The sequence below is a fragment of the Arthrobacter sp. 9E16 genome (genome assembly GCF_002929435.1).
Classification (GTDB): Bacteria; Actinomycetota; Actinomycetes; order Actinomycetales; family Micrococcaceae; genus Arthrobacter_B; species Arthrobacter_B sunyaminii.
Genome location: NZ_PJIU01000002.1, coordinates 1 through 57671 on the forward strand (window position 1 = coordinate 1; position 57671 = coordinate 57671).

At 63.6% G+C, this 57671-nt stretch carries 46 protein-coding genes, 2 tRNA genes and 1 rRNA gene (1 of these 49 running past the window's edge); 37 read left to right on the forward strand and 12 right to left on the reverse strand.

Translation table 11 applies throughout. The features are described 5' to 3' along the window. The first annotated feature begins 107 nt into the window (after positions 1–107). From rrf to thiL, 8 genes are all read left to right on the forward strand, one after another. Positions 108–224, forward strand: a 5S ribosomal RNA gene (gene rrf, locus CXR00_RS06700). Between the two features lie 122 nt (positions 225–346). Further along, positions 347–1120, forward strand: coding sequence for a fumarylacetoacetate hydrolase family protein (locus CXR00_RS06705; protein ID WP_104053788.1), 774 nt, complete (start codon positions 347–349; stop codon positions 1118–1120). Between the two features lie 2 nt (positions 1121–1122). After that, the gene (locus CXR00_RS06710; protein WP_104053789.1) at positions 1123–1737 is read left to right on the forward strand and encodes a hypothetical protein; all 615 of its coding nucleotides are present in this window, start codon (positions 1123–1125) and stop codon (positions 1735–1737) included. 41 nt (positions 1738–1778) lie between these two features. Then, a complete protein-coding gene (gene gltX, locus CXR00_RS06715; protein ID WP_104053790.1) occupies positions 1779–3293 on the forward strand; it encodes a glutamate--tRNA ligase in 1515 nt (504 codons plus the stop codon). A 4-nt stretch (positions 3294–3297) separates the two neighbouring features. Further along, complete coding sequence (locus tag CXR00_RS06720; protein WP_104053791.1) at positions 3298–4038, forward strand: HAD family hydrolase; 741 nt, start codon at positions 3298–3300, stop codon at positions 4036–4038. Positions 4039–4158: 120 nt separating this feature from the next. After that, a tRNA-Gln gene (locus CXR00_RS06725) sits at positions 4159–4230 on the forward strand. A gap of 127 nt (positions 4231–4357) precedes the next feature. After that, a tRNA-Glu gene (locus tag CXR00_RS06730) sits at positions 4358–4433 on the forward strand. Positions 4434–4589: 156 nt separating this feature from the next. Further along, a complete protein-coding gene (gene thiL, locus CXR00_RS06735) occupies positions 4590–5600 on the forward strand; it encodes a thiamine-phosphate kinase (RefSeq protein WP_258060305.1) in 1011 nt (336 codons plus the stop codon). 19 nt (positions 5601–5619) lie between these two features. On the opposite strand, the gene CXR00_RS06740 is transcribed toward thiL, so the two are convergent. Together CXR00_RS06740 and CXR00_RS06745 are read right to left on the reverse strand one after the other, a co-directional pair. Next, on the reverse strand, positions 5620–6042 hold the full coding sequence (locus tag CXR00_RS06740) for a potassium channel family protein (RefSeq protein ID WP_104053793.1): 423 nt from the start codon (positions 6040–6042) through the stop codon (positions 5620–5622). A 38-nt stretch (positions 6043–6080) separates the two neighbouring features. Beyond that, the gene (locus tag CXR00_RS06745; RefSeq protein WP_104053794.1) at positions 6081–6812 is read right to left on the reverse strand and encodes an IclR family transcriptional regulator; all 732 of its coding nucleotides are present in this window, start codon (positions 6810–6812) and stop codon (positions 6081–6083) included. A gap of 144 nt (positions 6813–6956) precedes the next feature. Between CXR00_RS06745 and leuC the strand changes: the two genes are divergently transcribed. From leuC to CXR00_RS06775, 6 genes are all read left to right on the forward strand, one after another. Continuing rightward, entirely contained in the window at positions 6957–8429 is a 1473-nt protein-coding gene (leuC, locus tag CXR00_RS06750; protein WP_104053795.1) for a 3-isopropylmalate dehydratase large subunit, read from the forward strand. A gap of 9 nt (positions 8430–8438) precedes the next feature. After that, positions 8439–9038 (forward strand): 3-isopropylmalate dehydratase small subunit, encoded by a 600-nt coding sequence (leuD, locus tag CXR00_RS06755; protein ID WP_104053796.1) that lies wholly within the window; start codon positions 8439–8441, stop codon positions 9036–9038. A gap of 268 nt (positions 9039–9306) precedes the next feature. Next, entirely contained in the window at positions 9307–10665 is a 1359-nt protein-coding gene (gene murA / locus CXR00_RS06760) for a UDP-N-acetylglucosamine 1-carboxyvinyltransferase (RefSeq protein ID WP_104054764.1), read from the forward strand. A gap of 8 nt (positions 10666–10673) precedes the next feature. Next, positions 10674–11450 carry a 1-acyl-sn-glycerol-3-phosphate acyltransferase gene (locus tag CXR00_RS06765; protein WP_104053797.1) on the forward strand — a complete coding sequence of 259 codons (777 nt, stop codon included), beginning with the start codon at positions 10674–10676 and terminating at the stop codon, positions 11448–11450. After that, on the forward strand, positions 11447–12493 hold the full coding sequence (locus CXR00_RS06770) for an NAD(P)H-dependent glycerol-3-phosphate dehydrogenase (RefSeq protein WP_104053798.1): 1047 nt from the start codon (positions 11447–11449) through the stop codon (positions 12491–12493). The genes CXR00_RS06765 and CXR00_RS06770 overlap by 4 nt, the downstream gene beginning before the upstream one ends. A gap of 11 nt (positions 12494–12504) precedes the next feature. After that, a complete protein-coding gene (locus tag CXR00_RS06775) occupies positions 12505–13647 on the forward strand; it encodes a D-alanine--D-alanine ligase family protein (protein ID WP_258060416.1) in 1143 nt (380 codons plus the stop codon). A 21-nt stretch (positions 13648–13668) separates the two neighbouring features. Here the strand turns inward: CXR00_RS06775 and CXR00_RS06780 are convergent, their stop codons facing one another. After that, a complete protein-coding gene (locus tag CXR00_RS06780; protein WP_104053799.1) occupies positions 13669–14145 on the reverse strand; it encodes a DUF3515 domain-containing protein in 477 nt (158 codons plus the stop codon). A 95-nt stretch (positions 14146–14240) separates the two neighbouring features. Between CXR00_RS06780 and CXR00_RS06785 the strand changes: the two genes are divergently transcribed. The 14 genes from CXR00_RS06785 (at position 14241) to CXR00_RS06855 (ending at position 38761) form a co-directional block, all read left to right on the forward strand. After that, the gene (locus tag CXR00_RS06785; protein ID WP_104053800.1) at positions 14241–15242 is read left to right on the forward strand and encodes an LCP family protein; all 1002 of its coding nucleotides are present in this window, start codon (positions 14241–14243) and stop codon (positions 15240–15242) included. A 4-nt stretch (positions 15243–15246) separates the two neighbouring features. Further along, a complete protein-coding gene (locus CXR00_RS18225) occupies positions 15247–15969 on the forward strand; it encodes a hypothetical protein (protein ID WP_181032496.1) in 723 nt (240 codons plus the stop codon). Positions 15970–16040: 71 nt separating this feature from the next. Beyond that, positions 16041–17243, forward strand: coding sequence for a glycosyltransferase family 4 protein (locus CXR00_RS06800; RefSeq protein WP_104053801.1), 1203 nt, complete (start codon positions 16041–16043; stop codon positions 17241–17243). Continuing rightward, positions 17240–18985 carry a glycosyltransferase gene (locus CXR00_RS06805; RefSeq protein ID WP_104053802.1) on the forward strand — a complete coding sequence of 582 codons (1746 nt, stop codon included), beginning with the start codon at positions 17240–17242 and terminating at the stop codon, positions 18983–18985. Before CXR00_RS06800 ends, CXR00_RS06805 begins: the two co-directional genes overlap by 4 nt. After that, positions 18985–19896, forward strand: coding sequence for an ABC transporter permease (locus CXR00_RS06810; protein WP_104053803.1), 912 nt, complete (start codon positions 18985–18987; stop codon positions 19894–19896). Before CXR00_RS06805 ends, CXR00_RS06810 begins: the two co-directional genes overlap by 1 nt. Further along, the gene (locus CXR00_RS06815) at positions 19883–20782 is read left to right on the forward strand and encodes an ABC transporter ATP-binding protein (RefSeq protein ID WP_181032497.1); all 900 of its coding nucleotides are present in this window, start codon (positions 19883–19885) and stop codon (positions 20780–20782) included. Before CXR00_RS06810 ends, CXR00_RS06815 begins: the two co-directional genes overlap by 14 nt. Beyond that, positions 20783–22690 (forward strand): glycosyltransferase, encoded by a 1908-nt coding sequence (locus tag CXR00_RS06820; protein ID WP_104053804.1) that lies wholly within the window; start codon positions 20783–20785, stop codon positions 22688–22690. It abuts the gene before it with no gap. After that, entirely contained in the window at positions 22671–23963 is a 1293-nt protein-coding gene (gene wecC / locus CXR00_RS06825; protein ID WP_104054767.1) for a UDP-N-acetyl-D-mannosamine dehydrogenase, read from the forward strand. The genes CXR00_RS06820 and wecC overlap by 20 nt, the downstream gene beginning before the upstream one ends. Continuing rightward, positions 23960–27082, forward strand: a complete 3123-nt coding sequence (locus tag CXR00_RS06830; protein WP_104053805.1) for a CDP-glycerol glycerophosphotransferase family protein — start codon at positions 23960–23962, stop codon at positions 27080–27082. Before wecC ends, CXR00_RS06830 begins: the two co-directional genes overlap by 4 nt. Beyond that, on the forward strand, positions 27075–29828 hold the full coding sequence (locus CXR00_RS06835; RefSeq protein WP_181032498.1) for a glycosyltransferase: 2754 nt from the start codon (positions 27075–27077) through the stop codon (positions 29826–29828). The genes CXR00_RS06830 and CXR00_RS06835 overlap by 8 nt, the downstream gene beginning before the upstream one ends. Before the next feature lie 26 nt (positions 29829–29854). Further along, positions 29855–32797 carry a CDP-glycerol glycerophosphotransferase family protein gene (locus tag CXR00_RS06840; protein ID WP_146068453.1) on the forward strand — a complete coding sequence of 981 codons (2943 nt, stop codon included), beginning with the start codon at positions 29855–29857 and terminating at the stop codon, positions 32795–32797. A 173-nt stretch (positions 32798–32970) separates the two neighbouring features. Further along, positions 32971–33699, forward strand: a complete 729-nt coding sequence (locus CXR00_RS06845; RefSeq protein ID WP_104053808.1) for an NTP transferase domain-containing protein — start codon at positions 32971–32973, stop codon at positions 33697–33699. 43 nt (positions 33700–33742) lie between these two features. After that, entirely contained in the window at positions 33743–37504 is a 3762-nt protein-coding gene (locus CXR00_RS06850) for a CDP-glycerol glycerophosphotransferase family protein (RefSeq protein WP_181032499.1), read from the forward strand. Between the two features lie 294 nt (positions 37505–37798). Then, positions 37799–38761: a glycosyltransferase family 8 protein gene (locus tag CXR00_RS06855; protein ID WP_104053810.1), complete on the forward strand. Its 963-nt coding sequence runs from the start codon at positions 37799–37801 to the stop codon at positions 38759–38761. Between the two features lie 585 nt (positions 38762–39346). On the opposite strand, the gene CXR00_RS18015 is transcribed toward CXR00_RS06855, so the two are convergent. The 3 genes from CXR00_RS18015 to CXR00_RS06865 form a co-directional block, all read right to left on the reverse strand. After that, the gene (locus CXR00_RS18015; protein ID WP_146068454.1) at positions 39347–40408 is read right to left on the reverse strand and encodes an XcbB/CpsF family capsular polysaccharide biosynthesis protein; all 1062 of its coding nucleotides are present in this window, start codon (positions 40406–40408) and stop codon (positions 39347–39349) included. A 51-nt stretch (positions 40409–40459) separates the two neighbouring features. Further along, a complete protein-coding gene (gene wecB, locus CXR00_RS06860; protein ID WP_104053811.1) occupies positions 40460–41575 on the reverse strand; it encodes a non-hydrolyzing UDP-N-acetylglucosamine 2-epimerase in 1116 nt (371 codons plus the stop codon). A gap of 123 nt (positions 41576–41698) precedes the next feature. Then, on the reverse strand, positions 41699–41947 hold the full coding sequence (locus CXR00_RS06865) for a hypothetical protein (RefSeq protein ID WP_104053812.1): 249 nt from the start codon (positions 41945–41947) through the stop codon (positions 41699–41701). 141 nt (positions 41948–42088) lie between these two features. Here CXR00_RS06865 and CXR00_RS06870 point away from each other — a divergent pair, with 141 nt between their 5' ends. The 3 genes from CXR00_RS06870 to rsmD all read left to right on the forward strand — a co-directional run bounded on the left by CXR00_RS06870 (position 42089) and on the right by rsmD (position 46003). Continuing rightward, positions 42089–43093 carry a DAK2 domain-containing protein gene (locus CXR00_RS06870; protein WP_258060306.1) on the forward strand — a complete coding sequence of 335 codons (1005 nt, stop codon included), beginning with the start codon at positions 42089–42091 and terminating at the stop codon, positions 43091–43093. Continuing rightward, positions 43083–45302 (forward strand): ATP-dependent DNA helicase RecG, encoded by a 2220-nt coding sequence (recG, locus tag CXR00_RS06875; RefSeq protein WP_104053813.1) that lies wholly within the window; start codon positions 43083–43085, stop codon positions 45300–45302. The genes CXR00_RS06870 and recG overlap by 11 nt, the downstream gene beginning before the upstream one ends. A gap of 71 nt (positions 45303–45373) precedes the next feature. Continuing rightward, the gene (rsmD, locus tag CXR00_RS06880) at positions 45374–46003 is read left to right on the forward strand and encodes a 16S rRNA (guanine(966)-N(2))-methyltransferase RsmD (protein WP_104053814.1); all 630 of its coding nucleotides are present in this window, start codon (positions 45374–45376) and stop codon (positions 46001–46003) included. Here the strand turns inward: rsmD and CXR00_RS06885 are convergent. Together CXR00_RS06885 and CXR00_RS06890 are read right to left on the reverse strand one after the other, a co-directional pair. Further along, complete coding sequence (locus tag CXR00_RS06885) at positions 46000–46803, reverse strand: spermidine synthase (protein WP_104053815.1); 804 nt, start codon at positions 46801–46803, stop codon at positions 46000–46002. The genes rsmD and CXR00_RS06885 overlap by 4 nt on opposite strands. Further along, positions 46803–48047, reverse strand: coding sequence for an aminotransferase class I/II-fold pyridoxal phosphate-dependent enzyme (locus CXR00_RS06890; protein WP_104053816.1), 1245 nt, complete (start codon positions 48045–48047; stop codon positions 46803–46805). Before CXR00_RS06890 ends, CXR00_RS06885 begins: the two co-directional genes overlap by 1 nt. 41 nt (positions 48048–48088) lie before the next feature. On the opposite strand from CXR00_RS06890, the gene coaD reads away from it, so the two are divergent. Beyond that, on the forward strand, positions 48089–48568 hold the full coding sequence (coaD, locus tag CXR00_RS06895) for a pantetheine-phosphate adenylyltransferase (RefSeq protein ID WP_104053817.1): 480 nt from the start codon (positions 48089–48091) through the stop codon (positions 48566–48568). Between the two features lie 4 nt (positions 48569–48572). Next, entirely contained in the window at positions 48573–49823 is a 1251-nt protein-coding gene (locus CXR00_RS06900; RefSeq protein ID WP_104053818.1) for a polysaccharide pyruvyl transferase family protein, read from the forward strand. On the opposite strand, the gene CXR00_RS06905 is transcribed toward CXR00_RS06900, so the two are convergent. Continuing rightward, entirely contained in the window at positions 49820–50464 is a 645-nt protein-coding gene (locus CXR00_RS06905; protein WP_104053819.1) for a YdcF family protein, read from the reverse strand. The two genes, CXR00_RS06900 and CXR00_RS06905, sit on opposite strands and share 4 nt — an antisense overlap. Positions 50465–50677: 213 nt before the next feature. Here CXR00_RS06905 and CXR00_RS06910 point away from each other — a divergent pair, with 213 nt between their 5' ends. From CXR00_RS06910 to mutM, 4 genes are all read left to right on the forward strand, one after another. Then, positions 50678–51244 (forward strand): DUF177 domain-containing protein, encoded by a 567-nt coding sequence (locus tag CXR00_RS06910; protein WP_104053820.1) that lies wholly within the window; start codon positions 50678–50680, stop codon positions 51242–51244. Between the two features lie 2 nt (positions 51245–51246). Continuing rightward, on the forward strand, positions 51247–51450 hold the full coding sequence (gene rpmF, locus CXR00_RS06915) for a 50S ribosomal protein L32 (protein ID WP_055240805.1): 204 nt from the start codon (positions 51247–51249) through the stop codon (positions 51448–51450). A gap of 72 nt (positions 51451–51522) precedes the next feature. Further along, entirely contained in the window at positions 51523–52224 is a 702-nt protein-coding gene (gene rnc, locus CXR00_RS06920) for a ribonuclease III (protein WP_104054769.1), read from the forward strand. A 4-nt stretch (positions 52225–52228) separates the two neighbouring features. Beyond that, positions 52229–53215 (forward strand): bifunctional DNA-formamidopyrimidine glycosylase/DNA-(apurinic or apyrimidinic site) lyase, encoded by a 987-nt coding sequence (gene mutM, locus CXR00_RS06925; RefSeq protein ID WP_104053821.1) that lies wholly within the window; start codon positions 52229–52231, stop codon positions 53213–53215. Between the two features lie 373 nt (positions 53216–53588). Here mutM and CXR00_RS06930 read toward each other — a convergent pair whose 3' ends face one another. The 3 genes in view from CXR00_RS06930 to CXR00_RS06940 are tightly spaced (at most 59 nt apart) and all read right to left on the reverse strand, a layout consistent with a single transcriptional unit that may run on beyond the window. Further along, positions 53589–54407, reverse strand: coding sequence for a serine hydrolase (locus CXR00_RS06930; RefSeq protein ID WP_104053822.1), 819 nt, complete (start codon positions 54405–54407; stop codon positions 53589–53591). A gap of 59 nt (positions 54408–54466) precedes the next feature. Next, positions 54467–55495 carry an NAD(P)-dependent oxidoreductase gene (locus CXR00_RS06935; protein WP_104053823.1) on the reverse strand — a complete coding sequence of 343 codons (1029 nt, stop codon included), beginning with the start codon at positions 55493–55495 and terminating at the stop codon, positions 54467–54469. After that, positions 55492–57671: the 3' portion of an alpha/beta fold hydrolase gene (locus tag CXR00_RS06940; protein ID WP_104053824.1), read on the reverse strand. The gene runs 478 nt beyond the window's last position; 2180 of the gene's 2658 nt are visible here — the last part of the coding sequence; its start codon lies off the right edge, out of view — the gene reads right to left on this strand; it ends in the stop codon at positions 55492–55494. Before CXR00_RS06940 ends, CXR00_RS06935 begins: the two co-directional genes overlap by 4 nt.

Sequence of the window (57671 nt, forward strand, 5' to 3'; positions counted from 1 at the left end):
ACGCGTGGATACTTTTTCATGACAGGCACGGTTGAACGTGTTTGGTTGTGACCCATTGTTTTCCCCTCCACCAGGAGTATTTTGGCTGGTGGTGTGGGTGGTAGGGTTACGGCGGTCATAGCGTGGGGGAAACGCCCGGTCCCATTCCGAACCCGGAAGCTAAGACCCACTGCGCCGATGGTACTGCATCCGGGAGGGTGTGGGAGAGTAGGTCACCGCCGGACAATATTTCGGTAGAGAGAGTTGGGCCCCGCATGGTTGCGGGGCCCAACTTGTTTAACAGGAGCTTGTTTTTACCCCGCATCGCGGGAGCGTAACCGGGCAATCTTCTACTAGGCTTGAGAACATGCGTATTGCTCGATTTGTACAAGACAGTGACCCAGCGTTCGGCGTCGTGGACGGAGACGAGGGCCAGGAAGAAATTGCCGTCATCAAGGGCGATCCGTTTTTCTCCGGCGTTCAGCTGACGGGGGAGCGCCACAAGCTGGAAGATGTCCGGCTGCTGGCACCCATCATTCCCCGCAGCAAGGTGGTGGGGATCGGCAAAAACTACGCCGACCATGCAGCCGAAATGGGCGGTGAAGTTCCGCCTGCTCCGCTGATGTTCCTCAAGCCCAACACCTCGGTCATCGGCCCCAACGATCCCATTGTGCTGCCGGCCTTCTCGGACGAGATCTCCTACGAGGCCGAACTCGCCGTCGTCATCGGCCGGATCTGCAAGGACGTGCCGCTGGACCGCGTGGACGAGGTTGTCTTCGGGTACACGTGCGCCAATGACCTGACCGCACGCGATGCCCAGCGCACCGATGGCCAGTGGGCCCGTGCCAAGGGCTTTGACACCTCATGCCCCCTCGGCCCCTGGATTGAAACCGACCTGGACACTGACGATGTGGCCGTCCGCGGTTACCTCAACGGTGAGCTGGTGCAGGACGGGAACACGAGCCAGATGGTCTGGGGTGTCAAGGAACTTGTCTCCTACGTCTCCCAGGCCTTTACCCTGCTGCCCGGCGATGTCATCCTCACGGGCACGCCGGCAGGTGTAGGTCTCATCTCCGACGGGGAACGTTACGAGGTTTCCATCGAAGGCATCGGCCGCCTCTCGAACACCGCCCGCAGCTAAGAATGAGCAACCCCAGCGCCGGACCGGTGCGCAGCCTTGCCCTGGTCCGGCGCTTTTTGCCGCCCGGCGCCGTGTGGGCGGCTGCCCTGCTCGCTGCCCCTTTCCTGAATGACGACGGCGCCACCGCCTTGGTCTGGGGTGTTGGGTCAGCCGTGCTGATTGCCCTGTTTCCGTGGGCGCTGGTGACGGTTTTGGATAAGCGCGGAGACCTGCGGCGAGGCCTCAACCGGCTGGGGGCCCCGCCCATAATCCTCGGGGCGTTCGGAGCTGCGTTCATGGTGCTTCGCGTTGTCCGCTGGACCGACGGGCCGCGGGCACTGGCCGCCGTCGTCTTCGGCATGATCGCGGCCTATGCCCTGACCGCGGCGGTCTCCAAGGCCGCCCGGCTGGAATGGGCGGATGTCACCTACGCCGCCGCCGCCGTCGTGCTTCCGGCCCTTCTCTTCCTGTTGTTTCCGGGAGCGGCTGGTGCGGTCCTGGCTGCCGCCGTTGCTGGCGTCTGCGTTGCCGCCGTGATCAGCGGCCGCGGACACACCGTCAAAACCGGTGCCGCAGCAGCCGTTGGCGTGCTGGCCGGCGGCGGTGTCTTCCTCTGGCTGCTGACTTACAGCCTGTAATCGTCCGGGCGGACACGGCAAGAGACTAAACTGGAAGCATCATGACTAACCTGCCTTCACTTGCCGACCTGCCCACCGTCGATGACAACACGCCAGTGCGCGTGCGGTTCTGTCCCTCACCCACCGGAACCCCGCACGTGGGCCTCATCCGGACCGCCCTGTTCAACTGGGCCTATGCCAAGCACACCGGCGGAAAAATGGTGTTCCGCATCGAGGACACCGACACCGCCCGTGACAGCGAAGAGAGCTTCCTGCAGCTTCTGGACGCCCTGGACTGGCTGGGCATCACCTGGGATGAAGGCGTCAACGTGGGCGGCCCGCATGAGCCGTACCGCCAGTCCCAGCGCGGTGAGATCTACCAGGACGTCATCGCCAAGCTCAAGGACGCCGGCCATCTGTACGAGTCCTACTCCACGCCGGAGGAGATCGAGGCCCGCCACCGTGCCGCCGGCCGCGACATCAAGCTCGGCTATGACAACTATGACCGCGACCTGACGCCTGAGCAGATCGAAGCCTTCAAGGCCGAGGGCCGGCAGCCGGTGCTGCGCGTGCGCATGCCCGATGAGGACATCACGTTCAACGACCTCGTGCGCGGCGAAATCACCTTCAAGGCCGGCACCGTTCCGGACTTTGTGGTGGTCCGCGCCAACGGCGCCCCGCTCTACACGCTCGTGAACCCGGTGGATGATGCGCTCATGGGCATCACCCACGTGCTTCGCGGCGAGGACCTGCTGTCCTCCACCCCGCGCCAGATTGCGCTTTACCGGGCCCTGATCGACGTCGGAGTCGCCCAGTACATGCCGCTCTTCGGCCACCTGCCCTACGTCATGGGCGGCGGCAACAAGAAGCTCTCCAAGCGCGACCCGGAGTCCAGCCTCTTCCTGCACCGCGAACGCGGCTTCATCCCCGAGGGCCTGCTCAATTACCTCTCCCTGCTGGGCTGGTCCCTGTCCGCGGACGAGGACATCTTTACCGTTGACCAGCTGGTGGAACACTTCGACATCCACGACGTCCTGGCCAACCCGGCCCGCTTTGACATCAAGAAGGCCGAAGCCATCAACGGCACCCACGTGCGGATGCTGGATCCCGAAGACTTCCGGAACCGGCTGGTGCCGTACCTGCGGCAGGCCGGGCTGGTGGGGGAGACCCTGACCGCCCGCGAAGAGGAAATCCTCACCGAGGCCGCCCCGCTGGTCCAGGAACGCATCACCCTGCTGGGTGAGGCTCCGGAGATGCTCGCTTTCCTGTTCAAGGCCGACGACGCCATTGACGTGGCCGACGACGCACGGAAGGGCCTGCCCGAGAACCTCACCGAGGTGCTGGACGCCGCCATCGCTGCGCTGGAACCGGTTACTGACTGGACGGCCGAGAACATCCAGGCAGCGCTGCGCACTGCCCTGGTGGAGGAGATGGACATCAAGCCGCGCAAGGCCTTTGGTCCGGTCCGCACCGCCGTGTCCGGCCGGCGCATCTCGCCGCCGCTGTTCGAATCCATGGTGATCCTGGGCAAGGACTCCTCGTTGGCCCGCCTGAATGCCTTCCGGAACGCAGGCTAGGTCCATGCCTTTGCGCCCGCAGGTCCGCGGGGTCCTCTTCGACATCGACGAGACCCTCGTGGACCTGCAGGCGGCCATGGGCACCACGCTTCAGGGACTCGGTGAAAAGGACCTGGCGCACTTCACCCCGGCGGACTGGAACACCTACACGTCCCTTTTCGCCGCTGACCCGCAGGGGCACTACGACGCCTACCTTGCCGGACACCTGAGTTTTGCCGACCAGCGGGTGCTGCGGGTGCAGCATGCCCGGGAGCAGGCAGGCCTGGCGCCGCTGGACAGCGACGCTGCAAGAATGTGGAACGAAGCCTATGAGGAAATGCTGCCCCTGCACTTTCGGGCGTTCGATGACGTGGTTCCGCTCCTCGACGAGCTGGATATGCGCGGTATTCCCTACGGCGCGGTGAGCAACAACGTCCACGACTACCAGCGGTCAAAGCTCGACGCCGCCGGCCTGCAGCGGATCGAGGTCCTGGTGGGCATCGACTCCGTCGGGGCGGCCAAACCGGACCCGGCAATCTTCCTGGAAGGGGTCCGCCTGCTCGGCACCGAGCCCGGACAGACCCTCTATATAGGGGACAATCTGCGCGTTGACGCCGTGGGGGCCTGCGCCGCCGGTTTGCAGGGGATTTGGCTCGACCGGGCGGAGAACCCGTCACCGGTGCGCCAGGAAAGTGACGCACCCGCGGACGGTGATTTCCGCACCGTGCGGTCCCTCAGCGAGGTGGCGGCTCTGGTGGGGAGCTGACGGCGGCCGGAAGGGCCAGGGACGCGTTTTGTGCTTCCCCCGGAACCCGTGTATAGTTATATCTCGTGCTGAGGGGTTGCAGCGGGGAAAAAGTTCTCCGAAGCGGCCGGAAAAGCGCAGTGGGATATGGTGTAATTGGCAACACATCGGTTTCTGGTACCGACATTCTAGGTTCGAGTCCTGGTATCCCAGCGGTTCTCAATTGATAAGCGATTATCAATTTGAAGATCAGCAGTAAGTATGAAAAACTTATTGAGTTCAATTTCCAGATTGAGCAAAAAGGAAGCAAGACGCCTTTAGGGGCAGACTGCTTGTACATGGCCCCATCGTATAGCGGCCTAGTACGCTGCCCTCTCACGGCGGTAACGCGGGTTCGAATCCCGCTGGGGTCACCATTTAGCCAGCTTCGGAGTTTCTCCGGAGCTGGCTTTTTTGTTGTCCGGATATGGCACCATGGAAAACCTCCGGGAAGAACGGCCAAGCAGGACCGAGATAGCTTTCCAGCCTGGAACCCGATGCGTTCCGCGACGTTAATTCAAAAGGAATTCCCCGTGCCTCTGAATGTGCCCATAGTGGCGGACCTGGATGAAAAATCCCTCCTTGCCCTGATTTTTCCACGCCTGGGGGCGGATACGGCGCTGCTGGGACCCGGTGATGACGCCGCGGTTATTGCCGCACCTGATTCCCGTACCGTGATTTCCATTGACACCCTCGTACAGGATGCAGACTTCCGCCTGCTCTGGCCCTCCGGTTACCGCACCACGGGGTTCGATGTTGGCTGGAAGTGCGTTGCGCAGAACGTTTCCGACATCCGCGCCATGGGCGCGGTCCCCACGTCACTGGTTGTCAGCCTCACCCTGCCCGGCAGCACGGAAGTGAAATGGGTGGAGGACCTCGCCGACGGACTTGCCGCCGGCATCTCGGCCCTGGCTTCAGAACAGTGCTCCGTAGTGGGCGGAGACCTGGGCCGCGGCAGCCAGATAGTCGTCACAGCCGCCGTCACGGGTGATCTGGAGGGCCGGGCACCTGTGCTGCGCTCCGGAGCCCGCCCGGGGAACGTTCTGGCCCACATCGGGGCCCTGGGGCTGGCTGCCGGCGGCCTCGCCGTGCTGGAAAGCAGCTTTGACATGTCGGATCCCGGGGGAGCCGGTGATCAGGAGCTTGCCGGTCTCGTGATGGCGCAGTGCCGCCCGCGGCTGCCGCGAACCGGTGCAGGGCCTGACGCGGCGGCCGCCGGCGCCACAGCCATGCTGGATGTCTCAGACGGATTGGTGCGCGACGCCGGCCGGATCGCCCGCGCCTCCGGAGTGGGCATCGACCTCGACGCCGGCTACCTCCGCACCAGAGCTGCGTCTCTGGCGCCGGCGGCGGTCCGGCTCGGTGCCGACCCGCTGTCATGGGTTCTGGGCGGGGGAGAGGACCACGGCCTCCTGGCAGCCTTCCCGCCGGACGCCGTTTTGCCCGAGGGTTTTGTCCGGATAGGCGCGGTGCACGACGGCGAAGGCGTCACCTTCGGCGGTCAGGCCCCGCCCGCGACAGGCTGGGACCACTTCGCCGGCTGAGCAACCGGCAGGGGGGACGCTACCGCAGGATGTGTCTTTTCCGGACCTTTTCCGCCAGTGCCAGGAGCTCTTCGCGGGACAGATCCGGCAGGTGCTCCAGCTCGGCCACGAACTCGTTCAGCGAGGTGTTGGCCCGCACCTTCAGCAATTCGTTGTAGAAACCCACGATGATGCCCGTTAGCAGGGCAACCACAAGGATCCCGTACAGGGACACCGCCACGGTGACCAGCCGTCCCGCCGTCGTTACGGCGGAGAAGTCGCCAAAACCGATGGTGGTAAAGGAGACAAAAAGGTACCAGAGGGCGTCACCAAACGTGGGGATGCCGGCTTCAACCCGCGGCAGCGCAAAAGCGGCCGCCGCCAGGACGGCCAGGAACCCGTAAAAGACGTAGTCGGCGCTGGTGACCCGGACAATGTTCCACAGCAGGCGCAGCCGTTTCATGGGAACTCCTCGGCGTCGGGAAGAGTCCCAGAATAGGGCTAGTCGGCGGTCTTCCGCAGCGCTTCGGTGAGCTGCGCGGCCGCCTTGGCCACCACTTCGGCGTGGATCCTGCCGGGCTGGCGGGTCAGGCGCTCGATGGGACCGGAAATGGATACGGCCGCAATGACCCGGCCGGACGGCCCGCGGACGGGGGCGGACACGGAGGCCACTCCGGGCTCGCGTTCCCCCAGGCTCTGCGCCCAGCCGCGGCGCCGCACCCCGGCCAGTACTGTGGGGGTAAACCGTGCGTTGTGCAGGCCTTCCAGGAGCCGGTCGTGATCCTCCCAGGCCAGCAGGCACTGGGCGGCGGATCCGGCCTTCATGGACAGCTGCGTGCCCACGGGAATGGTGTCCCGCAGTCCGATCGGCCGTTCCGCGGAGGCCACACAGACCCGCCATTCGCCCTGCCGGCGGAAAACCTGCGAGCTCTCGCCGGTGGCATCACGCAGGGCCAGCAGTACGGGACCGGCCGCAGCGATCAGGCGGTCCTCCCCGGCCGCGGAAGCGAGCTCCACGAGCCGTCCGCCCAGGACAAAGCGCCCCTGGATGTCCCGGCCCACGAGCCGGTGGTGGGCCAGCGCGACGGCGAGGCGGTGCACCGTGGGACGCGCCAGTCCGGTGGCGGCCACCAGCTGGGCCAGGGTGGTGGGGCCGGCCTCCAGCGCATCCAGCACCATGGCCGCTTTATCAATAACGCCGACGCCGCTGGCCGCGCTTTCAGTTATGTCCATAAGTTGATACTGCCGTCTCAATATTTGAGATGCAAATTGAAAAACTGGCGCCCCGGCTGCAGCGGCTGGTTCTCTTAAACCATCGGCTTTGCGCGGCCGTATTTTTTACGGTCCGCGGAAGACACTTCACAAGGAGTATCTGGCATGGGTAAGCACGCAGCAGGCAGGACGCTGGCGGAAAAGGTGTGGGACGAGCACGTTGTCGTCAAAGGTGAAGACGGTGCGCCGGATCTTCTTTACATCGACCTTCACCTCATCCACGAGGTAACGTCCCCGCAGGCCTTCGAAGGGCTGCGCCTCGCGGGCCGGAAGCTGCGGCGCCCGGACCTCACCATTGCCACCGAGGACCACAACACCCCCACCCTGGACATCGACAAGCCCATTGCCGATCCCGTCAGCCGCACCCAGATCGAAACACTGCGCGCCAACTGCGCGGAATTCGGCGTCCGGCTGCACCCACTCGGCGACGCCGAGCAGGGCATCGTGCACGTGGTGGGTCCCCAGCTGGGCCTCACCCAGCCCGGACTGACCGTGGTCTGCGGCGACTCGCACACCTCCACCCACGGTGCGTTTGGTGCCCTGGCCATGGGTATCGGCACCTCCGAGGTGGAACACGTCATGGCCACCCAGACGCTGTCGCTGAAACCCTTCAAGACCATGGCCATCAACGTTGAAGGAACCCTGCGCCCCGGCGTCACGTCCAAGGACGTCATCCTGGCCGTGATTGCCAAGATCGGTACCGGCGGCGGGCAGGGCTACGTGCTGGAGTACCGGGGATCCGCCATCCGGTCCCTGTCGATGGAAGCCCGCATGACCATCTGCAACATGTCCATCGAAGCAGGCGCCCGCGCCGGCATGGTGGCGCCGGACGAGACTACGTTCGCCTACTTGAAGGACAAGCCGCACGCACCGCAGGGCGCGGACTGGGATGCCGCCGTGGAGCACTGGAAGTCGCTGCAGACGGACGACGACGCCGTGTTCGACGCCGAAGTGTTCCTGGACGCGGACGCGCTGGAGCCCTTCGTCACCTGGGGCACCAACCCCGGCCAGGGTGTCTCGCTCTCGGAATCCGTTCCGTACCCCTCGGACTTTGCCGATGAGAACGCCCGGGCCGCGGCGGAACGTGCCCTGACGTACATGGACCTGGCTCCGGGGACGCCGCTGAAGGACATCCGCGTGGACACCGTGTTCCTGGGCTCCTGCACCAACAGCCGGATCGAGGACCTGCGGATTGCCGCGGACATCATCCGCGGACGGGAAAAGGACCCCAACATTCGGATGATGGTGGTTCCCGGCTCCGCCCGCGTGCGGCTGGAAGCGGAAGCCGAAGGGCTGGACCGGGTGTTCAAGGACTTCGGCGCCGAGTGGCGCTTCGCCGGCTGCTCCATGTGCCTGGGCATGAACCCGGACCAGCTGGCCCCGGGGGAGCGTTGCGCCTCCACCTCCAACCGCAACTTCGAAGGCCGGCAGGGCAAGGGCGGACGCACGCACCTGGTCTCCCCGGTGGTTGCCGCGGCGACCGCCGTCCGAGGAACCCTCAGTTCCCCTTCGGACCTTGAACCCGTCCCCGGCACTGCCGGCTTCGCCGCCGCCGCATCCGTCCAGTCAGCTCGCTAGGAGCCCGCCATGGAGAAGATCACCACCCACACCGGCATCGGCGTGCCGCTGCGCCAGAGCGACGTGGACACCGACCAGATCATTCCCGCCGTCTATCTCAAGCGGATCACCCGGACCGGATTCGAAGATGCGCTCTTTGCCGCCTGGCGCAAGGACGAGAACTTCATCCTGAACAAGGAGCCGTACAGTGCCGGATCCGTCCTGGTGGCCGGACCCGACTTCGGCACGGGTTCCTCCCGCGAGCACGCCGTCTGGGCCCTGAAGGACTACGGCTTCCGGGCGGTGCTGTCCTCCCGCTTCGCGGACATCTTCCGGGGCAATGCCGGCAAGCAGGGCCTGGTGGCTGCCCAGCTGGTGCAGGATGACATTGAACTCATTTGGAAGGTGCTTGAACACTCACCGGGAACGGAAGTGACGGTGGATCTCGAAGCCCGCACAGTAATCTGCGGATCGGTCACCGCACCTTTTTCCATTGATGAATACACCCGGTGGCGGCTCCTCGAGGGATTGGATGACATTTCCCTGACGCTGCGCACCGAGTCGGATATCACACATTTCGAGTCACTGCGCCCGGCATTCAAGCCGACAACGCTTCCGGCGCGCACCTAAACAGTCCCGCCAAGGATATTTCCCCGGCTCCGGTTTCGTGTCGCGGTTGGCCGCTCAGTATCATTGATAGGCCCCCCATCCGGGGGGCCTATCGCCTTTCCCATGCGGAGAACCGGCGCCTTATGCGTGGCCGCGACCACGTGCAGGGCTGCGGAAAAAAGCCCCTCCGGCGGGGCGGCGATATTTCAGTATGTGGACGCTTGCTCCTATGCTTGAGTGCAGTCTCTCTTTGCTGTTGGGGCAATCCAGATAAAGAAATTAGGTGTTCATGGGTAGCGTTCTAACCATCCGTGGTGGAGTTCCTCTCACAGGAAAAGTCCCCGTCCGCGGAGCGAAGAACCTCGTTCCCAAAGCCATGGTTGCGGCGCTGCTGGGCAACAGCCCTTCACTGCTGCGCAACGTTCCGGAAATCAAGGACGTTGAGGTAGTTACCTCGCTGCTGCAGCTGCACGGCGTTGAAGTGACCAAGGATCCCGTCACCGGGGACCTGACCATGGATCCACAGAACGCCAAAACGGCAGCGTCCAAGGACATTGACGCGCACGCCGGCGATTCCCGCATTCCGATCCTGCTCTGCGGGCCGCTGATGCACAGCCTCGGCGAGGCCTTCATTCCTGACCTTGGCGGCTGCAAAATCGGGGACCGCCCGATTGACTACCACCTGCAAATGCTGCGGAACTTCGGTGCGGTAGTGGAAAAGCGCCCCGGCGGCATCAGCATTTCCGCGCCCAAGGGACTCACCGGTGCCAAGCTGGAACTTCCCTATCCGAGCGTCGGCGCAACCGAGCAGGTGCTGCTGACCGCGGTGAAAGCCGCCGGCATCACCGAGCTGCGCGGTGCCGCCGTGGAACCGGAAATCCTGGATCTCATTGCCGTCCTGCAGAAAATGGGCGCGATCATTACTGTCCAGACCGACAGGGTGATCCGCATCGAGGGCGTTACCGAACTGACCGGTTACAACCACCGGGCCCTGCCGGACCGCAATGAAGCCGCTTCCTGGGCCTCCGCCGCCCTGGTCACCAAGGGCGACATCTACGTGGAAGGTGCCTCCCAGCAGGACCTTACGGCGTTCCTGAACACCTACCGCAAGATCGGCGGCGCCTTCGACGTCGACGACGGAGGCATCCGCTTCTACCACCCCGGCGGCGCACTGCACCCGCTGGTCCTGGAAACGGACGTCCATCCGGGCTTCATGACCGACTGGCAGCAGCCGCTGGTGGTTGCACTGACCCAGGCGCAGGGCGTGTCCATTGTTCACGAAACCGTGTACGAGAACCGGTTTGGCTTCACCGACGCGCTCATCCGCATGGGGGCAAACATCCAGGTTCACCGGGAATGCCTCGGCAGCGTACCCTGCCGGTTTGGACAGCGGAACTTCCTGCACTCGGCCGTCATCTCCGGTCCGGCAAAGCTCAAGGGCGCCGAGATTGACATTCCGGATCTTCGGGGCGGGTTCAGCCACCTGATCGCGGCCCTGGCCGCCGAGGGAACCTCCCGCGTCACCGGAATTGAACTCATCAACCGCGGCTACGAGCACTTCCTGGACAAGCTGGAAGGCCTCGGCGCCGACTTCGATGTGGCTGCAGCGCCGGCCGGACCGGTTGCTGCCGCAGCCGGCGCCGAGTAACCGGCGCCATGGCTGAGTCGATCAAGTCACGCGTTGCCTTCGCCCTGCTGGCGGGGAGCATGAGGCCGGTCATGAACCTCCTGATGCGCAAGCAGTGGGAAGGGCTGGAGAACCTTCCCCGGGACACCGGGTTCATTGCCTGCCCAAACCACGTGACGGAGATCGACCCGGTGGTGGTGGGGCACTTCTTCTACAACCAGAAGATCATGCCCCGCTACCTGGCGAAGGCTTCACTGTTCAAGGTGCCGGTGCTGGGGGCCGCCCTGCGCGCCACCAACCAGGTGCCCGTTGAACGCATCACCAGCGGCGCTTCGGCGTCCCTTAAGGCCGCCCGGACAGTCATCGATGCCGGCGGGGCGCTCATTGTCTACCCCGAAGGCACATTGACCCGGGATCCGGACCTTTGGCCGATGCGCGGCCGCACGGGCGCAGCCCGGCTCGCCCTGCAGACCGGAGCCCCTGTGGTTCCGGTGGCGCACTGGGGAGCCGAAGCCGTTTTTCCGCGCTACAGCAAGCGCATCCATCCGTTCCCGCGCAAGACGGTACGGATTCGGGTGGGCAAACCCGTGGACCTTTCGGACCTGCGGGGGCAGCCGATGACCAAGACCCTGCTGGATACTGCCACTGAGCGCATCATGGCCGCCGTGACCGCACAGGTGGCGGAACTGCGGGATGAAACCCCTCCTGCCACCCGCTGGGATCCGGCCGTCCATGGCCAGGCAGTCATCGGCAGGAATTTTGAGCAGCACAAAGACTTTGAGCAGGACGGAACGGACAAAAAATGAGCTGGCGCAGCAACACACACCCGCAGGTGGTGGCGGTCCTCGGAGCCGGAAGCTGGGGAACCACCTTCGCGAAGATCGTGGCCGACGCCGGTGCCTCCCGGGCAACCGACGTCCGGGTCTGGGCACGGCGTCCGGAAATTGCCGTTGACATCAATGACCGGCACCGCAACAGCCAATACCTGAAGGACACGGTCCTGCCGGCGAACCTGACCGCGTCCGCGGATCCGGCAGAAGTGCTGGCCGGCGCCGAATTGGTGGTGCTGGCCGTTCCGGCCCAGACACTGCGCGCCCAGCTGCGCAGCATCCGGCATCTCATCCCGGCAGGCGCCGTCGTCGTCTCCCTGATGAAGGGACTGGAGGTGGGCACCGACTCCCGGATGAGCCAGGTGATCGAAGAGGAACTGCACTGGCCCGAGGAACGGGTTGCGGTGATTTCAGGGCCGAACCTGGCCATGGAAATCGCCGACCGGCAGCCCACCGCCTCGGTGGTCGCCTGCTCGGACCTGGAAACCGCCGCCTGGATAGCCAGGGCCTGCACCGCACCCTATTTCCGTCCGTACACCAACACCGACGTGGTGGGCGTGGAAATCGGCGGAATCGTCAAGAACGTTATTGCCCTCGCCGTGGGCATCTGCGAAGGCAAGGGCATGGGGGACAACACCAAGGCTTCCGTGATGACCCGCGGCCTGGCCGAGACCACCCGGCTGGCGCTGGCCCTGGGCGGAGACGCGGAAACCATGTCCGGCCTGGCCGGCATGGGTGACCTGATTGCCACCTGCTCCTCTCCGCTGTCCCGCAACCACACGGCGGGCCGCCTGCTGGCGCAGGGCCTGACCCTGGACGAGGTCAACGCGTCCATGAAGCAGACCGCCGAGGGCATCAAGTCCGCGCAGGCGGTCCTGGACCGCGCCACCCAGCTGGGCGTCTACATGCCCATTACCGAAAACGTTGTGGCCGTCCTGCAGGGCGCCATCTCCGTTGATGAACTGGGGCCGCGCCTGCTGTCCCGCGAGCTAAAATCCGAAAGTGTGCACGCGCAGTGAGCATAAATCCCCTGTTCTCCGAGACAACAGACGGCGAAATCGAAGGACGCCGCCCCCGGGTGGCCGTCCTCTTCGGCGGCCGCTCCAGCGAGCATGCGGTGAGCTGCGTGACCGCAGCCGGCGTCCTGGAAGCCATTGACCGGACCAAGTACGACGTCGTTCCGGTGGGCATTGCCCGCAACGGCCAGTGGTCGCTGGTGTCCGCTGATCCCGCAGCCTGGTCCCTGCGCTCGGAATCCCTCCCGGAAGTGGTTGCCGGCGAGCAGAGCGTTGTCCTGTCCGCGGACGGCACGGGCTCGGAACTGGTGGTCCACGCGGAGGATACGCTGCCGCGCAGCCTGGGCCGCGTCGACGTTGTCTTCCCGGTACTCCACGGCCCGTTCGGTGAAGACGGAACCCTGCAGGGCATGCTGGAAATGGCGGACATCCGCTACGTGGGGGCCGGTGTGCTGGCTTCGGCCGTCGGCATGGACAAGCACTACATGAAGGTGGTGTTTGAGGCAGCCGGTTTGAAGGTGGGGCCGTACGAGGTCATCACCGACCGGCAGTGGGAGAAGGACGCTCCGGCCTGCCTGGAGCGGGCCTCCAAGCTCGCATTCCCGCTGTTCGTCAAACCGGCGCGCGGCGGTTCCTCCATGGGTATCACCCGCGTCACCAACCCGGCGGACCTGCGTGCCGCCATCGAGACGGCACGTGAACACGATCCCAAGGTAGTCGTGGAAGCCGGCATCGTCGGACGTGAAATTGAAGTGGCTGTGCTGCAGGGCCGCGGCACCGAGGATCCCCGGACCAGCTCGCCGGGTGAAATTGCGGTGCAGCACGGCGAGCACGAGTGGTATGACTTCGAAGCCAAATATGTGGACGGTGCCGCCGCCGAGCTGAGCTGTCCGGCGGACCTGCCGGAGGACATTTCGGCACGGGTCCGCGACCTGGCTGGCCTGGCCTTTGAAGCCGTTGGCGGCGAAGGGCTGTCCCGAGTGGACTTCTTCTACACCCCGGTCGGGGACCTGATCATCAACGAAATCAACACCATGCCCGGCTTCACGCCGATCAGCATGTATCCGCAGATGTGGGCAAAGTCAGGCCTGCCGTACACGGAACTGATTGATGAACTGATTTCGCTGGCACTGGAGCGTAAAACCGGCCTGCGCTGACGCGGCACAGTAGGCAGGTGCCTACTGTGCAGGCAGCTCGAGATCGTTGCTGCTGATGCACTCGCGGGTGGGCTCAATGCGCGTGATGGAGTTTTCCAGCTGCACCAGCAGGGTGGAGGAGGAAACCTCGTCGGGGTTGAAAAGGACCTCAACCGCCGGCTCGCGCCCGTACGTCGTTGCGGTCCAGGTGGACTCGTCTTCCCGCAGAATCCAGTCCACGCCGTTTACCGTGGCGCACTGATCGGTGGTGGGTCCCGGAACCGGCACCCCGCAGCGCAGAATGATCTTGGAAGGTTCTCCCCAGGCTGCAGTAGCCTGGCTGTCCGTCTCGCGCTGCTGCTGATCCGCCAGCTCGGCGGGAAGAGCCACCATAATGGTGGCGCAGTCCGGGTTGGCTGCATCCGGAGCCGGTTCCACGTCGGCAATGGGAGTGCAGGCGCTGAGACCGGCGGCAAGGGCAAGAACGGCCGCCGAAAAGGCAACGCGGGAGGAGAACATGCCTACAAGGTTATCTGCCTGCGGCCGCCCGGACGGAATCGGCGAACCGGCCGCCGGGCGCTAAGCTCATTACTCGTTAACTTCAGGGAGTTTTTGTGACGCAGTTTCTTCAGGACTATGAGCAGCCCGCCGCACGCCGCCGGCATCCCGTCCGCACCACCGCCGTGGTGCTCCTGGTCCTGCTGCTCACCGTTGCCCTGGTGGCCGGCGGCTATCTCTGGAGCCTGGCGCGCAGCTTTGACAGCGGCACCACCACCATCGAAAACGCGCTTCCCGCCGACAGCCCACTCAAGGATCCGAGGGCCGGCAAGTCACAGAACATCCTGCTGATCGGCACCGACGAGAGGGACCCCGGATCCGAGGCCTCCCGCTCCGACACCATGATGCTGGTGCACATACCGGGGGACCGAAGCACCGCCTACGTCATGTCCATCATGCGCGACACCTGGACGGACATCCCCGGCTACGGTGAGCAGAAAATCAACGCCGCTATGGCCCTGGGCGGGGTGCCGCTGGCGGTGGACGCAGTCCAGACCATGTTCGATGCACCCATTGACCATGTGGCCATCATTGATTTTGAGGGGTTCAAGGGATTGACCGACGCGCTGGGGGGAGTGGACGTGAATAACCCGGTGCCCTTCTCCTCCAGCATCGCCGATGACTATTTCCCGGCCGGTGTTGTTTCCCTGGACGGGGATTCGGCCCTGAATTACGTCCGGGAGCGTCACGCCTTTGCCGAGGGCGACTACCAGCGGGTGCGCAACCAGCAGACGTTTATCAGCGGACTCGTCTCCTCGGCACTGTCCAAGGAGACTCTGTTGAACCCGGTGAAGATCAGCCGCTCCGTTTCCGAAATCTCTCCCTATCTCAGCGTGGACGAGGGATTGAACGCCGCAGCCGCCGGACAGCTGGCCTTCTCCCTGCGCAACGTGCGCGGCGGAAATATCGAGATGTTCACGCTGCCGACCCTGGGGGCCGGAACCTCCAGCGACGGACAGTCTATTGTGGTCAAGGACGCAGCTGCGATCGCTGAGATAGCGGAAGCACTGGACACCGACGCCATGGGGGAATACCTGGCCGCAACCAATAGGGGATAACAACGTGGGTTTTGCAGCTGGGGCGCGTCGCGCAGGAATGGGCGCGGCAGCCGCCGTGCTCGTGTTGTCAGTGGTTGTTGCTCCCGCGTCCGCGGTCCAGACCCCGCCGCCCGAAACCCCCGCGCCGGTAGCGCCAACAAACCCCGTCCAGCCGCCGCCTTCCGAAACGCCGGCCCCGCCGGCACCGGCACCCGTACCGCCTGCACCCGCTCCCGAGCCGCCGGCTCCGGAACCCGAGCCTGCGCCGGCCCCTGCTGCACCGGCACCGGCCATTGATCCCGCCACCGGATACGTCATTGATCCCGGCACGGGTCTCCTGATTCACCCGGGCACCGGATGGCTGATCGAGGCAGGCACCGGCTACCTGATCGAAGCCGGGAGCATGCTGTACACGAATTTCCGCTGGGACCCTGCAACCGGCCTCGTGACCGAGATCGCCGATGACCAGGAGACGGCCAGCCCCACGCCGTCGCCTACGGAGTCGCCGTCGCCGTCGCCCACTGCCAGCGCAACAGCCAGCGTGTCTCCCTCCCCGACAGCCACCCCTGCGCCGTCGGCAACCGCCTCGCCCAGCATGCTGGCAGCGGCGCCCAGCAGCGACAGTGAGGGGCCGGAGGGCAGCGGATGGCTGGTGCGCACCCTGGTGATTCTGGGACTTATCGGAGTGGGCGCGCTCTACTACATTAAGCTGCGCGGATCCTCGGCGAAGGCCGCTTTCACGAGATAACGGACAGTAGGGATAGACTGTCACGGTCTTATACAGTGGTCCAAGCCACAGCACAACTCTGGGGGTAGTTTTTGCGGGTACTCTTACTCACCCATTCCTACTCGCCGGAGCACAGCCCTCCGCAGCGGCGCTGGACCCAGATCATCCGTTCGTTCCGTCAGCGGGGCTGGGATGTCGACGTCGTAGCTCCCGTAGCGCACGCACCCCACGGCCGGCGCACACTGCCCAAGACAGAAGCGGGCCGCGCCTTCCGCCGTGATACCGGTGTTTACGGGGAACAGATTCGACGGGTCCCCTACCTCTGGCACCGCACCACCCGGCTGGGGCGCCTGGCGGACCATCTTTTTTCAGCAGCCTGCAGCGTTCCGGCTGCGCTTCTGGGCCCCAAACCGGACGCCGTGATTGTCACCGTCCCCAGCCTGCCGATCCTTGGTGCCGGCTATCTCGCTGCCCGGCTGCTGCGCACACCGCTGGTTGTGGACATGCGGGACGCCTGGCCGGACATTGCCCGCGACGCGCGGCTGGTTCCGGGCAGCGCAAAGGGGCTGGCCGAGCGCATCATCATGGGAATCCAGGATCGGGCCGCCCTTGTTGTCACTGTGACCTACGGATTCGCGCAGACGCTCAGGGACCGCGGGCTGGGCAACGTGGCTACAGTCAGCAACGGTGTTGACGTGTCAGTCCGCGAGCTGCTGATGCCGCCGCCGGAGCAGTCGGAATTCCTCAACGTGCTTTACCTCGGCAACCACGGCGAGAGCCAGCGGCTGGACATCGTGATCCGTGCGGCCGCCCTGGCCCGGGACTGCGTGCGGCTGAACCTGGTGGGACACGGCGTGCAGCGCCGGGAACTGATAGCCCTCGCCAGGGAACTGGACGCCCCGGTGGTGTTCCACGATCCGGCCGTGGGCGCCGAGGTGATGGAACACTACCGGCACGCGGATACCTGCGTGGTGTCGCTGCGGGATGACTGGAAGTCCTTTGAAACCACCATTCCGTCCAAGACCTATGAAGTCCTCGCGGTCGGCCGGCATGTGACCGGGGTTGTGCTGGGCGAGGCCCGCAAGATCATCGAAGAATCCGGAGCCGGTGACGTGGTGTCCGCCCACCCCGAAAAGGTTGCCGAACTGTGGCGCGAACTCGCGGCTGACCGGTCCAGGCTGCTGACCGGAACGGCCGGCCGGGACTGGGTTCATGACAATGCCAATGTGGATGCCCTGGCTGACGCCTACGCCGAACTGCTAACCACCCTGGTGGACGGGGTTTCCACCCCGTGAACCGTCTCGGCACACTCGTGCGCAATCTGCGGCTGGCCGGCGGAACCGCCGTCGAACACCTGGGCGACGATCCGGTGGTCCTGGCGCTCCAAATCTCCCGCCGCCTTCCTCCCCGCGTACTGCGCCCGCTGCTGGACACGGCAGCCCGCGTCCCCGGCCGGGGCACCCTGGCCTCCCTGGACGCCCTGCTCCGCGGGGACAAGCAAAGGCTGGAAGCCAACCTCCGTGCCTGCGGGCAGAGCGGCGCCCGCGACGGCCAGCGCCTGCGGATGGCGGATTTGGCCACAGCTGCCGGACTGCCGGACCTTGCTGCCGGGCTCCTGGAAGACGTCCCGCCGGCTGCCGGAGGCCGCCGGGGAACCGCGGCCCGGCTGAACTGGTACAACGGCAACACCCGCGAAGCGGTCAGCGCCCTGGACGGGGGATCCCGCCGGGAACTCGCCCAGCAGCGCCGCCTCGCGGCCGAAGCACGGGTATTCGCCGGCTGGCAGCCAAAGCTTGCGCCGCTACCGGGGTATGAGCCGGAGCCCCGGACGGTGCTCCATGTCCTGACCAATTCGCTGCCGCACACCCAGAGCGGTTATGCGCAGCGGACGCACTCCATCCTCAAAGCCCAGCTGGAGCTGGGCTGGAACGTCCATGCCGTGACCCGGTTGGGCTATCCCGTGCAGGTGGGCAAGCTGGGTGCCGGGGATACGGACGTGATCGACGGCGTGGTGTACCACCGGCTGCTTCCGGCCCGGATGCCTTTCGGAATGGACCGCCGGCTGCAGCGCCAGGCCGAAGACATGCTTGCACTGGCCCGGGTACTCCGGCCCGCCGTGCTGCACACCACCACGCACTTCACCAACGGTCTGGTCACCGCCGCCGTGGCGGAAGCCCTCGGTATTCCATGGGTGTACGAGGTCCGCGGTCAGTTGGCTGACACCTGGGCATCCACCCGGTCCGAGGAGGCCCGGAGCAGCCAGCGGTACCTAGACTTCAAAGCCGCCGAGGCCCGGATCATGAACCGCGCTTCGCTGGTGCCCACTCTGGGCACGGTGATGGCCGAGGAGATTACCGCAGCCGGAGTGGACCCGGCCAAGATTGTGCTCCTGCCCAACGCGGTGGGGGAGTTTTACTTGAAAGCTCCGCTGGCGCCGCGTGAAGCGCGCGTAAAGCTCGGGCTGCCCGCGGACACCGAGATTATTGGAACCGTGAGCAGTCTGGTTGACTATGAAGGCCTGGACGACCTGCTGCGGGCCTTCGCCGTGCTTGCACCGAAGTATCCGCTTTTGACCTGCCTCATCGCCGGCGACGGCGTGGCGGCACCCGGATTGAAGGCGCTCGCCGCTGAGCTGGGGATAGACCGCAGGGTAGTTTTCCCGGGCCGTGTATCCCGTCAGGACGCACATTTGTATCATCAGGCACTCGACATATTTGTGGTGCCCCGGAAGGATCTGAACGTGACACGAGCGGTTACCCCGCTGAAACCCGTGGAAGCCATGGCCTGCTGCACCCCCGTGGTGGCCAGCAGCCTGCCTGCGCTCCGGGAATTGGTGAACGACGGCGGCAACGGCACCCTGGTGCCCGCAGGAGACCCCGCGGCCCTGGCAGCAGCGCTCGGCCATCTGCTGGCCGATGCCGATCTGCGCACCCGGATGGGTGTCAACGGGCGCCGGCACGTTCTGGCCACCCGGACCTGGCATGCCAACGCGGAGCTCTGCGTGGAGAAGTACGGCTCTCTGACGGTAGCGTCCTGATGGCCGGCATCAAGGCGGATCCCCAGTCCGGCTCGCAGGCGGATTCCCCGTCCGAAGTCCAGGTGAAACCGTTGTCCGTGGATGTCCGGGGACTGCAGCGCGTTGGCGCGCGCCCGGGTTTTGTGGACTACGTTGTCCAGGTTTGGAATTACCGCGAGTTTATTTTCTATGACGCCAAGTCACGGGTGCAGAGCGGAAACCGCCGGGATCGGCTGGGCAGCATCTGGCTGATCCTGAACCCGGTGCTGAACGGGCTGACCTACTTTTTGGTATTTGGTCTGCTGCTGGGGACCGGCGGAGGCATTGAGAATTTCATCGGTTACCTGGTGATCGGCATCTTCCTTTTTCAGTACAGCTCGCGCGCCATCACTAACGGCGGCCGGTCCATCCAGCAGAACCGGGCCGTCATCCAGGCCTTTTCCTTTCCCCGGGCCACCCTGCCCATTGCCGTGAACCTGCGCGAGCTGCTCGCCAACATTCCGGTGTTCATCGTGATGGTGCTCATTGTCCTGCTGATCCCGCCTACTGAGGAGATCTCCTGGCTGGGACTGCTGATCATTCCGGCCCTGCTGCTGCAGAGCATCTTCAACCTGGGGGTTGGGCTGATTCTGGCGCGGGTGATTTCCAAAGTAAATGACGTGGTGCACCTCCTGAGCTTCGCCCTGCGGGCCTGGATGTACACATCAGCAGTCTTTTACTCCTACGATCGTTTCATCGACCAGCCGGTCCTGCTCGAAATCATCAAACTGAACCCGTTGTTCAACGTCCTGGACATCGTCCGAGACGTGCTGCTCTACAACACTGTGCCGGACTGGCAGTCCTGGGCCGTCCTGAGCTGCTGGGCACTTGGCGCGCTTGCCATTGGATCCGTCTACTTCTGGCGGGCGGAGGAAACCTATGGACGCGGTTAAGGACCTGGAATATCTACGCGAGGACCCGTGCATCGTCATCGATGAAGTGAGCATGCGCTACCGCGTGCCGTCCAGCGAAGCACCGGCCGCGGATGACACGTCCAGCGGCACCGCACGGCTTCTGCGACGTGTGATGGCAAAACCCAACCTGGTCACCGTCAACGCGCTGAACCCCATGTCACTGGTGGCCGTCCGCGGCGAATCAATTGGCATTGTGGGCCGCAACGGATCCGGCAAAAGCACGCTCATGAAACTCATCAGCGGGCAGGTCAAACCCACTAAAGGGGCCGTTTACGCCGTGAGCACCCCGGTCATGCTGGGAGTCAACGCTGCGCTGGTTCCCGAACTCCCCGGCGACCACAACGTGGTGCTGGGCTGCCTGGCCATGGGGATGTCCAAGGCGCAGATCGCTGAGAAGTTTGATGAAATCGTGGAGCTCTCCGGCCTGGAAAAGGCTATTCACCTGCCGATGCGCTCCTACTCTTCCGGGATGGCGTCCAGGCTCCGCTTTGCCATCGCCGCCAGCATCGATCCGGAAATCCTCCTCATTGATGAGGCATTGAATACCGGTGACGCGCAGTTCGCCGACCGCAGTAAAAAACGGATGGATGAACTGCGAGGCAAGGCCGGCTGCGTCTTCCTGGTCAGCCACAGCCTGGATACCATCCTGGAAATGTGCACCCGCGTCGTCTGGATCGACAAAGGGGACCTGCTGATGGACGGCGAGCCCAAGGCAGTCGTCAATGCCTACAAAGACTTCACCCGGCACCTCTCCAAGGGCAACAACATCAGTGCCGCGAAAATCCGGACAGATGCCATGGAATCCCTGACTGTCACCCGCGTGATGGAGCGTTCCACCGGCCGCCGCAGTATGAGGACGCAGTAGGTGGGCCTGCTTGCCGATGTCCGCACCGGACTCTGGCACCTGCGCGCCGGTGGTCCCGCCCAGGTACAGGAATGGAGACTACGGAGCCGGGCAGAGCGTAGCTTTGCGGATCCCGCCAACGCCCGAGGAGTGGAAGCCGGGTGGATAGGCCGCGGTTCAGCACGCCGCTTATCCATCCCCGCGGCCTCGCTGCCCACGCCGGCGCCGCGCAGGAGCGACCTTACGGTCGGTGTCATTTTGGACGAATTCTCCGCCATGGCTTTTGCCCATGAGTGGAACACCGTGGCTTTGGATCCGGCATCCTGGCAGCAGCAGATGACAGCTACAGCGGTGGACTTGGTTTTCATCGAATCGGCCTGGGCCGGCAACAACCGGCTCTGGCGCGGGAAACTCGCCGGTCCGTCCGGTCCTGCTCCCGAACTCGTGGAACTGCTCCAATGGAGCCGCCAAAACGGCATCCCCACGGTCTTTTGGAACAAGGAAGATCCGCCCCACTACGAGGATTTCCTGCCTGCAGCAGCACTTTTTGACCATGTCTTCACCTCCGACGTACGCCGGGTCCCCTTCTACCGGCAGGACCTCGGCCACGGGAACATTGGTGTGCTTCCTTTTGCCGCGCAGCCGGCCATCCACAATCCGGTGCGTCCCCGGCACGGCCGGCACTCCCGGGACATCGCCTTTGCCGGCATGTACTTTGCGCACAAGTATCCGGAGCGCCGGGACCAGATGGACCTGCTCCTGGGCGGGGCCATGGACGCGTCGGCAAAACTCGGCACGGGGTTGGAGATCTTTTCCCGCAAGCTCGGCGGGGACACTAATTATCAGTTCCCGGCACCCCTGGACACCCGGGTGGTGGGTTCCCTGAGTTACCCGCAGATGCTCTCCGCCTACAAGGCGTACAAAGTGTTCCTCAACGTGAACTCCGTGGTGGATTCACCCAGCATGTGTGCCCGGCGTATTTTCGAAATCAGTGCAGCCGGCACCCCCGTGATCAGTACGCCCAGCGCGGCCGTGGAGCAGTTCTTCGCTCCCACGGAGGTTCCGGTGGCATCCACCCGGGAGGAAGCTGCCGCACTGAGCCGTGGCCTGGCCTCCAACCCGGAGTACAACGACAGGACCGTGCACCTTGCCCAGCGCCGCATCTGGGAGCAGCACACCTATGCACACCGCGCGGAAGCCGTTCTGGCGGCCGCGCTGCCGGACCGTATCCGCCCCCTGAGCCGGCCCAGCGTCTCGGCGCTGGTGCCCACCATCCGCCCGCACCAACTGGACAGCCTGTTCGCCACCATCGCCCGCCAACGGAACGTCGGCGTGGAACTGGTGCTCCTGACCCACGGATTCGAACTGGAACCGGGGCGGCTCGAACAGCTGCAGGCTGCACACGGACTGGCCAAGGTGCGGCTGCTGACGGCCGGCCGCGACGTTTCTTTGGGGGAGTGCCTGAACAGGTGCGCCGCTGCCGCCACCGGAGAGGTGGTGGCCAAAATGGACGACGACGACCACTACGGCCCGAATTATCTCAGCGACCAGCTCCACGCCCTGCACTATTCGGGTGCGGACATCGTGGGTAAACAGGCGCATTACATGCACCTGCGCACCTCCAACGCCACAGTGCTCCGGTTCGGACACCGGGAGCACCGGTACACGGACTTCGTCATGGGTCCCACCCTTGTGGCCCGCAGGAGCCTGGTCCTGGAGCTGCCCTTCCCCGAGCTGGGGCTGGGGGAGGACACCGGTTTCCTTCGGCAGGCTGCAGCAGCCGGCAAGCGCATCTACTCAGCAGACCGTTTCAATTACTTTCAGGTCCGGGAAGCAACCGGACACACATGGCAGGTGGAGGACGCCGCACTGCTGGCGTCCGGAGACCTGAAATTTTATGGGGGACCACATGAACACACAGACATATAACGCCGGCGAGGCTGCGACGGAGATCTCTACCGTCGCCGTCGTCGGGCTGGGCTACATTGGGCTGCCCACCGCCGCCATCCTGGCTGGCAAGGGACTGCACGTGATCGGTGTGGACGTGAATCCCTACACTGTCGAGGCCGTCAACGAAGGCCGGGTGCCGTTCATCGAACCCGATCTGGGGGTCCATGTGGCCGGTGCGGTGAGCCAGGGGCATCTCACGGCGCAGGGGAGCGTACCGGAAGCAGACGCCTACATCGTGGCCGTACCCACGCCGTTCCAGGATGACAAGACTGCTGACCTGGTCTATGTGGAGCAGGCCGCCCGCAATATTGCCGCCCGGATCCGTCCCGGCAACCTGGTCATCCTCGAGTCCACTTCGCCTCCCGGCACCACCCGCCGGATGGCGGAAGTTATCCTGGCGCTGCGTCCCGACCTGTCGGCTGAGGCCAACGGCGGCAAGGACGCCGTACTGTTTGCCCACTGCCCCGAACGTGTGCTGCCCGGAAAGATCATGATTGAGCTGGTCACTAATGACCGCATTATCGGCGGGCTGACGCCGGAAGCCGCCACCGCCGCCGCCGGCCTGTACAGCACGTTCTGCCAGGGACGCATCCACCTCACCGACGCGGCCACCGCTGAAATGGCCAAACTGGTGGAGAACGCCTACCGGGACGTGAACATTGCATTCGCCAACGAGCTCTCCGTCATCAGCAGCAACCTCGGCATCGACGTGTGGAACCTGATTGAGCTGGCGAACCACCACCCGCGCGTGAACATCCTCCAGCCCGGCCCCGGCGTCGGCGGCCACTGCATTGCCGTGGATCCCTGGTTCATTGTTTCCGCGGATCCGGAGAATTCCCGCCTGATCCGCACCGCCCGCGAGGTGAACGACGCCAAGCCAGGCCACGTTATTGCCGAGGTGACGGCAGCCGTTGACGGGATGGAAGCTCCCGTCATCGCGGCCCTGGGGCTGGCCTTCAAGGCGAACATTGACGACACCCGCGAATCTCCCGCAGTGGAAATTGTCCGCCGGCTGGCACTGGAAAACCCCCAGGCACAGATTCTGGTGGGACGGTCCTTCCTCGGAGCCACCCTTCCCGATGAGCTGGCCCCGCTGCCGAACGTAACTTCCGTCGTCACCAATGACGCCATAGCTGCTGCTGACGCCGTTGTCCTTCTGGTGGACCACGACACCTTCCGGGAAATCCGCCCCGAACAGCTGGCCGGGAAGGCTGTCATCGATACCAGGGGATTCTGGCGCACCACGGCATGAACCGACTCGCCAAGCGGTTCGCCTCCGCCGGGGCAGAGCTGCATCCGGCGCTGAAGGCGCGGATTCGCCGCACCGTTGGGCGCAGCAGCCGGCCGGACCACGGGTTGCTGAGCGTAGTGGTGCCCATGCACAACGTGGCTCTGTATCTGGACCGGTGCCTCACCAGCCTGGTGAACCAGAGCTACGCAAATCTGGACATCATTGTGGTGGATGACGGATCAACTGATAAATCCGCAGCGGTGGCCGGCCGGTACGCAAAATATGACCCGCGGATCCGCCTCATCAAGCTTCCCCATGGCGGCAACGGACGCGCCCGGAACACCGGCATTGCTGCCGCACGGGGAAAGTTCCTCACCTTTGCCGACGCCGACGACGTTGTTCCCGGCTATGCCTACGATGTCATGCTGACATCGCTGGCAGCGTCCGGGTCCGATTTCTGCGTGGGATCCTACGGGCGGATCCGCGGCAGCAGGAAGACCCCGGTTCGTTTGGCCGAGACCATCCACGCGCGGACGCGGACCCGCGTTACCGTCAGCGACATTCCAGAGGTTATCGACAACGTCTTCCTGTGGAACAAGGTCTTTCGCCGGCAGTTCTGGGACCGGCAGGTGGGCGCCATGCCGGAGAACATCCGCTACGAGGACCAGGAGACCACTGCCCGGGCCTACCTGCGCGCAGAGGCCTTCGACGTGCTGCAGGATGTGGTCTACTGGTGGCGGATCCGGGAGGACGGTTCTTCCATCACGCAGGCCAAATACCTGATCGAAGATCTCCGGGACCGGCTCTCCGTGGCCGGTGACGTCACATCGCTGTTTGAGGCGGAGGCGCCGGCACCGGCTGCGGCACACTGGCACCGGCGGCTGCTCGGTTCTGACCTCATTCCTTACATTGAACAGGTTCCGGACGTCGGCGAGGAGTTTTGGCAGCTGCTCCGGCAGGGTGTCCGGCAGCTCTGCGCAGCCGGGCAGACGCATCTGCGGGACCTCGATCCGCAGGCACGCGTGCTGTTGCAGCTGACCGCGGAGGGCAGGCGGGAGGACATCCGGCGTGCCGTGGTGGACCGGATCAACAACGGCACCGCGAGCCCTCTCGTCTTTGACCAGGGACGGATTTTCGCTGAGCCGCCGCTCCTGCAGGTGCTCGCTGAGCCAGTGGACCGGGAACTCCTGGAAGTCGATGCCCGGCACCTTGAACTGGTGACCGCGCTTGAGCCGCCCGTTACGGCGAACGACGGCGGTGCAGCCGTCAGCGGATACGCCTACCTGCGCAACGTGGACCTGCGCCGCACCGCAGTGCAGCTGTCCGTGGGCATCTCCGGGACCGGCGGTTTCCAGCCGCTGCAGATTCGCCGCGGCACCGATCCGGAGTTGGATGTTTCCTCCGGGGACCGGAACTGCAGCTACGCGGATTCCGCATTTTCCCTGCATCTGGACGCGCCGCTGCCAGCGGAGCTGACCGTGCGCGTGGAAGTGGACGGACACCGAGCCGAGCGGACTGTGCTCCTGCCGGCGCCGGCAGGAGCGGACCGGAAGTCCCGGGCCAACGGTCCCGAAGCAACGGCCTTCTCCGCCGAACCGGGAGGCGATGCCATTGAAATCGTTGTGGCCGGCGCTCCTTTGGCGGCTGCCTATTCCCTGGTCACGGCTCGCTTCCAGGTTCCGGCAGGAGACGCCACTGCATTGCCCGACGGCGGGGTGCGGCTGAAATTCCCGCTCACCGTCGCACGGTGGGGGAGGGAGCTGCCGGCGCCGCCGTCGGGCTCCTACACCCTGCGCTGGAATGCTGGGGGAAGCGAGCCGGACCAGTCAGATCCGGCTGTTGCAGTTACCGAAGACACGGCCTCATCCTTCCAGTCATGCCTGCTGCCCGCGGCGCGGGTGCGCGGCCTGCGGACGGCGGCAGGGGCCATGGCCGTCAGCATCGCTGCTCCACTGGCCGCGGATGAGGTGGGGACCTTCCACCAGTACCGGCTGCGGCGCGAGGTCTTCGGCACGGACCCGTCCCCGGAACTCACGCCCGGAATCTTCTTTGAGAGCTTTGGCGGAAAGAACTGCACGGACAGTCCGCGGGCTATTTCGGACTACCTTGCCGCCAATAGTTTTGATGAACCTTTGTATTGGTCCGTCGCGGACCGTTCCGTGCCGGTGCCAGAGTACGCGGTGCCCCTGCTTCAGGGATCGGCTCAGTGGTACCGGAAGCTGGCCTCCACCCGGCGGCTGGTCAACAACAACAACTTCCCCTGGTACTTCCGCAAGTCACCCGGTCAGTTCTATCTGCAGACCTGGCACGGAACGCCGCTGAAAAAGATTGGGTTGGATGTGCCACAGCGGGTGCTCTCCCTGTCCTATCGTGACCTGATGGCCCGTGAAGCGCAGTGGTGGGACCTGCTGCTGGCGCAAAATGACTTTGCCGCCGGTGTGCTCCCGAAGGCGCTCGGCTATACGGGTGAAGTGCTCACAGCCGGGTATCCCCGCAACGATCCGTTGCTGCATCCGAATGCGGCGGAGACAGGGAACAGGGTGCGGACCCTGCTCGGTATACCGGCTGACCAGAAGGTGCTGCTTTACGCTCCCACCTGGCGCGACAGTGCCCGGGACAGTGCCGGCCGGTCGGACTGGGTGGGTTTCCTGGACGTGGCCGAAGCCAGCCGCCGGTTGGGCCCCGGCTGGACCTTCCTGATCCGCGGCCACCACAACGTTGCCGGCCAGCGCCGGATTGAGAGTCATCCCGCTGCGATCGACGTGACCGATTATCCGGAAGTCAATGATCTGTATCTGGCCTCGGGCGTCCTGGTCACTGACTACTCCTCGGCGATCTTCGACTACGCGGTGCTCCGCCGGCCGATTGTGCTGCTGGTTCCGGATCTGGCGGAGTACCGCCAGTCGCGCGGCCTGTATGCTGACCCCTCCGAGGTCTTCGGGCTGCTGCCCGCGGCGTCCAATACTGATGAACTCGTGTCTGCGCTGGCCCGAAGTGCGGCTGCAGGCGAACCGGCGTCGAGCCGCATTGTGGCCCGTTTTACGTCCGCGGAACAAGGCACAGCGGCAGCCGCGGCGTCCGCTGCACTGCTGCCAGCCCCCATTCATTCCCAAAACCCAACAGGAGTTCAACGTGGCTAAGGGCCAGTTTTCCCTCGTAGTGGCCCTGTACAACGTGGCGGAATACGTGCCGACGTTCCTGAAATCCTTGGAGGTCCAGTCCTATCCGGTCGAGGATCTGGACATCGTGGTGATCGATGACGGATCCACCGACGAGTCAGCCCAGCTGGTGACCGAGTGGGCGCAGGACCGTTCCAACGTCCGCCTGGTCCGCAAAGACAACGGCGGCCCCGGATCAGCGCGCAATGTGGGGCTGGACCTGGTCCGGAATACCTGGGTGACGTTCTGCGACCCCGATGATGCCTTCCACCCGCACTATTTTGAACGGATTGCCGCGTTCATCAGCCGCGATATCCAGCAGTCCGCGCAAATGCTCACCGGCAGGCTCGTGCAGTTCAACGACTCTTCGCTGCGGACGTCACAGGGCCACCTGCTGAACCGCAAGTTCCGCCAAGGGGACCTGCTGGTTGACCTGGACCTGAACCCGGAGTACTTCCATATGCACGGGCCCACCACCTTCCTCCGCAGGGAAGTCCTGGAGGCACATAAGCTTCGCTTTGATGAACGCATCCGGCCCAAATTCGAGGACGCGAATCTTATCGGACGTTACCTCGCGGCGGTTGGCCGCCCGGTGGTCGGACTCGTTGCATCGGCCAGCTACTACTACCGCCGGCAACGCCAGGGCGCCGCGTCACTGGTGCAGGGGACCTGGAGCGATCCCCGTGCGTACAGCGACCTGCCGCAATACGGCTGGCTGGGGATGCTCGAGGCCGTGCGATCCAGCGCCGGACGGGTTCCTCACTGGGCACAGTACATGGTGCTCTATGACCTGGTGTGGCTCTACATAGATGACAAGCGCATGCACAGTGACACCGGCTCCGCCACACCCGACCAGCAGACCAACATGCATGAGCTGCTGGAGAGCATCATCGCCCTGATTGACGAAGACGTCATCAACACGTTCAGCGTGGTCAGCCAAGGCTGGCTGTTCCACAACATTCTCCGCACCTACTACAAAGGCATCCGTGACGCTGATCCTCTCGTGGTGGAGGGGACAACGGATCCGGTGCAGGAGGTCACCACCTATAACTACCTTTACCAGGGAAGCGTGCCCCAGGAAGAGTTCCTGGTGGACGGCGTTTCCCGGGTTCCGGTGGCCGCCAAGGTGCTCGAACACCGGGTGCTGGGCAAAGTCCTGATCCGTGAGCGGATCCTTGTTCTGCCGGTTGGGGAGAGCACTGAGATCGTGCTTGACGGCGTTAAGGCGGTTCCCACCACGGACCGCAGAGTGCCGCTGCAGCCCGGGCGCAAGCCGGAGCCGGCGCCCTACCTTCGACTGGCTGCTGGGCGGACGGAAAGTCGCATAACCAAGACAGGGGGCAGAAGCCGCGTGACCCGGCGCGTCGCGCGTGCCCGTGCGGGACTTACTGTCCGGCAGGTGCTGTCCGGACAGTCCCGTTCCCGGACAGCCGCATCGGCCATAAACCGTGTGCTCCGCCGGCAACTAAAATCTGTCGCAGCCAAAAAGCGTGCTGCAGCAGATCAGGCGTTGATCCGCCGGGCATCCACCGAACCGGTGCGCTCGCGGTACCAGGATGCCTGGCTGCTGATGGATCGGATTGACCGGGCCGATGACAACGCCGAGCACCTCTACCGCTACCTCATGAAGCACCGCCCTGATATCAATGCCTTCTTCGTGATTGAACAGGACTGTGCGGACTGGCACCGCCTGCAGAGTGAAGGATTTAAGCTGGTTCCCTACGGCTCGGACGAATCCGTGCTGCTGGTGTTGAATGCCTCCTACAAACTCTCGTCACATGCCAACTGGAACGTTGAATACCCGGTGAGCCGCAAGCGTTTCGGCAGCGGCAACGCCAAATTTGTTTACCTTCAGCACGGTGTCATCAAGGATGACATGTCCCGGTGGATCAACGGCAAGAACATTGCTGCCATGGTCACGACCACCCGCGGGGAGCACGAATCCATCGCGGGTGACAACAGTGTGTACCGGCTGGCGAGCCATCAGGCCAAGCTCGTGGGGCTGCCCCGGTACGACGCGCTGCGCACCGCGGCTCTGGCCTCACCGGTGGAGGAACGCCGCCAGGTCCTGATTGCACCCACCTGGCGGCAGTACGTCAAAAAGGTCATTGAAGTCTGCGCTACCCCGGAAGAGGCGGCCCGGGCGTTCGAAGCGACTGATTTCGGGGGCACGTGGATGGCTTTGCTGCGCTCAGCAGCGCTGAAGGAACTGAGTGCGAACGAGGATGTGGACGTGGTTTTCATGCCCCACCCGGAGTTCGAATTTGTGGTGCCCCATCTGGATCTGCCCGAGTTTGTACGCCCCGCGCGTTACCGCGATGTGAGCGTCCAGGTCGAGCTGACCAAAGCCCACACGATGATCACGGATCATTCGTCCATCGCCTTTGATGCCGCGTATGCCGGCAGTAACCTCATCTACCTGCAGTTTGACGGAGACGAGATTTTCCGGGGGAAGCACGTGTACCGCAAGGGATATTTCGACTACTCCCTGCATGGTTTTGGTCCGGTGACTGACAATGTGGACAGTGCCCTTCAAGAACTGGAGCGCATCGTCCGCGGGGGACTCGCCCGCGAAGAGAGGTATGAGGAGCGGGTACGGGAGACCTTCCCCTTCTGGGATTCGCGCTCATGTGAGCGGATCACCGTGGCGGTGGAGAACCTGCAACGTCCCTGGCACCAGCAGCGGCCTCTGGACCAGCATGCCAACCCGCCCGGTGCTGCAGAGTGAAGGCCGCGCAGTGGCTGAAGCGAGGCGTGAACCAGCTAAAGCAACGAGTGGACCTGACTCCCGCGTCCCGGCAGCCGCCGGAAGCGGCAGAGTGGCTGGCGCCGGAGCTGCCGCCCGCTCCCGTACCGGAAGCTGATTCGGCCGTACTGCGTCAATGGCTGGCACAGGTGTCATCTGCCGCCGCCGTCGTACTCGCTGATGCTCACGAAGTAGCGGCAGAGCACTGGCACAGGCAGCGGCTGGGAGAACTCAATGCCCACCTGGATTATTTGCAGCACAGCGGACCGGAACAGTTCGAGGTTCTTCAGGAGTTTGTTGCCGGCGTGCTGCAGGCTCCGGCCGGGCGTCAAGCCCTGTATACATTGCCCGGCGTTCATCAACGGATGCTGCTCTGGCTGACGGCACACAATCGCCGCAGCGATGTCTTGCTGGTCCTGGCGGATTTGCAGGACAACGGCCACAGCTACCGCCTTTCCACAGCGCGCCACACAGAAACCATCAATGACCTGACAGCGGAGCCGTCATACCTGCCGATGCTCAGCAACCCTGTTGACCCGGCGCTGCTCCGCTTGACCATGGCGGACCTGCCGCTGGCAACCCGGCTGACGGGATTCGCCTGGACCGAAGACGGGACGCTCGAGCTCGGGGGATGGGCCTACCTTCCCGGAATCGACCCGGCAGCGTGCGCCTTAGAGGTCAGGCTTCAACAAGCCGGTTCCACTAACAGCGCCGCGCTCGCGGTGATCCGGGGGGAGGACCTCCGGATCGACGGTGTTGCGGCCGACCGCTGGATGTCCTACGCGGGAGCCGCCTTCACCGCGACGGTGGATCCGCGAGAACTGCCGGACCTGGAGCTGCAATCCCGCGGCGTCGGGGAGTGGGCGCTGGAAGTGACCATGCGGTTCGGTGAGATTTCCGTGTCCGGACTGGTCCGGATCAGGGACGCGGACACGGTGCCGCGACGTCTGCCGGTGGGCCCGCTGGTGAATGAGCGCACGCGCCTCATTGGGCTGATGGACGGTACTGAAGGCCTCAGGCTCAAGCGGGTTCGTTATTCCTGCGCCGCCACCCTTGAACTGGCCGGGACCACTGTGACCGTCAGCTTCGACCCCGAACGCGGGATCACGCCGTCGGCGTTGCATCTTGAGGTGCAGGGAGGGCCTTCATTGGAACTCCAAGCAACGGATACTTCCGGCACTTCGTTTGAAGTTGACATGAGTTCCGTCGGTTCCGCTGCCGGTGGACAGGAGAAACGCTGGACCGTCACGGCCGTCCTGCCTAACGGCAGGACGGAACCGGTGGGCTGGGCAGGTTCAGGCGCCGAGCTGACCGCGGCTTCGGATCCCGCGGCCGCGCTGCGCGCCGAGTGCACCGGTTACGGATACCTACAGATTGTGCTCCGGCCTGTCCGCGTGACGCTGAGCAGCGCGGAGGTCGGCCGAGACGGTGCCACGCTGGTCTTGGAAGGACGGCTCAGCAGGACGGGGGGAATCCCTAGCCCTGCGCTGCCGGGAGTGTTGCTCAGAACGGCACGCAATGAGGTCCGGCCACTTTCCACTGCGTGGTTGGACGGCAAGGGTCACCGTTTCCGCACAGAGTTCCCCCTGACTCAGGACAAGTGGGGACTGGGAGACGGTGCTTTGGAGTCGGGCCATTACCGGGTGCTTTGTGCCGTGGCGGAGGACTCCGGACGGGACCGACATGTCCGGGTGCAGGCTATGGGACAACTGCGCGCCGAGCTGCCACTTGGAGCCCGGCGGGAGCTGGCAGACTTGGAACTGGTGGGGGAGGGGAACGACGAGGATTTGGTGCTGCGGGTCTCGGCACCGCGCGACACCTCGGAGCGCTCTGCACTGGGTCGTGGGCGCCTGATCTCTGACTATTCCGGATGCACGGACGCCGTCGACGGTAACGCGGTGCTTTTCGAAACCTTTGACGGCAAGTCCTGTTCAGATAGCGGCCGCGCCGTCAGTGACGTCCTGGGCTCCCGCCGACCTGATCTGCGCCGCTACTGGACGGTGGCCGACTTTTCCGTCCCGGTCCCGGAGAACTGCACGCCGGTGCTGCGTGAGAGCGCGGAATGGTTCCGTCTGCTCGCCACTGCCGGCTACCTGGTCAACAACAACAACTTTCCGCACTATTTCCGGAAGCGTCCGGAACAGTTCTATCTCCAGACCTGGCACGGGACACCCCTCAAGCGCGTTGGGTTCGATACCCCCATCGTTGGAACAACAGCCTCCTACCGTGCCCTGCTCCAGCGGGAAGCAAAGGTCTGGGACATGTTGGTCGCGCAGAACGAATTCGCTGCGGACACGTTGGCGGCTGCTTTCGGTTACCGGGGCCGTACCGCCGTTCTCGGGTATCCGCGCAATGACACTCTGGCAGATGTATCAGCACCCTTGCGCCGGGAGGAAGCGCGAGATCGCTTGGGAATTGCTGCGGAGCAGAAGGTGCTCCTCTACATGCCCACGTGGCGGGACAGCGCCTCCACGACGGATCCGTATTTGGATTTCAAAATGGCGGAGACACGTCTGGGCGCGGACTATGTGCTGCTGTATCGCGGACACCATAAGATTGCCGGCCGGCGGAAGACCACCGGACAGAGCCTCTACCTCGACGTGACCACGTACCCGCAGGTGAACGACCTTTATCTGGCGGCTGACCTTCTGGTAACTGACTATTCGTCCGCCATGTTCGATTTCTCCGTGACCGGCAAACCGATGTACTTTCTGGCGCCTGACCTCGAGCGTTACCGGGATACCGAACGAGGTTTCTACTTCGATTTCGAAGAACAACTACCCGGCCCGCTGGTTGGCGATACCAACGAGTTGATGGACGCAATCCTGTCCGACGAAGCACGCACTGACCATTTTTCGCTCCGCTACCAGCAATTTGCTGACCGTTATGCGCCGGCCGACGACGGCGCTGCTGCAGCCAGGATTGTGCGGTCCGTTTGGGGCGCGACGTAGTCAAATTCCAGTTCGTGTCTATAGAATGCCCACAATTCGCCTTTTGTTCTGCAGCGCGTATCCTATGGAGGGGGAATGCATGGTATTAGAGTTTTGCGGCGTATGGCGGACCAGCTGTAGGTCCTTGCAGGGTATTCCCCTCAGGACACTTCATCCGACGAACAGGAAAACATATGACTGTGCAAGCCGTAATTCTCGCTGCTGGAATGGGAACCAGACTGGCGCGACCGCATCCCAAGGCGCTCACGCAGCTGGACGATGGACGTACCATCATGACGCAGCAGGTGGAAAATCTGCATGCGGCCTTCGGTGAGGACCTGCGCCTGACCATCGTGGTTGGCTACAAGCTCGAGCAAATCATGGAGCACGTTCCCAACGCATCCTTCGTCTACAACGAAGCGTTCGATCAGACGAACACCTCAAAAAGCCTGCTGAAGGCCCTGCGCAACTCAGCGGAGGGCGGTGTCCTGTGGATGAACGGCGATGTTGTCTTCGATCCAGAACTCCTGATCCATATCGCTTCGAATGTTCATGATGATCGCTCCTTCGTTGCCGTGGACACCTCCGTCGTATCGGATGAAGAGGTGAAGTACACCGTTGACGCAGAGGGACACATCAAGGAACTATCCAAGGCGGTGGAGAATGCCCTTGGTGAAGCTGTTGGTATCAACTACGTTTCATCGCGCGACAAGCAGCACCTGATCCAGCGGCTTGAGGAAGTTGAGGATCAGGAATACTTCGAGGGTGGCATCGTCAAGACCATCCAGGAGGACGGCGTCAGTTATCTTCCTGTGGCTATCAGCCGTTATTACGCCGTTGAAGTGGATTTCGCGGAAGATCTTGAGCGAGCCAATGATTGTCTCGCAGCTGATAGTCAAATAAAACAGTCCCCGGCAGCGTAAGGAACAATCGGTCTCCGCCGAGCACCCAGCTATGAGTCACACAATGATTAGTGCCGCACGTTTGGCCGAAAAGGCCGGGCGTGTTGGTCTGGCAACCAATCTATACAACCGCTCCACTGCAGGCTCGGTCCGGCAGCGTGCAGAAGCCCTGTACCGACTAGCCAATTTAGAGTCCCAGAAGGGCGACCCTTCTGATGTTTGCCGGCTCTTGGAGGAAGCGGTGGAGCTCCAGCCCGGGCATGCCTCGTGGCATTACCGGTTGGCAACGGTCCTGGAAAAGCAGGGCGAAAACGAAAAAGCTCTGACGCACTACCGGATTGCCTCAGAACTGGACCCCGCGAATGAAACGTGGAAGCAACGACTTGAGCGTTGCGAAAATGCTCTGCGGATGGCAAAGGCGAAGACCGACGACGAGCGTGCGAAGAAACTTCGACGGGAGGGAGCCCGCTGGCAGGAGCTAGAGGTTCTGCTTTCTGCTACCCCGAATTTCAGTAAATCACCGGATTGGTTCCTCAGACTGGGTGACTCGCTGGAAACTATGAACCGCTTCGGGGAGGCGGCAGAAGCCTTTAGCAAGGCCAATGATCTTCGACCGCGTCGTCCGGAAAATCTTGCCCGCGAGGGTTATTGCTGGAAAATTGCGGGTTTCCCCGAACGCGCTAAAGTCGCCTTCGAGCGTGCAGTTAAGCATGACGACGAGTACCAAAGTAAGATTCTGGGCGTCGGAGTTTTCCTAGAGCGCCGCGGTATGTGGCATGAGGCAGCTGCACAGTATGAGCTGGACTGTGAGGATCGGCCGATGGACGCCGAACTGCAGTTCCGTGCAGGGAGGGCTCTGGAACGCAGCTACCGTTGGAAAGAGGCCGTACACAGGTACCAGCAAGCAACCCTCCTGGATCGTTCCGATGCCCGCAACCATTTCCGGCTGGGTTACGCGTATGAGCGGATGGACGATTTCTCAGCAGCGGAGGATTGCTATGCGTACGGGATTGATCTCCTACCGACTGCTGCGAAGTACTGGTCGTACCGTTTGGGGGTTGTTCGGGAGGCTCAGGGAAGGCTTGAAGAAGCAGTTGAAGCGTACGCGGCCTCACTGAATGTGGCCGTCATTGTTCGCGAACCTGATGAGAACCCTGTCCCTAGCGTAAGTAAACGCAGAGACTACGAGTTAACACTCCTTGACAAAGCAAAAAATCTCGCACTCCGGTCACCTGATCCGGAGCATCTTCTCTCCCTCGCGAGCGAGTTTGAACTGAGAGAACTGTGGCAGGATGCTGTGGTCTGCCTTGAAGCTGCGGCGGACCGGCAACAATCTTTCACCCCTGCTGTTTATTACAGGCTCGGCACTGCTTACGCTCAGTCAGGAGACTTGGAAGCATCGTCAAATGCATTCCGGATGACGAGGATTTCCGTTGCACCAAGAGGCATCGATAATAATCGATACAAGAAGGATGCCACGCTTCAGAAATACTTCGAATATGCAGAGATGATGGAAAACCTGCCTATTCGGAACGACGTTATTTTGTACGAGAGCTTCCTTGGGAAGCAAATCACTTGCAACCCCTACGCCCTTTTCCAAAAGATTTATAACGACCCGAAGTATGCAGGATTCACACACGTTTGGTCCATTACTCCAGGTACACACATACCCGTATGGATGAAACACCTTGAAAACGTTGTCTTTGCCCAGCGGGGGAGCCATCTTTACCGACGCTATCTAGCCACGGCTGGGTTCCTCATCAACAACGTGACTTTCCAATCGTTCTTTGTCCGTCGAGAAGGCCAAAAATACCTTAACACCTGGCATGGAACGCCGATGAAGACGCTTGGCAAAGATATTGGCACCGGTGTCCTCGAACACCGGAATGTTGCCCGGAATTTTCTCCAGTCGACGCATATTCTCACCCCGAACGAGCACACCACGCACGTTCTATTGGATCGCTACGACGTTGACACCCTGGCCACGGCGAAGATCGGCTACACAGGCTATCCCAGGGTTGACCTTACGCTGGGGATGGATGAGATTCGAAAAACAGAAATTCTTCGCGATCTAGGGGTTGAGGCTGGTGACCGACGCAAGGTCGTACTTTACGCACCCACTTGGCGTGGCGGGGCAGCGTTCCAACATTTCGATACGGAACGGCTCACCGCAGACCTTCAAGCCCTATCAGAACTAGATTGTGTCGTCCTGTTCCAAGGGCACCACTTATCTGTCGCTCTGTTGCCCGATACTCTTCCGGTCCGTGTGGTGGCTGATGAGATTGATACGAACGAACTCCTTGCCGTGGTCGACATTCTGATCACAGATTATTCAAGCATTTTGTTTGATTTCCTTCCCACGAAGCGCCCCGTAATTTGTTACACCTACGATCTAGATGAATATGTAGCCGAGCGTGGACTGTACTTTACGCCCGGCGAGATGGGGCTTGTCGAAGCCCGTACAGGCTCGGCGCTGATAGACGCTGTTCAGGCTGCACTTTCGGATCCCGAGGCCTGGGCTCCGCCTAGTGCCTTGACGACGAAATTCTGCGGACGAGAGGATGGCGACGCGACTAGTCGGGCTATGTCTTTCTTCCTTGAAGAGGACCACCTGTCGGATGTTTCCCGGCAGAAGACGAAGAAACAGCGTTTTCTCTTTCACCACAGCATGATTCCCAACGGCATCTCATCCTCCCTCACTAATCTCTTGCGGTCTCTGGACCCAGAAAACTACGACATAACGGTTGTAGTGCCTGCCGGCGTCATAGAGAAGAGTGACGGAGGCGTTGGTGTGCTCCGCGGGCTGCCTGACTATGTCAAAGTGGTGGCTGATGCGGGCCGTCAAGTTGTGAATATTGAGGAGAAATGGCTTGTCGATTACTTCAACCGGTGGAACTTTCTTCCCTCTGCACCGCAGCGCCAGATGTATATGGGCGCCTTCGAACGCGAATACCGCCGGCTTTTTGGGGATGCAGAGTTTGATGTAATTGTTGAGTTTGAGGGCTACTCCCGTTACTGGACATCGGTTCTGGCCGCCGCTCCGGGCGATGCTAAGAAGATAATTTATCTACACAATGATATGAAATCTGAACACGAGGTTCGATTCCCATATCTGCGCAGCATCTTTGCACTATATGATAACTTCGACGTTCTCGCGTCGGTATCGCCAGCCTTATCCGAATTGAATAAGTCTGGTGTCGGGAAAATGATTCCGGGGAGCCTCAGCAAGTTTGTCCCTGTTATCAACCAGATCGATCCTGATGGTGTTCAGCAGAAGTCGTCAGAACCCCTGGATACGGATCTGGTTCCGTGGTTCTCCGGGGAACATCCCACATTCGTAACCATGGGCCGACTTTCAATGGAAAAGGACCAAGCGAAACTTCTTCGGTCCTTTGCGCAGGTCATCGGTGAGGGGTACAGGGCGAACCTTATCCTTCTTGGTGAAGGCCCCTTGCGCCAAGACTTGGAACAGTTGGTTGAGGATCTGAACCTTGTTGAACGTGTGTACTTCGCGGGTTTGCGTGAAAACCCCTTCCCGGCACTTCGTGCAGCAGGATGTTTCGTTCTTCCGTCTAATCATGAAGGGCAGCCGATGGTGTTGCTGGAATCGATGATTCTCGGTACTCCGATCTTGGCTACTGATATCCCCGGCTCACGGCAAGTTCTTTCTGAGAACTTGGAGTGCATCGTTGAAAACTCGGTGGATGGTCTGGCTGAGGGGATCCGTCAGGTGTTGGACGGGAAGCAGGAGTCGAGTCTGCATTTCGATGCGAAGGCATACTGCGAATCCGCCCGGAGTGCATTTCTGGAGATGGCGGGTCTGTAAATATCCAGACGCGGGGATTCTGAGGAAAGCGGTACCTATCAGTATGCTTCTGGCTCTCTACACGACTGCACCACCGTTGTGCTCAGTCGCTGGGACCAAACGCAGAAATGGTCACAGGTAACGAGGTGCCTGTGAAAGAAATATTCACCCTAGTCCAATGGGTGTCTGAGTCAAGGGCATTAGCAGAGGTCATCGTCCCTGATTGATATCCGTATCTCAGTTCGATCGTCGGCAAATGGTTGTTCCATTTAAGTCGCGACGTGTTTACTACTCAAAGGAGAAGATCTCACGGAAATGCAAACAAGAATTGCGGTCTACATTGTGGGAGACTCTGGGATCTTTTTTCCTGGTCTCGTTGCATTGCGAAGTATTCAGGATCACAATACTTCGAATCCGTTCGACTACTTCATGTGTTTTGATGGCAAAGATCTTACGGGCGAAATGGATGCTGTTCTAACTGAGAACAACATCCGCTTTGTGGATATCGCTAAACTTGAGGCATATGGATCAGTGGACGATCTAACACCAATGAAGGAGAAACGCTGGCCCAGTCATGTGTTTTGCAATTGGCTGTTCCCTTACTGGCTGGACGACCAAGGGTATCTCGAAGCACTCAAAGTTGACTACGATCTACTGTGTGTTGGGCGTTACTACCTCCCTGACGTTATGCCTGGTGACGCGACGGTATCTGCATTAGTATTCGACGCTGATCTTCTGCGTCTTGGTGTGTCGCAGTCTGCATTGGAAGAACTGGAGATTCCAGTGGCGGACGGCAAAGCGATCGTACCCTACTACAATGCGGGAGTTGTAGGCATAAACGTCAAGAGGTACGTTGGGGTCGGCACCTTCGGCTTTTTCAGATATGCCTACTTAACTATCCAAAAAGAAGGTGCATCCGTGGATGCTGCGGAGCAAGTAGCGCTTGCTATTGTCGCGTTTCACAGCGACAAGGTGAGGCCTATCCCTACCGCATATAATCAGCGCATCACCATTCTGCCCGAACTGGACTCCAATGGAGATCCGGTACTAAAAAATATTCACTATGTAACGCAGAATAAGCCATGGATAGATCCTGATTACAGGTATCTGGACGGTTACGTGCGGGTGGGTCGTACCAGCGTTTATATCTATCGTGATGTATGGCATCAGTATGCCAGAGAGATTCCTGGCTACACAAAGTACGTGTCCGCCAGTTCACCCAGTCCAATGGACACGCTAGCAATGTACACAACTGTTCTCACGGCCTATAAGCAATAGTGGCTGGCGAAGTGATGACTTATAGTCAGCGAATAATAAACCTCAACGTGGTTTTACAGTAAACCGTGCAGCCTTAGATTCTGTTTCCAGCGAGCCCCGATGACTAGATGGACTGCGAGTAAATGGTTGTGCTAACGAAAATCAACCTTCAACTGACCATCGAGCTATTTGCTATGGCGATGGTGCAAGTGCTCCGCAGAGAGGCGAGTTGATCTCGTGCTGGCCGCCACGTACTAATATCGCCTAGATTCTCCTGGCGGATTATCGAACCCCGCTTGGCCTGATAATTGGACAAAGATTCTGATAGGCATCGCATGTGTGTGGATGAATGCGTGCTGGGTAGGCCTGTGGAGTCCTGTCATAGGTTCCTTTACCAATGGGAATCCGTACGCAGATTGGTTGGGCGTAATGTCGCAGCTAAGAGACGCTCAGAGGGTATGGTGCCCCCTGTGGGGGGGATTTACCGTCCCTAATGAGTGCTCAAGGATAAAGCCTTAGTTCCACAACCTGTAAGTTCGACAGCTTCAGATCAGGAATCTGCTTGGCATTTACAGATCTGGCGGAGTCGGCTGCCTCGAGGATCGCCTAATCGATGGTGTACAGGCCGGCTGCAACCGGAAGCGAATATAGGTGAAAGTTCATTAGAGCGGTTGCGGTATTTACCGTGTTCTGCCCTACTTGGGGATGGTCCTTAATTGACGGATTGCGTGAATCGTAAAAGGAGATCCGTGAGTTTGCGTTCTCTATAAGGGTCCGAGATATGTACTTATACTGCGGAGAGTTCCCGGAGCAAATTACGCTCCAGCGGACCGGTGCTGATTTTGGCGGTTCGGGCAGCAAACTCATCTCGAGCATTATGCGATTAAATACATCTTTCTTCGGCTCGGGAAATATGTTGTTTCCGGTAAAATGTGCATCGTTGTATCGGATGATGTAATGCTCGTCGTCGACGATGGGATCGACGGCGACACACCGGTAATGTCCTTTGATGGCATGGAAGAGTGCCCCTGTACCGCCCTTTGAGGCGCCGTACAGCACCACGGAGTCATGTGCTATTCCGTGCTCACGGCTAACGTCCTGAATAACCTGTTGAATATTGTCGGCATTTCGGGGCAGATGGGTGGTATTCATATAGAAAGCGCCAACGACTCCTCCTAGATCCGCAATACGTAAAATGGCGGTATCGGGGGGGAGGAACTTTTGAACTGATTTATAGTTTTGTTCAAAGTACCGCATCAAGCTTGGAGTGTTGATGTTCCCACTGATGGAAGAAAAGACAACCAGGAGTCTCCGTGCGGAGTCAGACCGGGCTGCTGGTGTAAAGGAGTACACGACTCCATTGGAATGACGTACGAACTCCTTTGATACCAGTTTCAGCCACAACTTATCTAGGGACTTCTCGCTAACGAAGCGGGTGGCATTCGCTTGACTCACGTACGAATAGAAACCATTGTTGGTGAGAGTTGCAATCAGCTCTCGAACCTCATCGCTGGTGCGCGCGAGTTTAACGAGATTGGTCTGGACTCCGATGTTGTCAGCTCCGTGGTCAACATGTATGAACCGGACGGGACAATCATCGGCCTTCAGCAGGGCGTTTAGTTCGCTTGCTGAGTGGTCATGCTTAATGGACAGAACGGCGTTAGACAAGGAGACTCGCATTCGGTGCAGAAGTGATGTTAAAAAGGCGGATTGCCGATTCTAGTCGGCAATTAGACGCTCGAGCGCGGCGACGCTTCGCGCCGCAGCAGACCCGTCCCCGTACGGATTCATGGCCTCAGCCATCGAGTTGAAATGGTCAGGGTCATGCAGCAACCGGTGCACTTCGTGAACGATCCGGTCCTCGTCAGTGCCGATGAGCCTAACCACGCCGGCCGCCACCGCCTCGGGCCGCTCGGTGTTCTCCCGCATTACCAGTACGGGAACACCGAGGCTGGGTGCCTCTTCCTGAACTCCGCCGGAATCCGTGAGGATGATGTGTGCCAGCGACAGCAGCCGGGTGAATTCGCCGTATTCGAGCGGCTCGGTGACCAGGACGTTGGTCAGCTCCTCCACATGGGGAAGCACTGCCTTGCGGACCAGCGGATTGGCATGGATCGGCAGAACAATGGTCAGGTCGGGCTCGGCGGTGGCAATGCGGGCCAGAGCACGGCCAATGCCCTGCATGCCTTCGCCCTGATTTTCCCGCCGATGCGTGGTGACCAGCAAAACCCTGCGGCCGGACTCCGCAAGGTTTTCCAGCTGCGGGTCCTTAAAGGGAACATTCTTTTCCACCGTTGCCAGCAGTGCATCTATGACGGTGTTTCCGGTAACCACGATGTCCGCCGGGTTGATGTTCTCCGCCAGCAGGTTTTGCCGGCTGCCCTCCGTGGGGGCCAGATGCAGTGAGGCAATCTGCGACGTGATTTTCCGGTTGCCTTCCTCCGGGAAGGGAGAAAACGGATCCCCGCTGCGCAGTCCGGCCTCCACATGGACCACCGGAATGCCGTGGTAGAACGCTGCCATGGCTGCGGCGGTGGAGGTGGTGGTGTCGCCCTGGACAATGACGGCGTCCGGTCGGTTTACATTGAAGAGCTTTTCAAGCCCATCGATGGTTCGGGCAAGGATGCCGTTGAGGGTCTGGCCGGGCTCAAAGATGTTCAGGTCATAGTCGGGTTCAATCCCAAACAGGTTGTTCACCTGGTCCAGCATTGAGCGGTGCTGGCCGGTCACGGTGACAAAGCAGTCCAGCACGTCAGACTTCTTCAGCGCGGCCACAATCGGCGCCATCTTGATGGCTTCCGGCCTAGTGCCATAAATTGGCATGACAACTGGCATAAATTCCCCGCTTAGCTTGACAACAGCCCAATAACTCGGCTCAGTCTAACCGAAACGCGATTGTGGGGAATAAGAAGTCGGATCCGGGGCAAATGGAGTACTTTGCGCCTCAGCTCCCCGCGATTACCCGAAAAGGACCAGCAGGGTTATCAGCGTGGGAACGGAAAGGCACACCAGGGTGGTCAGCACCAGGGCAACCAGACGCTTCTTCCGGTACGCCCGGTCCTTCTCGGATTGGGGGGCGCGGCTGCCCGCAGCCGGGCGGGGCAGAGGATCGGTGCGCTTGCCCCGCTCTGTATCTGTCTGCGGTCCAAGGGGGGCGTCCCTCATATGTCTTGCCGCGGCAACGTCCGCGTACCGCTTGTTGGCCATCCCTCAACTTTCCCACATTTATGCAAATCGTTATCGGCGGCGCCAAGGCGGCTGCGGTAGAGTTCCTACTGACCAAACCGGCACGCGGGCAATGACGCCTGCGGTCCGGATCAGCGGCGCCAGCACGGAAACGGAATCACTTTGCAGACCAAAATCACCGCGAACGCACAAGCGCTGAAGCGATGGTTGAGCAACGCCGAAGTGTCTCTGGGCAACCACAGTGACCGGCTGAACGCGATCAACATTTTCCCGGTGGCCGACGGCGACACAGGCACCAACCTGTACCTCACGCTTCGCTCCGCCTCCCGCGCCATCGCCGACGTCGACACCGCCGACATCGGTGAACTGCTGGCCATCGCCGGACGCGCGGCCATGGAGGACGCCAAGGGCAATTCGGGCACCCTGCTCTCCGTGTTCCTGACCGCCATGGCTGAACCGCTGCAGGGCAGCACCCGGCTTTCTGCGCCGCTGCTGGCCACGGCTCTTCACCGTGCGCAGCTGCGCTCCTGGTCGGTCCTGAGTGATCCGGTTCCCGGCACCATGCTCTCGGTCCTGGAAGAAGCGGCCCGCGCCGCCATGGATGCGGAAGCCGCACAATCCGGCGATGACAGCAACGTGGGACTGGCCGCCACCCTGCGCGCCGTCATGAATGCCGCCCTCGCCGCCGTCGTCAACACCGAACTCCAGCTGGACGCCCTGACCCAGGCCCGTGTGGTGGATGCCGGGGGAGTTGGGTTCCTGCTGGTGCTGGACGCCCTGCGGGCGTCAGCTCTCGGCGAGGAGCTGCAGGAAGAGCTCCTGGACGGCCTGCACGGCTACGACGTGCAGGCCCCGCACATCCATAGCACCATGCCCCGGATGGAGGGGGTGGAAGTCATGTGCACCATCACGCTGAGCCCGCTGGACGCCGCGACGCTCCGCCTGCAGTTGGATGAGGTGGGGGATTCAGTGATCATGAGTGCCGTAAACGCGGTGGGGGAAGGGTACCGCTGGCGGGTGCACGTTCACACGCCCGACGCCGGCACCGCCATTGACCTGCTGCGCACCGTGGGTGAGCCCATGAACCTGACCGTCACGGAGCTGTCCGCCGACGGCCACGAAACCAAGGAAATCATCAGCGAAATCCACGAGGCCCATGAAGTCTAACGTTCCCCCGGAACTGGACTTCCCGCTCGAACGGCGCATAGGCAAGCCCTCCGCCACCAAGCTAGACAAACACCTGGGCCTGAAAACCGTCGGAGATCTGCTGCACCACTTTCCGCGGCGCTACCTGGAACGCGGAGAGCTGACGCCCATCGCGGAAATCCCCTTCGATGAGGACGTCACCCTCATTGCCAGGGTGCAGAGCGCCAACGCCCGGCGCATGCAGACCCGCAAGGGAACCCTCCTTGAAGTGGTGGTCACCGATGACGCCTCCGGAGCCCTGGGCCAGCTGCACCTGACCTTTTTCAACGGCTGGAACGCGCAGAAGGAACTCACCGTGGGTACCCGCGCCATGTTCTCCGGCAAGGTGGGCGTCTACAAGCAGCAGCTCACGCTGACCAACCCCAACTACGTGGTGCTTGATGACGAGGCCGACGACGAGGAAATGGCCAAGCGCCCCATCCCCGTCTATCCCGCCACCGCCAAGCTCAACAGCTGGGACATCAAAAAGGCGGTGGACCTGCTGCTGGACACCATGCAGGCCGAACAGCTGCAGGATCCCATTCCTGAGCCCATCCGGAAGACGGAGCATCTGCTGGGTCTGGCCGAGGCCTACGAGAAGATCCACCGGCCCGCGGAAATCGGCGAGGCGTACAAAGCCCGCCACCGGTTCCGCTACCAGGAGGCCCTGGTGCTCCAGACGGCACTGGCCCGCCGCCGCAGCTTCGCAGCCCAGGAAGATGCCACCGCGCGCCCGCCAAAGCCCGGCCGGCTGCTGGACAAATTCGACGCCGCCCTGCCGTTCACCCTCACCGACGGCCAGTTCACCGTGGGGCGTGAACTCGCGGAGGACCTGGCCCGCCCCCATCCGATGAACCGGCTGCTGCAGGGCGAGGTGGGTTCCGGCAAAACCCTGGTGGCCCTGCGCGCCATGCTTCAGGTGATCGACGCCGGGGGCCAGGCCGCACTGCTGGCCCCCACCGAGGTGCTCGCCGCACAGCACTATGAATCCATCACCAAGACCCTGGGCCCACTCGGGCAGGGCGGACGGCTGGGAAGCGACGACGACGCCACCCGGGTCACGCTGCTGACCGGATCCATGGACACCGGCGGGCGTCGGGCCGCCCTGCTGGACGCCGCGAGCGGCGCCGCCGGCATTGTGATCGGCACCCATGCCCTGCTCTCCGAACACGTGCAGTTCGCGGACCTGGGACTCGTCGTCGTGGACGAACAGCACCGGTTCGGCGTCGAACAGCGGGACGTGCTGCGCACCAAGGGCCGCAGCACTCCGCACCTGCTGGTCATGACCGCCACCCCCATTCCGCGGACCGTGGCCATGACCGTGTTCGGTGACCTGGAAGTCTCCACCCTGACCGAGCTGCCGGCCGGCCGCGCGCCTATCTCCACCTTCATGGCGCCGCTGGCGGAAAAACCGGCCTGGGGCCGGCGCATCTGGGAGCGCGCCCGCGAGGAGATCGACGCCGGGCGGCAGGTGTACGTGGTGTGTCCCAAGATCGGGGACAAGGAAGAAGAGCCGGGAACCGACCTGACCCTGCTGGACTACGGCCCGTCCCCGGCAGGAAAAGCGAACAAACCGGATCTGGCTTCCGTCGCCGAAATGTATCAGCAGCTCTCGGAGGCGCCGGCGCTCGCAGGAGTGCGGATCGGAGTGCTGCACGGCCGGTTGGATCCCGTGGACAAGACCGAGACCATGGCGGCGTTCACCCGCGGCGACATTGATTTGCTGATCTCCACCACGGTCATCGAAGTGGGAGTGGACGTACACAACGCCTCCCTCATGGTGATCATGGACGCCGACCGTTTCGGCATTTCCCAGCTGCACCAGCTGCGCGGCCGGGTGGGCCGCGGCGGCCTGCCCGGCACCTGCCTGCTGGTCACGAGGCTGGAACCCGGGCATCCCAGCCGGGAACGGCTGGAGGCAGTGGCATCCACCACCGACGGGTTTGAGCTCTCCCGGCGGGACCTGGAACTGCGCCGGGAGGGAGACATCCTGGGCGCCTCGCAGTCCGGGGGACGTTCCACGCTGAAGCTGCTGCGCGCCATTCAGGATGAACCGCTGATCGAAAAGGCCCGAGCCTCCGCCACGGCCCTGGTAGCGGAGGATCCGGACCTGACTGAGCACCCGGCGCTGAACGAGGCGATTGAGGACTATCTGAACCCGGAGAAGGAAGCCTTCCTGGACCGCGGCTAAGCCGTCCGTTACCCCCGGCAGGGCAACTGCCAGTGTCCCGGTTCCGATTCAAAGCCCGATAAAGTGAACCCATGAGCCGCATCATTGCCGGAACCGCCGGCGGAACCTCCCTGACCAGCGTTCCCGGAACAGGAACCCGCCCCACCACGGACCGGGTGAAGGAAGCCCTGTTCTCCCGGCTGGAGTCCTATGACGTCCTCTCCGGCGCCCGCGTGCTGGACCTCTTTGCCGGATCCGGAGCCCTGGGCGTGGAGAGCGCCAGCCGCGGCGCCGTCTCCGTGGATCTGGTGGAGCTCGCGGACAAGGCCGCCGGCACCTGCAAGCAGAACGCCAAGCTGATCAACGACGCCGCCGGCCGGTCCGTCGTCAACGTGCACCGAGCCAAGGCCGACACCTACCTGCTGCGCGTTCCGGCGGACGTCACCTGGGACGTAGTGTTCCTGGATCCGCCCTATGACCTGGACGAAGAGGACCTGAACTCCGTGCTGCGTGCCCTGCCCCGGCACCTGGCCGAGGGCGCCGTCGTCGTGCTGGAACGCTCCACGCGCTCACCGGAGCCGGTGTGGCCCGCCGGAATGGAACGCTTCAGCGAACGCAAGTACGGGGAGACCACGCTGTGGTTCGCAGAGCCGGCGCAGGCCGATGGTGCGCAGGCCGACGACGACGATGCCGGGGATGCACAGGCAGAGGGCGCTTCCTAGGAACCCGACGCGAAGACGTCCAGCCGTTCACCGGTGAGGACGTCGGCCGGATACGGTCCCGCCGCGAGCAGCTGCGCGGTCCAGTCCTCGGGCCAGGGGAAGGCCGTGGCGGCCAGGACGATGTTGCCCGGATAACGCCCGCTGAACATGGACTTCTCTGCCAGCGCAGCGAGTCCCGCGCCGGGAATTTCGGACATCCCCTCCTGCAGGGCGCGGACCTGCCGGCGGCAAAAAGCCAGCCCGGGATCGTCGCCCACATTCACCAGCAGCACCCCCGCGGGGGAGAGCAGGGCTGCGGCTTCGGCGTAAAACTCGGGCGTGGTCAGGTGCTCCGGTGCGTCCGCCCCGGCAAAGACGTCCAGCACGATGGCGTCAAAGGACCCCGGCTCCCAGCGGGACAGGGCGTCCCGGGCATCTCCAATGACCGTCTCCAGCACGGTCCCCTCCGGCAGCGGCAGATGCGCCAGCACAAAGTCCAGCAGTTCCCGCTCCAGCTCCACGGCCACCTGCCCGGAGCCGGGACGCGTGGCCTGGAGGTAGCGGGTGAGGGTCAGCGCGCCGGCACCCAAGTGCAGGGTCCGCAGCGGTTGCCCGGCGGGGGCGGCCAGGTCCAGCACGTTCCCGATCCGGCGCAGGTACTCGTAGAAGATCTCCTCGGGATGGGCGAGGTTCACGTGCGACTGCTCGGCGCCGCCGATGCTCAGCACCCAGGCGCCGGGGGTGAAGCCGTCCTCAGTAATGGTGGCGTGGGCGCCGATGCCGCGCAGCAGCCGGGACGGGGTCTTGTCCGAAGCAGCCATCAGAGCACCTGCCCCAGCTTCGAAATGCGCTCGGCCGCTTCCTGCAGTACCTCGATTTTCTTGCAGAACGCGAACCGCAGCAGCGAGCTGGTCCGGCGGGCGCCGTCGTCGTGGCAGAACACTGCCACCGGAATGGCGCCTACCCCCACCAGTTCCGGGAGCCGGCGGGCCAGGGCGGTGGCGTCGGTGATGCCCAGGGGTGCGACGTCGGCATTGACGAAGTAGGTGCCCTGCGGTTCAAAGACGGTAAGACCGGCGGCCCGCAGGCCCTCGCTGAGGACGTCGCGTTTGTTCTGCAGGGTTTTGGCGATGCCGGTGAAGAACTCGTCCTCCATCCCCAGGCCGAGGGCGATGGCGCCCTGGAACGGGGTGCCGGAGCTGTAGCTGAGGAAGGACTTCACCGCGCGGACGGCGGCGACCAGGTCCGCGGGTCCGGACAGCCAGCCGATCTTCCAGCCGGTGAAGGAGAAGGTCTTGCCTGCCGAGGAAATCGTCAGGGTGCGCTCCGCCGCCCCGGGAAGGGTCGCCACCGGAACATGCCGGGGACCGAAGGTCAGGTGCTCGTACACCTCGTCGGTGACGATCACGGCGTTGTACTTGGCGGCAAGCTCCACGATCCGCTGCAGGGTTTCGGCGGGAAACACGGCGCCGGTGGGGTTGTGCGGATTGTTCACCAGCACCACGCGGGTGCGCTCGGTAAAGGAATCCTCCAGGGTGGCCAGGTCCGGCTGGAAGTCCGGAGCGAGCAGCGGCGCGGTGGTGTGGGTGGCACCGCTGAGCCCGATCACCGCCCCGTAGGAGTCGTAGAACGGTTCGAAAGTCAGGACCTCGTCGCCCGGACCGGTGAGCGCGAGCAGGGCGGCGGCAATGGCTTCCGTGGCGCCGGTGCTGACAATGATCTGGGTGTCCGGATCCAGGGACAGGCCGTAGAAGCGCTTCTGATGGGCGGCGACGGCGTTGCGCAGCACCGGCAGGCCCTGGCCTGGAGCGTACTGGTTGGCACCGGCGCTGATCGCCTCGCGGGCTGCTTCGCTGATGACCGAAGGTCCGTCCTCATCCGGGAAGCCCTGGCCCAGGTTGATGGCGTTGTGCTTGCCGGACAGGACCGTGATCTCCTCGAAGATGGTCACCCCCAGGGCCCCGTCCGGACCGAGCAGATTGGCGCCGGCGGCGGTGCGCTGCCAGGGCGGGGTGCCGGAAGCCGAAGCGGAGCGGAGAAGACTGGTGCGGTCGAGAGAGCTCATGCCTACCAGTATTACCTGCTTACACCGGGTAGATTCGACCTATGCGACGCGCTGTATGCCCCGGATCATATGACCCCATCCACAACGGACACGTGGAGGTGATCGCTCGGGCCGCCAGCCTGTTCGATGAAGTCCTCGTAGCGGTGTCCACGAATTACGCCAAGAAATACCGGTTTTCCGGGCCGGAACGGCTGGCCATGGCCCGTGAAACCCTCGGCGGGCTGCGCGGTGTGTCGGTGGTGCCGATGGGGGAGGGCCTGCTGGCGGACTTCTGCCGTGAACACGGCGTGAACGCCATTGTGAAGGGCCTGCGGTCGGTGCAGGACTATCAGTACGAGCTGCCGATGGCTGTCATGAACCGACACCTAACCGGCATCGAGACCGTGTTCCTGCCGGCCGAAAGCCGCTACACGCATCTCTCATCGACCCTGATCAAGGAAGTTTCCTCTCTGGGCGGTGACGTTTCGGAACTGGTGCCCCGCGCCGCGTATCGCCGGCTGTACCAGGAACAGGGCGCTTAGCGGCATGCCGCCGAGGGTCCGCCCGCTCCTCCCGCCCGGGCAGACACCGAAACCCGTGGTCTTCGAGCTGGAATTCCCTGAACTGGCTGGTTCCGGGACGGCGGGCGTCCGGCTTGCGCTGGAGCTCATTGAATTGAACGACGGCGCTGGCGGTCCGCGTACAGCCGTTTCCGTCCGTGCCGTATCCAGGGCCGGCGGGGGAACGGAAAGCATGTCACCGGATGCCGTCCCCGGCGCGGCGCTGCTCCGTAACGCCCTGCTGGGTGAAGCCGACCTCATCCGTGAAGAGGAGCCCCCGGCGGGACCCGGCACCGAGCGCCACCTGATGGCCTACCTGCCGCCGGATGCCACACCCGAACAGCAGTGGGCGGCACTGGAAGATGCCCGGCGGCGGCTCCCGGCCATGCTGGCACCGTCCGCCGCTGTGGCTTCCGGGGTCCGGCAGGTCCCGGAAGGCTGCGTCAATCTGTTGTGGTGGGATGAGCGCCCGAACTTTGGCGACGCCGTCGGCCCCTGGCTGGTCCGGCAGATCAGCGGCCTGAAACCGGTCAACGGATGGCGGCGGCAGCTGGACGTTCCGCCGCTGGTCACCGTGGGCTCCACGGCGGGCTGGCTGGAACAGGACGGCACCCGGGTGTGGGGCGCGGGCCTGATACGGACGCCGGAGCCTGCGGTAATTGAACGCCTGGCCGGACTGCACGGGGTTCGGGTCCATGCCGTGCGCGGCGCACTCACCGGCGCCGAGCTGCGTTCGCAGCTGGGCTGGACAGTCCCTGAGGTTTACGGCGATCCTGCGCTGCTGCTGCCGCGTTTCATGCCGGTGCCGGACGGGCAGCCGTCCCAGGGCAAGGTGGCGCTGGTGCCGCATCTGGACCACCGCGGATTGCTTCCGGATTCCGGGGACGCAGGCGTCCATGTTGTGGATGCCCGGCAGGGGATGGAACAGGTGGTTCGGGAGATCGCCGGATCCCGGGCCTGCATCTCCAGCTCGCTGCACGGGATCATTGTGGCGCAGGCCTACGGGGTGCCGTGGGTCTGGGTGCGAATCAGCGACGCCGTGATTGCGGGGGATACCTTCAAATTCCGGGACTTCTTCACCACCCTGGAGGAATCCGCCGTCACCCGCGTGGACGTTACCGCCGACCAGGCCCGCACGCTGGATCCGGTGCGTCTCGTCCGCCGCGCGTCTCTGCCGCGGCTGCGTATTTCGCTGGACGCACTGCAGGACGCTTTTCCGTTGCCGCGGCAGGCTTAGATCGCGCTGGCGCAGGCCGGCCGCAGCAGCGCGGCCGCCAGCCCGCCGGTTTCCTCCACAAACCTGTCCAGCCACTGCTTGGCCGACAGATCCGGTTCCGACGCCACCATGGTGACCTTCGCCGTCGTGCATTGGCTGATGTTGGTTTCCGCCCGCAGCAGGTGATAGCGCGAGGTGACCACAATGAGCTCATCCCAGCCGTTGTCCGCGGCGAGGCGGGCGACGGCGCGGGCCTCGCCGCGCGTGGTCATGGGCTCGGGGAAGAAGCAGGTCACGGCGGCGCTGGCGGGGTCCTCGGTGACCGTGTCGCCCGCCATGTAGTCGCAGTACTGATCCGTCATCACGTTCCCCGGGGTCTCCGTGCTGGAGAGGACCAGTTCCGGAGCTGCGTCCTCGCGGATCAGCTCCCGCCCCACCGGAAAGCGCTCGGAGGCTGCGCCGGCAAGGACCACCACGGCGTCGGCCCTTACCGGACCGTCTGCGGAAGCGGCCTGCGGATAGAAGAAGAGGTTGGCGGCGGCGAAAAGCCAGATCAGCAGGACCGAAACCACGCCGGCGACCGCCGCATCCACGCTCCGGGGAACTCCGCGCTGCAGCCGGAGCACCAGGCGGTGCGGCAGGGCACGGAGGGAGGACGGCATTCCGTCAGCCTATGCGAGCAGGACGCCTCCCGGTAAACCGACTGCCGCTTGGCCTGTAAACTGGAATGAGCAGCCCGTGCCCGGCCCGATTTGGTGCCTGGTGCGGCGCAGTTTGAGAGAATCGGCCGTATCAGGCTAAGATGATATGTCGGTCTATGTTCTACAGGAGTTCTCATTAGCGTTCAGTCGCGGATTAATCCGGGTTCGTCGCCCTTGACCATTAGTGTCAAGGATCTCGGGCGCAGCCCGGGAGTCATGCGGACTATGCATGAACATGTTCCGGCACCGAAGGACTTCGGTGTTGCGCTTATCGGCGTGCCGGAAGGAGCAGATCTCGATCTGGACCTGAGGTTCGAAGCCGTGCACGAGGGGATTTTAGTATCCGGAACCGTCATCGCTCCCGTTCAGGGAGAATGCGGACGGTGCCTGAAGCCCATCGCGTACGACGAAGAAGTCGATGTGCAGGAACTCTTCTACTACGAGGACGCTGAGTCTTTCGGAACAGAAGAGGAAGAAGAGCAACACCGGATCGAGCGAGATGTCATCGATCTTGAGCCGGTTTTGCGGGACGCAGTGGTTACCACCCTGCCGTTCCAGCCGGTGTGCCGGGAGGACTGCGAAGGCCTTTGCTCCGAATGCGGAGCGCGCCTTGAGGAGGATCCGGGTCACCACCACCAAACAGTGGATCCTCGCTGGGCAGCCCTCTCCGGGCTGGCTGGCAGCGCCGCAGACAATTCTGCGGCAACAAGTACAGAGTCAGACGAGAGAGAAGAGAGTTAGTCGTGGCTGTTCCCAAGCGGAAAATGTCCCGCTCGAATACGCGTGCACGCCGGTCCCAGTGGAAGGCAACTGCCCCCAACCTGGTGAAGACCGTTGAGAACGGCCGCGTTACCTACAGCCTGCCTCACCAGGCCAAGGTCGTGACCGACTCAGCTGGTACCGCGCTGTTCCTTGAATACAAGGGCCGCAAGGTAGCGGACGTCTAAAACAGTGTTCCTTTCCCGGTGCGGCAAGCCGGACCGGGACTTGAATACTGCTTTTCGGGTCAGAACCAAAAAGTGAAGAATACTGAAGAGCTTCTGAAGCGTCTCGGTGTCGATATCGACGCCGGGACGCTTCGTCTTGCCCTCACGCACCGCTCCTACGCTTACGAGCAGGGCGGCATCCCCACGAACGAACGCCTCGAGTTCCTGGGTGACTCCATCCTAGGCTTCTCCGTCACCGATGCGCTGTACCGGGACAACCCGGAGCTGTCCGAGGGCGATCTGGCCAAGCGCCGCGCCGCCGTCGTCAGCACCCGTGCTTTGGCCGGTGTGGCCCGCGACCTTGAACTGGGACAGTACATTCTGCTGGGCCAGGGCGAGAAGCTGACCAACGGCCGGGACAAGTCCTCCATTCTGGCGGACACCACCGAAGCCCTGATCGGCGCCGTCTACCTCTGCCACGGGATGGAAACCGCCCGGGCCATGGTGATGCGCCTGATCGGTCCGCTGCTGCGCAACGCCGAGGCCCTGGGCGCCGGCACCGATTGGAAGACCAGCATCCAGGAGATCGCCGCCAGCCGGAAACTCGGCGACATCCACTACGAGGTCACCGGCTCCGGCCCCGACCATTCCCGCAGCTTCGTTGCCGTGCTCAACATCGGCGACAAGGCCTACGGTTCCGGTGTGGGGCACTCCAAGAAGGAAGCGGAGCAGGAAGCCGCCGCCGCCACCTGGAAGATCATCTGCCCCTCAGGCAGCACGGCCGCCGGAGCCTAGCTCCGTGCCCGAACTGCCCGAAGTGGAAGTGGTCCGCCGCGGACTGGCCTCATGGGTCCGCGGCCGGACCATCACCGGCGTCGACATCCTCGATCCCCGCTCCGTGCGGCGCCACGCCGCCGGTCCCGAGGACCTTGTCGGCAACCTTGAGGGCGCGGTGGTCACCGACGTCGTCCGCCGCGGCAAATTCCTGTGGATGCCGCTGGTGGAAGCGTCCGTTGTCGACGCTGTTCAGGACGCGCACGACGACGGCGTTCCCCGCCTGGCGCTGATGGCGCACCTGGGCATGAGCGGACAGCTGCTGATGGAAGATCCGCACCTGCCCGACGAGAAACACCTCAAAGTCCGGTTTACGCTCAGCCCCGCGGTGACCGCCGACGGGACCCGCATGCCTTCCGAGCTGCGCTTTGTGGACCAGCGGATTTTCGGGGGAGTCTTCCTCACCGACCTGCTGCCGACTCCCGACGGAGCTCCCGGCGGTTTGTCCGAGACTGAGCTGCCGCTGATTCCGGAGGAAGCTGCCCATATTGCCCGCGATCCGCTGGACCCGGCGTTCTCCTTTGACGAGTTCTACGCCCGGCTGCGCAGGCGGCGGACCGGCATCAAGCGTGCCTTACTGGACCAGGGCCTGATCTCCGGCGTCGGCAACATCTACGCGGACGAAGCCCTCTGGGCTGCGAAGCTGCACTTCGCCCGGCCGACCGACACCATGCGGCGTGCCGACGCGCTGCGCCTGGTCGAGTCCGCCCGCGACGTCATGACCCGTGCCCTGGCCGCCGGCGGAACCAGCTTCGACTCCCTGTACGTCAACGTCAACGGGGCATCCGGTTACTTCTCGCGGTCCCTGAATGCCTACGGCCGCGAGGGCGAACCGTGTCCCCGGTGCGCCGCCGCCGGGCTCTCCACGCTGATCCGCCGTGATTCGTTCATGAACCGTTCCTCGTACAGCTGCCCGGTCTGCCAGCCGAGGCCCCGGAACGGCCGCTGGTAGGAGCTTTTTAGCGGCCTGCTGCTAGCGGCCTGGTGTTTGCCGCTGTCCGTGGCTCTAGCGCCATCCGTTGTACAGATAACGGGCTTATCAGGCGGACTTAGGCCCGTTATCTGTACAACGGACGCCACCTGCACCCGGTTTCGATCCTTCGTGCAGATCACGGGGCTTGAAAAATCCTTCGTGCAGATCAGGGGATCAAGATGGCGAAAATCGCCTGAATGAGCCCGTTAGCTGCACGAAGGATTTCGGGACACCGGGAATGAGCCCGTTAGCTGCACGATGAATTCCCGAGAAGCCGCAATAAGCCCGCTATGTGCACGAAGGATTCCCCGCCGATTGTAAGCCACCACTCACCGGCCCGGATCAACCGAGGTCAGGCCCCGCGCAGCTCCGCCAGGACGCCGTCGGTGAACGGCGGCCATACCTCTGCCGCCCAGGGACCGAAGTCCCGGTCCGTGAGGGCGACGGCGGCAGCACCGGCGTCGGGGTCAACCCACAGGAACGTGCCGGACTGGCCGAAGTGCCCGAACGTCCGGGGAGAGCTGTTCGCGCCGGTCCAGTGCGGAGACTTGGAATCGCGGATCTCGAAACCCAGACCCCAGTCGTTCTCCTTCTGCCGGCCGAAACCGGGAAGGACACCGGCCAGGCCGGGGAACACCACGGTGGTTGCCTCGGCCAGACGGCCGGGAGCCGTGAGCACCGGGTTCTGCAGTTCGGCGGCGAAACGGGACAGGTCGGCCACAGTGGAGACCGCGCCGGCAGCAGGGGAACCCTCCAACGCAGTGGACGTCATGCCCAGGGGAGCCAGCACGCCCTCGCGCAGGTACTCCGCCATGGAAATGCCCGTGGCTTCCTCCAGGGTTTCGCCCAGCACCTCGAAGCCTGCGTTCGAATACAGCCGCCGGGTGCCCGGTGCGTAGCGGACGGTGCGCTCGGCGAAGTCATACCCGGCCGAATGGGCCAGCAGGTGCCGCACGGTGGAGCCCTCCGGCCCGGCGGGCTGGTCCAGTTCCAGCGCCCCCTCGTCCAGCGCCACCAGCATGCTGTACGCCGTCAGGAGCTTGGTGACCGAGGCCAGCGGGAACCGACGTTCGACGTCGCCGGACGCACCGGCCACTCTGCCGTCGGCCAGAATGACGGCGACGGCGGCATGCTCGACCGGCCAGTTCTCAATAACCTTGACGCTGTCCATGGGGTTCCTCTGCAGTGAAGCGGTCGTGACGTAACGGTTGGCTGACGCAGCCGGCGCAGTTAGGCCGCGGCGCCGCCGTAGTGGGCAGCGAGCCGGCGCATGCCGTCCTCCACCGTAACCTCCGGCGTCCAGTCCAGCACTTCGCGGGTGCGGCGCTGGTCAAACCAGTGCGACGTGGAGAGCTGCTCGGCGAGGAAACGCGTCATGGGCGGCTCGTCGTGCACCAGTCCGCGGGTTCCGGCGGCCAGCCAGGCGCGTTCGATCACGGATCCCGCGCCGCGGGCCAGCCAGCCGGGAACACTCCACGCCGGCGGGGTGACGCCGGCGGCGGTGCAGATGCCCGCCAGCAGTTCCCCCACCGGGCGGGGCTGGCCGTTGGTCACCACCAGCGCCTGCCCGTGTGCGTGGTCCATGCGTTCGAGTCCGCGGACAATGGCGGCCGCGGCGTTGGCAATGTAGGTGGTGTCAATCAGCGCGGTGCCGCCGTTGAGCAGCGGCAGCCGGCCGGACCGCGCGCGGTCGATGACCCGCTCCACCAGCTGCGTGTCGCCCGGCCCCCACACGATGTGCGGGCGGATGGCTCCCACGCGGAACGACGGCGAATCCTCCGCCAGCGCCAGCAGCTCGGCCGCGGCCTTGGACCGGGCATAGAAACCGCGTGCCCGCTCGGGGTCGGCCGTACCTGCACCGGCGCCGGCAATGGGCTCACCGAAATGCGCCACGGACGGAGAGGAGACAAACACGAAATCCCGGACCCCGGCACCCTTCGCCGCATCGATCAGCGTGCGCGTTCCGGTGATGTTGGTGTCCACGAAGTCCTGCCACTCGCCGGTGAAGGAAACCTTCGCGGCCAGATGCACGACGGCGTCCATCCCCGCCACGGCGCGCGCTGCGGCCGCCGGGTCGGAGACGGAACCGGCGACGGACTCCATGCCAACAACCCCGCTTCCGGCCATCGGTGTGCGCTGCAGGGTCCGGACCGTATGGCCCTTCTCCGCCAGCAGCCGGGCCACGGCGCCGCCGAGCAGGCCACTGGCACCGGTCACCAGGACCCGCCGCCGTGCAGCAGAGTTGGGAACAGAACTCATTTGCGTCCGCCAGTACCCGGCACCTTGGCGCTTCCGCCGGCCAGGATCGTCTCCGCCCAGCCCGCCAGGGCCGTGCGGTCAATCTTGGAATTATGCCGGATATCGGTGGGCATGGCCGGCAGCACCAGGACCGCCGCCAGCTCCAGCCCGGCGCCGGCGGCAACAGCGGTCCGCACAGCGGCGGCCAGATCCTGCGGGGCAGTACCGGGACGGCGGACGGGGTCGGTCAGTTCCAGCACGGCCACCGGTACCTGTGCTCCGGCCGGTCCCACGCCGACGACGGCGGCACGGCCCACAGCAGCCACGGACTCCGCTGCCTGTTCGGCGGCGACCGGGGTCACCACGCCGCCGGGCGTGGTCAGGATGTGGCCGAGGCGGCCTTCCACCCAGAGCCGGCCCTGCTCGTCCAGATGCCCGACGTCGCCGGTGCGGTGCCAGCCCGGCAGCGACGAACTCTTGGACTCAGTGATCCACAGGCGGTCATAGCGGTCCTTGACGTGCGGGGCGGAGACCAGGATTTCGCCGGTGAGGTTCGGTTCCACCAGCGGTGTGTCGCCAACGGTTCCGTCGGGTGACAGGGCGGCGATGGCCACCTGCGCTTCGGACACCGGGGTGCCCACGCAGACACCGTTGCCGGCACCGGCGGCCCGGATGCCGTCCAAGCTGATGTCGGTCACCGGCAGCGCTTCGGTCATTCCGTACGGGGTGTGCAGCTCGGCGTTGGGCGTCAGGGCGGAGACCCGTGCCAGCAGCGGTTCGGGAATGGGCGCTCCGGCGGAGAGCAGCAGTTCCACCTGCTGCAGTGCCTTGCGCTGGTCCTCGGTCAGGTCCGCCGAAGTGGCCAGCACATTTCCCAGAGCCGCCGGAGACGCGAACACAGTGGTCGCGTTGACGGCGGCAGCGGCGTCGGCCAATGCAGCAGCGGTGAGGGTGCGCGGCGAGGTGACGTCCATGTCCGGGGTGACGGACGTGGCGCCCAGCGCCGGACCCAGCAGGGCAAACGGCGCAAACCCGGCCACCAGCGAGGTGCCGGCCTGCAGGTTGTAGGTGTTCTTCAGGGCATCGCGCATGGCGGTGAGCTGGCGGTGCGTGTACACCACGCCCTTGGCCGGGCCCGTGGAGCCGGAGGTGAAGAGCACGGCGGCATCGGCGTCGGGATCGGTGCGCAGCCACGGCTCGTCGGGGTCCTTGCCAGCCGATGCGTCCTTGCCGGCGGCGATCAGTTCGGGCACGGAGTGCTTGACGCCCAGCAGCCGGGCCTTGGCGGGGGACAGCGTTTCGGCGCTGATCCGGATGCCCGGCCAGCCGAAAAGACGCGCACCGGTCAGGGCACGTTCGATGCCGACGATGTATGCCGGTCCGGCGCCCTTGATAGCGCGGCCCATGCCCTTGGTGCCCAGGCCGGCGTCGGCGACGACGATGACGGCGCCCAGCCGCAGGCAGGCATAAATCAGCGAGGTCAGTTCAATGCCCGGCGGCACGAGCAGGTTGACGCGGTCCCCGGCGCGGACGCCGGCGGCGGACAGGCCGGCGGCCAGCTGGTTGACCCTGGCCGCGAGCTCCGCCCAGGACAGGGTGGCCGGCGGAGTGCCGGCCGGTGCGCCCAGCGGGGCCATGTCGACGACGGCGGGGGAGGAGTCGCCGTCGCGTTCGTCCAGTTCGGCCAGCATGGGCCGGAAGACGGACAGGCCGGCAACATTGCGGTTGCGGATTTCCCGGTTTTCGGTGCCCGGGCCCTTCTCCAGCCAGCTGAAGACAGGCGCGGTGATGTCCACGTCTTCGGGCAGCAGGTGGCTGGCTCCTTCGAAGCGGTGCACGTCGGCCTGGGGCAGGCGGTCCATCAGGTCCCGAAGGTAGCGGTCCGAGAACACCGGGTCCTTGGGTCCCCACAGCAGCAGCGCGGGCACGTCCAGGCGCTTGATGCCGTCGGCCACCCGGTTCAGGGTGCGCCAGCTCGGATGCGTGGAGTCGGCCGGGATGTCGGCGACAAAGTTGGCGACACCCTTCCGCCGGGCGGAGCCGCGGTACGGTGCGGCGAAGGCGGCCCGTACGTCCGGAGCCAGCGCCGGCTGGGCCAGGGAGTGCGTGACCCGGATGAACGCGTCAGTGGTTTGGGTGCCCCAGCCGTGGACGGCCGGATGCAGGGCAAGGCGCAGTGCGGGCGGCACATCGAAGC

Excerpts from the sequence above, each read along its gene's own strand:
- CXR00_RS06705 (WP_104053788.1), top strand. The coding sequence starts at position 347 with ATGCGTATTGCTCGATTTGTACAAGACAGTGACCCAGCGTTCGGCGTC.
- CXR00_RS06710 (WP_104053789.1), top strand. The coding sequence starts at position 1,123 with ATGAGCAACCCCAGCGCCGGACCGGTGCGCAGCCTTGCCCTGGTCCGG.
- gltX (WP_104053790.1), top strand. The coding sequence starts at position 1,779 with ATGACTAACCTGCCTTCACTTGCCGACCTGCCCACCGTCGATGACAAC.
- CXR00_RS06720 (WP_104053791.1), top strand. The coding sequence starts at position 3,298 with ATGCCTTTGCGCCCGCAGGTCCGCGGGGTCCTCTTCGACATCGACGAG.
- CXR00_RS06740 (WP_104053793.1), bottom strand. The coding sequence starts at position 6,042 with ATGAAACGGCTGCGCCTGCTGTGGAACATTGTCCGGGTCACCAGCGCC.
- CXR00_RS06745 (WP_104053794.1), bottom strand. The coding sequence starts at position 6,812 with ATGGACATAACTGAAAGCGCGGCCAGCGGCGTCGGCGTTATTGATAAA.
- leuC (WP_104053795.1), top strand. The coding sequence starts at position 6,957 with ATGGGTAAGCACGCAGCAGGCAGGACGCTGGCGGAAAAGGTGTGGGAC.
- leuD (WP_104053796.1), top strand. The coding sequence starts at position 8,439 with ATGGAGAAGATCACCACCCACACCGGCATCGGCGTGCCGCTGCGCCAG.
- murA (WP_104054764.1), top strand. The coding sequence starts at position 9,307 with ATGGGTAGCGTTCTAACCATCCGTGGTGGAGTTCCTCTCACAGGAAAA.
- CXR00_RS06765 (WP_104053797.1), top strand. The coding sequence starts at position 10,674 with ATGGCTGAGTCGATCAAGTCACGCGTTGCCTTCGCCCTGCTGGCGGGG.
- CXR00_RS06770 (WP_104053798.1), top strand. The coding sequence starts at position 11,447 with ATGAGCTGGCGCAGCAACACACACCCGCAGGTGGTGGCGGTCCTCGGA.
- CXR00_RS06780 (WP_104053799.1), bottom strand. The coding sequence starts at position 14,145 with ATGTTCTCCTCCCGCGTTGCCTTTTCGGCGGCCGTTCTTGCCCTTGCC.
- CXR00_RS06810 (WP_104053803.1), top strand. The coding sequence starts at position 18,985 with ATGGCCGGCATCAAGGCGGATCCCCAGTCCGGCTCGCAGGCGGATTCC.
- CXR00_RS06815 (WP_181032497.1), top strand. The coding sequence starts at position 19,883 with ATGGACGCGGTTAAGGACCTGGAATATCTACGCGAGGACCCGTGCATC.
- wecC (WP_104054767.1), top strand. The coding sequence starts at position 22,671 with ATGAACACACAGACATATAACGCCGGCGAGGCTGCGACGGAGATCTCT.
- CXR00_RS06830 (WP_104053805.1), top strand. The coding sequence starts at position 23,960 with ATGAACCGACTCGCCAAGCGGTTCGCCTCCGCCGGGGCAGAGCTGCAT.
- CXR00_RS06845 (WP_104053808.1), top strand. The coding sequence starts at position 32,971 with ATGACTGTGCAAGCCGTAATTCTCGCTGCTGGAATGGGAACCAGACTG.
- CXR00_RS06850 (WP_181032499.1), top strand. The coding sequence starts at position 33,743 with ATGATTAGTGCCGCACGTTTGGCCGAAAAGGCCGGGCGTGTTGGTCTG.
- CXR00_RS06855 (WP_104053810.1), top strand. The coding sequence starts at position 37,799 with ATGCAAACAAGAATTGCGGTCTACATTGTGGGAGACTCTGGGATCTTT.
- wecB (WP_104053811.1), bottom strand. The coding sequence starts at position 41,575 with ATGCCAGTTGTCATGCCAATTTATGGCACTAGGCCGGAAGCCATCAAG.
- CXR00_RS06865 (WP_104053812.1), bottom strand. The coding sequence starts at position 41,947 with ATGGCCAACAAGCGGTACGCGGACGTTGCCGCGGCAAGACATATGAGG.
- recG (WP_104053813.1), top strand. The coding sequence starts at position 43,083 with ATGAAGTCTAACGTTCCCCCGGAACTGGACTTCCCGCTCGAACGGCGC.
- rsmD (WP_104053814.1), top strand. The coding sequence starts at position 45,374 with ATGAGCCGCATCATTGCCGGAACCGCCGGCGGAACCTCCCTGACCAGC.
- CXR00_RS06885 (WP_104053815.1), bottom strand. The coding sequence starts at position 46,803 with ATGGCTGCTTCGGACAAGACCCCGTCCCGGCTGCTGCGCGGCATCGGC.
- CXR00_RS06890 (WP_104053816.1), bottom strand. The coding sequence starts at position 48,047 with ATGAGCTCTCTCGACCGCACCAGTCTTCTCCGCTCCGCTTCGGCTTCC.
- coaD (WP_104053817.1), top strand. The coding sequence starts at position 48,089 with ATGCGACGCGCTGTATGCCCCGGATCATATGACCCCATCCACAACGGA.
- CXR00_RS06900 (WP_104053818.1), top strand. The coding sequence starts at position 48,573 with ATGCCGCCGAGGGTCCGCCCGCTCCTCCCGCCCGGGCAGACACCGAAA.
- CXR00_RS06905 (WP_104053819.1), bottom strand. The coding sequence starts at position 50,464 with ATGCCGTCCTCCCTCCGTGCCCTGCCGCACCGCCTGGTGCTCCGGCTG.
- CXR00_RS06930 (WP_104053822.1), bottom strand. The coding sequence starts at position 54,407 with ATGGACAGCGTCAAGGTTATTGAGAACTGGCCGGTCGAGCATGCCGCC.
- CXR00_RS06935 (WP_104053823.1), bottom strand. The coding sequence starts at position 55,495 with ATGAGTTCTGTTCCCAACTCTGCTGCACGGCGGCGGGTCCTGGTGACC.